The 55,593-nt window shown below is 64.1% G+C and carries 56 protein-coding genes, 1 pseudogene and 1 riboswitch (2 of these 58 only partly in view); of the genes and pseudogenes, 31 read left to right on the top strand and 26 right to left on the bottom strand.

The features are described 5' to 3' along the window. The 3 genes from LB526_RS23795 to LB526_RS23785 all read right to left on the bottom strand — a co-directional run. A protein-coding gene (locus LB526_RS23795) for an ABC transporter permease subunit (RefSeq protein ID WP_224608035.1) crosses the window boundary here: on the bottom strand, window positions 1-725 show its 5' portion. 190 nt of this gene lie to the left of the window's left edge; only the first 725 of its 915 coding nucleotides appear in the window; its start codon is at window positions 723-725; its stop codon lies beyond the left edge, outside the window. Between the two features lie 8 nt (window positions 726-733). Next, on the bottom strand, window positions 734-1,618 hold the full coding sequence (locus LB526_RS23790) for an ABC transporter permease subunit (RefSeq protein WP_224608032.1): 885 nt from the start codon (window positions 1,616-1,618) through the stop codon (window positions 734-736). A 169-nt stretch (window positions 1,619-1,787) separates the two neighbouring features. Next, window positions 1,788-3,140 carry an extracellular solute-binding protein gene (locus LB526_RS23785; RefSeq protein ID WP_224608029.1) on the bottom strand — a complete coding sequence of 451 codons (1,353 nt, stop codon included), beginning with the start codon at window positions 3,138-3,140 and terminating at the stop codon, window positions 1,788-1,790. 240 nt (window positions 3,141-3,380) lie between these two features. Here LB526_RS23785 and LB526_RS23780 point away from each other — a divergent pair, with 240 nt between their 5' ends. Continuing rightward, the gene (locus tag LB526_RS23780; protein ID WP_224608026.1) at window positions 3,381-4,421 is read left to right on the top strand and encodes an endonuclease/exonuclease/phosphatase family protein; all 1,041 of its coding nucleotides are present in this window, start codon (window positions 3,381-3,383) and stop codon (window positions 4,419-4,421) included. A 9-nt stretch (window positions 4,422-4,430) separates the two neighbouring features. Here the strand turns inward: LB526_RS23780 and tlpA are convergent, their stop codons facing one another. Continuing rightward, window positions 4,431-5,114, bottom strand: coding sequence for a thiol:disulfide interchange protein TlpA (gene tlpA, locus LB526_RS23775; RefSeq protein ID WP_224630010.1), 684 nt, complete (start codon window positions 5,112-5,114; stop codon window positions 4,431-4,433). Window positions 5,115-5,147: 33 nt separating this feature from the next. Here tlpA and argH point away from each other — a divergent pair, with 33 nt between their 5' ends. From argH to LB526_RS23745, 6 genes are all read left to right on the top strand, one after another. Beyond that, complete coding sequence (argH, locus tag LB526_RS23770; protein ID WP_224630009.1) at window positions 5,148-6,548, top strand: argininosuccinate lyase; 1,401 nt, start codon at window positions 5,148-5,150, stop codon at window positions 6,546-6,548. Between the two features lie 129 nt (window positions 6,549-6,677). Further along, entirely contained in the window at window positions 6,678-6,884 is a 207-nt protein-coding gene (locus tag LB526_RS23765) for a lipoprotein (RefSeq protein WP_095767477.1), read from the top strand. A 55-nt stretch (window positions 6,885-6,939) separates the two neighbouring features. Then, entirely contained in the window at window positions 6,940-8,208 is a 1,269-nt protein-coding gene (gene lysA, locus LB526_RS23760; protein ID WP_224630008.1) for a diaminopimelate decarboxylase, read from the top strand. Between the two features lie 29 nt (window positions 8,209-8,237). Then, window positions 8,238-9,179 (top strand): threonine/serine dehydratase, encoded by a 942-nt coding sequence (locus LB526_RS23755; RefSeq protein ID WP_224630007.1) that lies wholly within the window; start codon window positions 8,238-8,240, stop codon window positions 9,177-9,179. Between the two features lie 115 nt (window positions 9,180-9,294). After that, window positions 9,295-11,910 (top strand): TIGR02302 family protein, encoded by a 2,616-nt coding sequence (locus LB526_RS23750; protein WP_224630006.1) that lies wholly within the window; start codon window positions 9,295-9,297, stop codon window positions 11,908-11,910. Between the two features lie 71 nt (window positions 11,911-11,981). Then, a complete protein-coding gene (locus tag LB526_RS23745) occupies window positions 11,982-12,584 on the top strand; it encodes a 2-hydroxychromene-2-carboxylate isomerase (protein ID WP_224545986.1) in 603 nt (200 codons plus the stop codon). Here the strand turns inward: LB526_RS23745 and LB526_RS23740 are convergent. Then, complete coding sequence (locus LB526_RS23740; protein WP_095767564.1) at window positions 12,581-13,465, bottom strand: LysR family transcriptional regulator; 885 nt, start codon at window positions 13,463-13,465, stop codon at window positions 12,581-12,583. The genes LB526_RS23745 and LB526_RS23740 overlap by 4 nt on opposite strands. 187 nt (window positions 13,466-13,652) lie before the next feature. Here LB526_RS23740 and LB526_RS23735 point away from each other — a divergent pair, with 187 nt between their 5' ends. Beyond that, window positions 13,653-14,618 carry a DMT family transporter gene (locus tag LB526_RS23735; RefSeq protein ID WP_224545984.1) on the top strand — a complete coding sequence of 322 codons (966 nt, stop codon included), beginning with the start codon at window positions 13,653-13,655 and terminating at the stop codon, window positions 14,616-14,618. Here LB526_RS23735 and LB526_RS23730 read toward each other — a convergent pair. The 3 genes from LB526_RS23730 to LB526_RS23720 form a co-directional block, all read right to left on the bottom strand. Then, a complete protein-coding gene (locus LB526_RS23730) occupies window positions 14,601-14,972 on the bottom strand; it encodes a response regulator (protein WP_224527434.1) in 372 nt (123 codons plus the stop codon). The genes LB526_RS23735 and LB526_RS23730 overlap by 18 nt on opposite strands. 80 nt (window positions 14,973-15,052) lie before the next feature. Then, entirely contained in the window at window positions 15,053-15,595 is a 543-nt protein-coding gene (hpt, locus tag LB526_RS23725; RefSeq protein WP_224630005.1) for a hypoxanthine phosphoribosyltransferase, read from the bottom strand. Between the two features lie 178 nt (window positions 15,596-15,773). Next, a complete protein-coding gene (locus tag LB526_RS23720) occupies window positions 15,774-16,406 on the bottom strand; it encodes a hypothetical protein (RefSeq protein WP_224545982.1) in 633 nt (210 codons plus the stop codon). Window positions 16,407-16,586: 180 nt separating this feature from the next. On the opposite strand from LB526_RS23720, the gene ftsE reads away from it, so the two are divergent. The 3 genes from ftsE to LB526_RS23705 all read left to right on the top strand — a co-directional run bounded on the left by ftsE (window position 16,587) and on the right by LB526_RS23705 (window position 19,111). Then, the gene (gene ftsE, locus LB526_RS23715) at window positions 16,587-17,246 is read left to right on the top strand and encodes a cell division ATP-binding protein FtsE (RefSeq protein ID WP_027167480.1); all 660 of its coding nucleotides are present in this window, start codon (window positions 16,587-16,589) and stop codon (window positions 17,244-17,246) included. Beyond that, on the top strand, window positions 17,239-18,225 hold the full coding sequence (locus LB526_RS23710) for a cell division protein FtsX (RefSeq protein ID WP_095767469.1): 987 nt from the start codon (window positions 17,239-17,241) through the stop codon (window positions 18,223-18,225). The genes ftsE and LB526_RS23710 overlap by 8 nt, the downstream gene beginning before the upstream one ends. A 157-nt stretch (window positions 18,226-18,382) precedes the next feature. Further along, the gene (locus tag LB526_RS23705) at window positions 18,383-19,111 is read left to right on the top strand and encodes a YdcF family protein (protein WP_224545980.1); all 729 of its coding nucleotides are present in this window, start codon (window positions 18,383-18,385) and stop codon (window positions 19,109-19,111) included. On the opposite strand, the gene LB526_RS23700 is transcribed toward LB526_RS23705, so the two are convergent. Beyond that, complete coding sequence (locus tag LB526_RS23700; RefSeq protein WP_224630004.1) at window positions 19,108-19,722, bottom strand: pyridoxamine 5'-phosphate oxidase family protein; 615 nt, start codon at window positions 19,720-19,722, stop codon at window positions 19,108-19,110. The two genes, LB526_RS23705 and LB526_RS23700, sit on opposite strands and share 4 nt — an antisense overlap. Before the next feature lie 101 nt (window positions 19,723-19,823). On the opposite strand from LB526_RS23700, the gene LB526_RS23695 reads away from it, so the two are divergent. Both LB526_RS23695 and LB526_RS23690 read left to right on the top strand, forming a co-directional pair. Beyond that, on the top strand, window positions 19,824-20,726 hold the full coding sequence (locus tag LB526_RS23695; RefSeq protein WP_224545976.1) for a LysR family transcriptional regulator: 903 nt from the start codon (window positions 19,824-19,826) through the stop codon (window positions 20,724-20,726). A gap of 81 nt (window positions 20,727-20,807) precedes the next feature. Continuing rightward, window positions 20,808-21,602: a lysophospholipid acyltransferase family protein gene (locus LB526_RS23690; RefSeq protein WP_224545974.1), complete on the top strand. Its 795-nt coding sequence runs from the start codon at window positions 20,808-20,810 to the stop codon at window positions 21,600-21,602. Window positions 21,603-21,606: 4 nt separating this feature from the next. Here LB526_RS23690 and LB526_RS23685 read toward each other — a convergent pair whose 3' ends face one another. The 3 genes from LB526_RS23685 to LB526_RS23675 all read right to left on the bottom strand — a co-directional run bounded on the left by LB526_RS23685 (window position 21,607) and on the right by LB526_RS23675 (window position 23,993). Next, a complete protein-coding gene (locus tag LB526_RS23685) occupies window positions 21,607-22,227 on the bottom strand; it encodes a LysE family translocator (protein ID WP_224545972.1) in 621 nt (206 codons plus the stop codon). 84 nt (window positions 22,228-22,311) lie between these two features. Next, window positions 22,312-23,259, bottom strand: a complete 948-nt coding sequence (locus tag LB526_RS23680) for an aldo/keto reductase (RefSeq protein WP_224527410.1) — start codon at window positions 23,257-23,259, stop codon at window positions 22,312-22,314. Between the two features lie 212 nt (window positions 23,260-23,471). Continuing rightward, on the bottom strand, window positions 23,472-23,993 hold the full coding sequence (locus LB526_RS23675) for a gamma-glutamylcyclotransferase (RefSeq protein WP_224527407.1): 522 nt from the start codon (window positions 23,991-23,993) through the stop codon (window positions 23,472-23,474). A 118-nt stretch (window positions 23,994-24,111) separates the two neighbouring features. Here LB526_RS23675 and LB526_RS23670 point away from each other — a divergent pair, with 118 nt between their 5' ends. Next, window positions 24,112-25,110, top strand: coding sequence for a DUF2125 domain-containing protein (locus LB526_RS23670; RefSeq protein ID WP_224527404.1), 999 nt, complete (start codon window positions 24,112-24,114; stop codon window positions 25,108-25,110). 89 nt (window positions 25,111-25,199) lie between these two features. Then, on the top strand, window positions 25,200-26,132 hold the full coding sequence (locus tag LB526_RS23665; protein WP_224527401.1) for a sugar kinase: 933 nt from the start codon (window positions 25,200-25,202) through the stop codon (window positions 26,130-26,132). Window positions 26,133-26,470: 338 nt separating this feature from the next. On the opposite strand, the gene LB526_RS23660 is transcribed toward LB526_RS23665, so the two are convergent. Then, the gene (locus tag LB526_RS23660; protein ID WP_224527397.1) at window positions 26,471-27,406 is read right to left on the bottom strand and encodes a prephenate/arogenate dehydrogenase family protein; all 936 of its coding nucleotides are present in this window, start codon (window positions 27,404-27,406) and stop codon (window positions 26,471-26,473) included. 5 nt (window positions 27,407-27,411) lie between these two features. Next, window positions 27,412-28,515 (bottom strand): histidinol-phosphate transaminase, encoded by a 1,104-nt coding sequence (gene hisC / locus LB526_RS23655; protein ID WP_224630003.1) that lies wholly within the window; start codon window positions 28,513-28,515, stop codon window positions 27,412-27,414. Between the two features lie 146 nt (window positions 28,516-28,661). Further along, window positions 28,662-28,739: riboswitch (SAM riboswitch) on the top strand. Window positions 28,740-28,835: 96 nt separating this feature from the next. Here hisC and metX point away from each other — a divergent pair. The 4 genes from metX (at window position 28,836) to LB526_RS23635 (ending at window position 32,096) form a co-directional block, all read left to right on the top strand. After that, window positions 28,836-30,005 carry a homoserine O-acetyltransferase MetX gene (gene metX, locus LB526_RS23650; RefSeq protein WP_224527392.1) on the top strand — a complete coding sequence of 390 codons (1,170 nt, stop codon included), beginning with the start codon at window positions 28,836-28,838 and terminating at the stop codon, window positions 30,003-30,005. Window positions 30,006-30,084: 79 nt separating this feature from the next. Beyond that, window positions 30,085-30,699, top strand: coding sequence for a methionine biosynthesis protein MetW (gene metW / locus LB526_RS23645; protein WP_095767561.1), 615 nt, complete (start codon window positions 30,085-30,087; stop codon window positions 30,697-30,699). Next, entirely contained in the window at window positions 30,696-30,929 is a 234-nt protein-coding gene (locus tag LB526_RS23640; protein ID WP_224527388.1) for a hypothetical protein, read from the top strand. Before metW ends, LB526_RS23640 begins: the two co-directional genes overlap by 4 nt. Before the next feature lie 174 nt (window positions 30,930-31,103). Next, window positions 31,104-32,096: a glycosyltransferase gene (locus LB526_RS23635; protein ID WP_224527384.1), complete on the top strand. Its 993-nt coding sequence runs from the start codon at window positions 31,104-31,106 to the stop codon at window positions 32,094-32,096. Window positions 32,097-32,112: 16 nt separating this feature from the next. Here LB526_RS23635 and LB526_RS23630 read toward each other — a convergent pair. Further along, window positions 32,113-32,286, bottom strand: a pseudogene (locus LB526_RS23630) (DUF1330 domain-containing protein); the annotation flags it as partial. Window positions 32,287-32,524: 238 nt separating this feature from the next. Here LB526_RS23630 and LB526_RS23625 point away from each other — a divergent pair. Then, entirely contained in the window at window positions 32,525-33,454 is a 930-nt protein-coding gene (locus LB526_RS23625; RefSeq protein ID WP_224527381.1) for a glycosyltransferase family 2 protein, read from the top strand. A gap of 14 nt (window positions 33,455-33,468) precedes the next feature. Here the strand turns inward: LB526_RS23625 and LB526_RS23620 are convergent, their stop codons facing one another. From LB526_RS23620 to LB526_RS23610, 3 genes are all read right to left on the bottom strand, one after another. Continuing rightward, window positions 33,469-34,269, bottom strand: coding sequence for a DUF1194 domain-containing protein (locus LB526_RS23620; protein WP_224630002.1), 801 nt, complete (start codon window positions 34,267-34,269; stop codon window positions 33,469-33,471). 52 nt (window positions 34,270-34,321) lie between these two features. Then, window positions 34,322-36,151 (bottom strand): ABC transporter ATP-binding protein/permease, encoded by a 1,830-nt coding sequence (locus LB526_RS23615; protein ID WP_224630001.1) that lies wholly within the window; start codon window positions 36,149-36,151, stop codon window positions 34,322-34,324. Between the two features lie 114 nt (window positions 36,152-36,265). After that, on the bottom strand, window positions 36,266-37,042 hold the full coding sequence (locus LB526_RS23610; RefSeq protein WP_095767455.1) for a class I SAM-dependent methyltransferase: 777 nt from the start codon (window positions 37,040-37,042) through the stop codon (window positions 36,266-36,268). 134 nt (window positions 37,043-37,176) lie between these two features. Between LB526_RS23610 and gloB the strand changes: the two genes are divergently transcribed. Together gloB and LB526_RS23600 are read left to right on the top strand one after the other, a co-directional pair. Beyond that, complete coding sequence (gene gloB / locus LB526_RS23605; RefSeq protein ID WP_224609418.1) at window positions 37,177-37,944, top strand: hydroxyacylglutathione hydrolase; 768 nt, start codon at window positions 37,177-37,179, stop codon at window positions 37,942-37,944. A gap of 53 nt (window positions 37,945-37,997) precedes the next feature. Beyond that, window positions 37,998-38,444 carry a cupin domain-containing protein gene (locus LB526_RS23600; protein WP_140845872.1) on the top strand — a complete coding sequence of 149 codons (447 nt, stop codon included), beginning with the start codon at window positions 37,998-38,000 and terminating at the stop codon, window positions 38,442-38,444. Between the two features lie 74 nt (window positions 38,445-38,518). On the opposite strand, the gene LB526_RS23595 is transcribed toward LB526_RS23600, so the two are convergent. The 3 genes from LB526_RS23595 to LB526_RS23585 are packed head-to-tail and all read right to left on the bottom strand — an operon-like array spanning window position 38,519 to window position 40,898. Beyond that, entirely contained in the window at window positions 38,519-39,190 is a 672-nt protein-coding gene (locus tag LB526_RS23595) for a lysoplasmalogenase (RefSeq protein ID WP_224630000.1), read from the bottom strand. After that, entirely contained in the window at window positions 39,187-40,074 is an 888-nt protein-coding gene (locus LB526_RS23590) for a DMT family transporter (protein ID WP_224629999.1), read from the bottom strand. Before LB526_RS23590 ends, LB526_RS23595 begins: the two co-directional genes overlap by 4 nt. A gap of 32 nt (window positions 40,075-40,106) precedes the next feature. Then, complete coding sequence (locus tag LB526_RS23585) at window positions 40,107-40,898, bottom strand: DUF3108 domain-containing protein (RefSeq protein WP_224629998.1); 792 nt, start codon at window positions 40,896-40,898, stop codon at window positions 40,107-40,109. 256 nt (window positions 40,899-41,154) lie between these two features. On the opposite strand from LB526_RS23585, the gene rpmB reads away from it, so the two are divergent. The 5 genes from rpmB (at window position 41,155) to LB526_RS23560 (ending at window position 45,947) form a co-directional block, all read left to right on the top strand. Beyond that, the gene (gene rpmB / locus LB526_RS23580) at window positions 41,155-41,451 is read left to right on the top strand and encodes a 50S ribosomal protein L28 (RefSeq protein WP_095767449.1); all 297 of its coding nucleotides are present in this window, start codon (window positions 41,155-41,157) and stop codon (window positions 41,449-41,451) included. Window positions 41,452-41,565: 114 nt separating this feature from the next. Continuing rightward, entirely contained in the window at window positions 41,566-42,246 is a 681-nt protein-coding gene (locus tag LB526_RS23575) for a queuosine precursor transporter (protein WP_095767448.1), read from the top strand. Window positions 42,247-42,275: 29 nt separating this feature from the next. Then, window positions 42,276-42,950, top strand: a complete 675-nt coding sequence (locus LB526_RS23570; protein ID WP_224629997.1) for a hypothetical protein — start codon at window positions 42,276-42,278, stop codon at window positions 42,948-42,950. Window positions 42,951-43,140: 190 nt separating this feature from the next. After that, window positions 43,141-44,916 (top strand): GtrA family protein, encoded by a 1,776-nt coding sequence (locus LB526_RS23565; RefSeq protein ID WP_224629996.1) that lies wholly within the window; start codon window positions 43,141-43,143, stop codon window positions 44,914-44,916. Between the two features lie 221 nt (window positions 44,917-45,137). After that, window positions 45,138-45,947: a hypothetical protein gene (locus LB526_RS23560; protein ID WP_224629995.1), complete on the top strand. Its 810-nt coding sequence runs from the start codon at window positions 45,138-45,140 to the stop codon at window positions 45,945-45,947. A 51-nt stretch (window positions 45,948-45,998) separates the two neighbouring features. Here the strand turns inward: LB526_RS23560 and LB526_RS23555 are convergent, their stop codons facing one another. The 4 genes from LB526_RS23555 to LB526_RS23540 all read right to left on the bottom strand — a co-directional run bounded on the left by LB526_RS23555 (window position 45,999) and on the right by LB526_RS23540 (window position 50,701). Beyond that, window positions 45,999-47,015 (bottom strand): esterase-like activity of phytase family protein, encoded by a 1,017-nt coding sequence (locus LB526_RS23555; protein WP_224629994.1) that lies wholly within the window; start codon window positions 47,013-47,015, stop codon window positions 45,999-46,001. Next, window positions 47,012-48,910, bottom strand: coding sequence for a cobaltochelatase subunit CobT (gene cobT, locus LB526_RS23550; RefSeq protein ID WP_224629993.1), 1,899 nt, complete (start codon window positions 48,908-48,910; stop codon window positions 47,012-47,014). Before cobT ends, LB526_RS23555 begins: the two co-directional genes overlap by 4 nt. Before the next feature lie 55 nt (window positions 48,911-48,965). Next, a complete protein-coding gene (cobS, locus tag LB526_RS23545; RefSeq protein ID WP_095767438.1) occupies window positions 48,966-49,952 on the bottom strand; it encodes a cobaltochelatase subunit CobS in 987 nt (328 codons plus the stop codon). A 125-nt stretch (window positions 49,953-50,077) separates the two neighbouring features. Then, a complete protein-coding gene (locus tag LB526_RS23540; protein WP_095767437.1) occupies window positions 50,078-50,701 on the bottom strand; it encodes a J domain-containing protein in 624 nt (207 codons plus the stop codon). A 136-nt stretch (window positions 50,702-50,837) separates the two neighbouring features. On the opposite strand from LB526_RS23540, the gene LB526_RS23535 reads away from it, so the two are divergent. After that, window positions 50,838-51,140, top strand: coding sequence for a BolA family protein (locus LB526_RS23535; RefSeq protein ID WP_095767436.1), 303 nt, complete (start codon window positions 50,838-50,840; stop codon window positions 51,138-51,140). Window positions 51,141-51,144: 4 nt separating this feature from the next. On the opposite strand, the gene LB526_RS23530 is transcribed toward LB526_RS23535, so the two are convergent. Beyond that, complete coding sequence (locus LB526_RS23530) at window positions 51,145-51,951, bottom strand: alpha/beta hydrolase (protein WP_224629992.1); 807 nt, start codon at window positions 51,949-51,951, stop codon at window positions 51,145-51,147. A gap of 276 nt (window positions 51,952-52,227) precedes the next feature. On the opposite strand from LB526_RS23530, the gene LB526_RS23525 reads away from it, so the two are divergent. The 3 genes in view from LB526_RS23525 to LB526_RS23515 are tightly spaced (at most 28 nt apart) and all read left to right on the top strand, a layout consistent with a single transcriptional unit that may run on beyond the window. Next, window positions 52,228-54,177, top strand: a complete 1,950-nt coding sequence (locus LB526_RS23525; RefSeq protein WP_140845861.1) for a PrkA family serine protein kinase — start codon at window positions 52,228-52,230, stop codon at window positions 54,175-54,177. Between the two features lie 19 nt (window positions 54,178-54,196). Further along, window positions 54,197-55,507, top strand: a complete 1,311-nt coding sequence (locus LB526_RS23520; RefSeq protein WP_095767434.1) for a YeaH/YhbH family protein — start codon at window positions 54,197-54,199, stop codon at window positions 55,505-55,507. 28 nt (window positions 55,508-55,535) lie between these two features. Further along, a protein-coding gene (locus tag LB526_RS23515) for a SpoVR family protein (protein ID WP_095767433.1) crosses the window boundary here: on the top strand, window positions 55,536-55,593 show its 5' portion. 1,490 nt of this gene lie beyond the right edge of the window; only the first 58 of its 1,548 coding nucleotides appear in the window; it begins with the start codon at window positions 55,536-55,538; its stop codon lies beyond the right edge, outside the window.

Genomic DNA, 55,593 nt, shown 5'->3' with positions numbered 1-55,593 from the left:
AACGGCCACAGATACTGGTTCCAGGCCCACAGGAACATGATGGTGCCGAGCGCCGCCATGTTGTTGCGCGACAGCGGCAGTAGGATATCGACGAAGAAGCGCAGCGCGCCGGCGCCGTCCATGCGCGCCGCTTCGGTCAACTCGTCCGGCACGGTCAGGAAGAACTGGCGGTAGAGAAAGGTGCCGGTGGCGGTCGCGACCAGCGGCAGGATCAGGCCGCTATAGGAATTGAGCAGTCCCAGGCTGAGCGAAACCTGCACGCCCGAGACCTTTTCGATCAGCCAGGAGAGGCCGGTCAGGTTCATGATCGCCTGATAGGGCTCGAGCACGTTGGCGACCACCGCGTAGGTCGGCACGATGCGCACCTCGAGCGGCAGCATCAGCGTGATGAAGATCAGCCAGAACATCAGCATGCGGCCGGGATAACGGAAATAGACGATCGAGAAGGCGGTCAGCGCCGAGATGATGACTTTGCCGGCGGCGACGCCGAACGCCATGATGAAGGAATTGAACAGCTTCGGGCCGAGATCGGCGGTCGTCCAGGCCGTCCTGATGTTGACCCAGAAATCGCTACCCGGCAGCAGCGACATCGGCACGTCGTTGACGTCCTTCAGATTATGCGAGGCGGCGATCGCTACGATGACGAACGGCGCCACGCAGAATACGAAGCCGACGAACAGGATCAGATGCGTGAAGAAATTCAGGATCGGGGTGCGCTCGACCATGGCCCGCCTCAACGATAATGCACGCGCCGCTCGATGAAGCGGAACTGGACGATGGTGAGCGCGATGATGAGCAGCATCAGGATGATGCTCTGCGCGGCGGCGCCCGAATAATCGAGGCCTTTGAAGCCGTCGGAATAGATCTTGTAGACCATCAGATTGGTGGCGTTGGCCGGTCCGCCTGCGGTCATGATGTCGACGATGCCGAAGGAATCCTGGAAGCTCTCGGTGATGTTGATGACCAGCAGGAAGAAAATGGTCGGCGTGACCAGCGGAAACTGGATATCCCAGAAGCGCCTGATGACGCCGGAGCCGTCCATCGCCGCCGCCTCGATCAGCGAGCGCGGAATCGCCTGGAGGGCGGCGAGGAAGAAAATGAAATTATAGCCGACATATTTCCACGAGAAGGCGATGATGATCGAGGCCATGGCGTCGGCGCCGTCAAGTCCAGGGTCCCAGGAGCCGGGCCAGACTTGGTTGACCACGGCCATGAAGCCGGCTTCCGGTGCCAGGATGAAGCGAAACGCCAGCGCCAGCGCCGGTGCGGCGATGCCGTAAGGCCAGATCAGCACCACGCGGTAAAGCCATGAGCCGGCAAGCTGGCGGTCGGTCAAGGCGGCGAGCACCAGCGCGATTGTCATCGCAAGTCCCGTGCTGATCCCTGCGAAGATCATGCTGGCGGTGATCGAGTCCCAGTAGCTGGCGTTGGACAGGATCGAGCGGAAATTGTCGAGCCCGACCCAGATATTGCCGCCGCCCCAGGGCTGCTGCAGCGTCAGCGACCAGTAAACCGCCTGCCCGGCCGGCCAGTAGAAGAAGGTGAAGATCAGAATTAGCTGCGGCACCGCGAACAGGATGCCGATCGTCCATTTGCTGAAAGTGACGCGTTTTTCCATCGATCCGCCGATGTCGTTGAACCGCCAACCCGCTCGCGCGGCACAAGACTAAGGCATGTCTCCCGAAAGTGGGAACCGGTTTCGGGAGACAAAGACATGCCCAAATCAAAAATCCATATGAAATGGCCGCCCGTCGATGCTCGGCGGGCGGCCGTTCCAGTATCCGGGATCAGGGCAGGGTCTTACCCGGATAGGTCTGCTGGAAGCGCTCGAGGATCGCGTCGCCATTCTTGACCAGCGCGTCGAGACCTTCCTGCACGCTGACCTTGTTGGCGAAGATCGCCTGCATCTGCGTGCCGAACTCGGCGCGGATCTGGGTGAAGTTGCCGAGGCGGATGCCGCGGGTGATCTCGGTCGGCTCCGACGCGGTCAGGCTGGCGATCGCCACTTCGCGTCCCTTATAGGGCGCCTTGTCGTAGAAGCCGTTGGACTTCATGAAATCGAAGCCCGACTTCGTCACCGGGATATAGCCGGTGTTGGTCGACCAGAACAAAGCGGTCTTGGGGTCGTGGATGAAGTTGAGGAACGCTGCCGCGCCCTTGTATTCCGCGTCCGACTTGCCCGACAGCACCCATAGCGAAGCGCCGCCGACGAGCGAGTTCTTGCGCTCGGTGCCGGCATAGACCGGCAGCTCGGCCACGTCCCATTTCATGCCTTCCTTCTGGGTGCGGCCGACCGTGCCATGATCGCCGACCGAGGTCAGGATGAGCTGGCAGGTGCCGGTGGCGAAGGCCTGAACCATGTCTTGGCCGAGGTCCTTGGACTTGATCTTGACCAGACCGGAATCATACCACTTCTTGAGATCGGTGACGTACTGGACGAACTTGGTCTTGTTGACTTCCAGACGCGCGTCGAGACCGTCATAGCCATTGTTCTTGGTGGCGATCGGCTGGTTGTGCAGCGCCGAGAACTGCTCCATCAGTTGCCAGCTTTCATTGGCCGAGATGTTAATCGCCATCGGGCAATCATAGCCGGCGTCCTTCAGCGCCTTGAGGTCGGCGGCGACGTCTTCCCATGTCTTCGGCGCCTCGGTCTTGCCGATCTTGGCGAAGGCGTCCTTGTTCCAGTACATCAGCGCCGTCGACGAGTTGAACGGGAAGGACAGCATCTCGCCCTTCGACGTCGCGTAGTAGCGGGCGATGCCTGGGAAATAGTCGCTATAGTCGATCTTGTAGCCGTTCTCCTCCATCAGCTTGTCGGCGGGCTTGTAGGCGCCCGACAGCATCATGGTGGCAGTGCCGACGTCATAGACCTGGACGACGGTCGGCTGCTTGCCGGCGCGGAAGGCGGCGATCGTGTTCTGCAGCGTGGCGTCGTAATTGCCCTGGCTGGTGCAGACGACCTGGTAGTCCTTCTGGGAATCGTTGAAGTTCTTGCACAGCGTGTCGACGACGCGGGCGAGATCGCCCGAAAGACCGAACCAGAAATCGAATTTGACCGGCTCCGCAAATGCAGGAACCGCAAGCGCGGTGCTGAGCGCGCCGGCGGCAAGGGCGGCAAAGCCCCGCTTGAAGATCGTCATGGTTTTTCCCTCTTGAGTGGCAGTGTGACAAGGTTTTGCGCAAGTCCTTGCCCGCTCTCATAGAGAAGGTATGTGACAGTTCTGTTGTGGGCTCGAAGCCCTCGTGGACAGCCAGTCTCTCCTCCCCTGGCAGCGGTCGCGCCGGCATGAAAACGTCACATCGGCGCTTTAGAGAGCTAGGGCGCCGCCAGGCGGCGAAAAGGCCTCCGTGATTAACCGGCTAACTGGATGAGAAGAGACATGCTGGTCCCGCAGCTCACGCACGTGCCCGTCGCCGCCCGCAACGCCATGCGGGACGGACCGCGCGACAGCGCCGCCCATCTGCGCCACGCCGCCGCCGTTCCCGCCCTCGGCGAGATCGAGATCGGCGGCAAGGCGTCGCGCGAGAGCGCCGGCGAAAGCCTGACCGTCATGGCCTGGAACGTCGAGCGGCTGCGTCATGTCGATGCCATCGCTACTACGATCGCCGGCCGGGCGCCGCACGTCGTGCTGCTGTCCGAAGTCGACAAGGGCATGGCGCGCTCCGGCAACGGCCATCTTCTGAGCCGGCTTGCCGATCGTCTAGGCCATTCCTATGCCTATGGCGTCGAGTTCCTCGAACTCGGCACCGGCAATGAGGCGGAGCAAGCGGCAAATGGCGGCGCCGAGAACGTTGAGGGCTTCCATGGCAACGCCATAACCAGCGCCGTCCCGCTGCTGCGGCCTTTCCTCGTTCGGCTGGATGCGGCCGGCGCCTGGTTCTTGCCGGAGCACGGCCAGCCGCGCATCGGCGGCCGCATGGCGCTTGGCGGCCAGGTGATGGTGGGCGAGCGCCGAGTCACCGTCGTCTCGGTGCATCTCGAGAACCGTACGACGCCTGCCGGCCGTGCCGACCAGACGCGCCACCTCCTCGACGCCATCGACAGGTATGACGCCGAAGCGCCGGTCCTGATCGGCGGCGACTTCAACACGCTGACCGCCACCTATGAAGAGCGTCACGCCGATCCGGCCGCATGGCAGGCGCGCATCGATGCCGAACCGGACCGGCTGATGTGCCCCGACCGCCACGAGCCCCTCTTCGCCGTCATGGCCGGGCGTGGCTACGATTGGCGCGACGCCAACGCGTTTGACAAGCCGACGCAGCGACGCCCGGCGGGCGACGCCACGCCCACCGGCCATATCGACTGGTTCTTCACCCGCGGCCTCGCGGCACGCGCGCCGGCGACACTGCCGGCGGTGTTGCAGGACGGCAGCCCGAGCGCCGACCACGAGGCGCTGGTGGTTACGGTGCGGGTAAGATAGCGGCCACGATCAGGGCTCGAGCGCCGCTTCCACCAGCCGCTTGGCGTCGGGGCTCGACCATTCGGCCGGGCCGTTCATATGCGCGATCAGGCAGCCTTCGCCATCGATCAGCATGGTCACGGGAAGCCCGAGCGCCAGCCCGCGCGTCTTCGCCTCATTGAACAGGGCGATCGTCGGGTCCCGGTAGAAGCCGAGCGTCTCGACGCCGATTTCCTTGAGGAACTTCTTCGGCTTCGTATCGTCGCCGGTGTCGACATTGACCGCGATCACCTCGAAGTCCTTGCCGCCCTTCTCCTTCTGCAGCGCGTCGAGCGCCGGCATCTCGGCGCGGCACGGCGCGCACCATGTCGCCCACAGATTGAGCAGCACGGTCTTGCTGGCATAGTCGGCAATTGTCATTGGCTTGCCGTCGGGGCCGTTGAAGGCCAAGCTCTTCAGCGATTGCGGCGGATCGGCCGGCTGCAGGGCCGCGACCTGGCCGACGGCCTTGGCGGCAACCTGCTTGGCGCGGTCGGCCTTGGCCGCGCAGGCGGCATCGTCCTTGCCGGCGACCGCGACGGCCTTCTCGGGAGCGTTGTTGCCAGAACCGCTCTCGCTGACATATACCGCGACCGCGCCGGCCAGCACGCCCGCCACCAAAGCGGCGAGGATGAGGCGCGTGGCCGGAAAAAAGAACCTATTGCCGTCTGCCATTTTCAAAACTGCTCCGGAGCACGGGTTATAGCGATGAGCGACAAGAAGGCCAGCAACCAGATGTGGGGCGGACGTTTTGCCTCGGGTCCGGCCGCAATCATGGAAGCGATCAATGCGTCGATCGGCTTCGACCGCAAGCTCTATGCGCAGGACATAAGCGGATCGATCGCCCATAGCGAGATGTTGGCTCAAACGGGCATTATTTCGGCCGCCGATCAAGAAAAAATCGCTCACGGGCTGAACACGATCTTGAAAGAGATCGAGGCCGGCACGTTCGAATTCTCGACCAAGCTGGAAGACATCCACATGAATGTCGAGGCCCGCCTTGCCGACCTGATCGGCGCGGCGGCGGGACGCCTGCACACCGCCCGCTCGCGCAACGACCAGGTGGCGGTCGATCTCCGGCTTTGGGTCAAGCAGGAATGCCAGCGCGTCGCCCTGGCGCTGAAGGACCTGATCGCCGCGTTCCTGGAACGCGCCGAGGAACATGCGGCAACCGTCATGCCCGGCTTCACCCATATGCAGGCGGCGCAGCCGGTGACCTTCGGCCACCACTTGATGGCCTATGTCGAGATGTTCGGCCGCGACCTCTCGCGCGTCCGCGACGCCATCGAGCGCATGGATGAAAGCCCGCTGGGCGCCGCGGCCCTTGCCGGCACGAGCTTCGGCATCGACCGCCACATGACGGCGAAGGCGCTGGGTTTCCGCGAGCCGACGCGCAATTCCCTCGACAGCGTTTCGGACCGCGATTTCGCGCTCGAGTTCCTGAGCCTCGCCGCGATCTGCGCGACGCATCTCTCCAGGCTCGCCGAGGAGATCATTATCTGGTCGACGCCGCAATTCGGCTTCATCCGCCTGTCGGATTCCTTCTCCACCGGCTCCTCGATCATGCCGCAGAAGAAGAACCCGGACGCTGCCGAGCTGGTGCGCGGCAAGACCGGCCGCGTCAACGGCCATCTGGTCGGCCTGCTGACCGTGATGAAGGGCATGCCGCTGACCTATGGCAAGGACATGCAGGAAGACAAGGAAGCGGTCTTCGACGCCGCCGAGACGCTCGACCTGATGCTGGCGGCGACCGCCGGCATGGTGCGCGACATGACCGTCAACGCCGCCGCCATGAAGAAGGCCGCAGGCGCCGGCCACGCCACCGCGACCGACCTGGCCGACTGGCTGGTGCGCAATCTGGGCCTCCCCTTCCGCGAAGCCCATCATGTCACCGGCCGCGCCGTGGCGCTGGCCGAGGAGAAGAAGCTCGGGCTGGAAAAGCTCTCGCTGGACGACCTGCGCTCGATCCATTCGGGCATCACCGACGACATCTTCTCGGTGCTTGCCGTGCAGAATTCGGTGAAGAGCCGCACGAGCTTCGGCGGCACCGCGCCGTCGGAAGTGCGAAAGCAGATCCGCTACTGGAAAAAGCGGCTCGCCAAGGCTTAATGCATGTCGCCCAGAAGTGTGCAGCGGTTCTGGGACAACGACATGCACCAAAACAAATGCCGGGATGCAAAGCGCCGGAAACTCGGCTAAAAGCGGCGGCACAAGAAACAGTTTCGAACGGATGGATCGATGACCCGTAGCAGGATTTTGGTGACGCTGGCGCTGCTGGCGGCGGTTGTCACCGTCACCGCCTGCGGCAGGAAGACTGGCCTCGACACGCCCTATGAGGCGGCGGAGCAGGCGCGCAAGGATGCCGAACGCGCCAAGCAGCCGGTGCCGCCCGAGCCGGAAAAACCGGTCAAGGACAGGAAATTCATCCTCGATCCCCTGCTCTAGAGCCGGTGAGATCGACCCGGTCTCATCGAGCTTCAACTTTCCGGAACCAACACCCGTGAACCATTTCGATTACCGCGACGGCGTGCTTCATGCCGAGGACGTCGCCATTCCCGACATCGCAGCCGAGGTCGGCACGCCCTTCTATTGCTATTCGACCGCGACGCTGACCCGGCATTTGCGCGTCTTCAAGGAGGCTTTTTCCGGCCTTGACGCGCTGGTCTGCTACGCCATGAAGGCGAATTCCAACCAGGCCGTGCTGAGGACGCTGGCTAGGCAGGGCGCAGGCGCCGACGTGGTCTCCGAAGGCGAATTGCGCCGCGCTTTGGCCGCCGGCATCCCGGCCGACAAGATCCTGTTTTCCGGCGTCGGCAAGACGGCGCGCGAGATGGACTTTGCGCTTTCGGCCGGCATTCTCTGCTTCAACGTCGAATCCGAGCCTGAGCTGGAGCTTTTGTCGGCGCGCGCCGTGGCGCTCGGCAAGGTGGCGCCCGTCTCGCTGCGCATCAATCCGGATGTCGATGCGAGGACCCACAAGAAGATCTCGACCGGCAAGGCCGAGAACAAGTTCGGCATTCCCTGGCAGCGCGCGCGGCAGGTCTATGCCCGCGCGGCTGAACTGCCGGGCATCAGGGTAACCGGCATCGACACCCATATCGGCAGCCAGATCACCGAATTGCAGCCTTTCGACGATGCCTTCGCATTGCTGGTCGAGCTAGTCGGAGCGCTGCGCGCCGACGGGCATGAGATCGAGCATGTCGATCTCGGCGGCGGCCTCGGCATTCCTTACCGCGTCGACAACAGCCCGCCCCCTTTGCCCGACGCTTACGCCGAAATCGTCAGGAAGCACGTCACCAAGCTCGGCCTCAAGGTGATGTTCGAGCCCGGCCGCCTGATCGTCGGCAATGCCGGCATCCTCGTGTCTGAGGTCATCTACGTAAAGGAAGGCGACGCCAAGAACTTCCTCGTCGTTGACGCCGCCATGAACGACCTGATCCGGCCGACGCTCTATGACGCCTTCCACGACATCAGGCCGGTGGTGCAGCCGCCTGCTTCGGCACCGCGTATGAAAGTCGACGTCGTCGGGCCGGTCTGCGAGACCGGCGATTTCATCGGCCTCGACCGCGATCTTCCGAGATTGAAGTCGCGCGACCTGATCGCGGTTTCCACCGCCGGCGCCTATGGCGCGGTGCAGGCCGGCACTTATAACACCAGGCTCCTGGTGCCCGAGGTGCTGGTCGATGGCGACCGTTTTCACGTCGTGCGGCCGCGCCAGACCTATGAGAACCTGATTGGATTGGATTCGGTCCCCGACTGGCTGAAGTAACCGAGCGGCGCGCCTCAAGGAGCTGGCCCATGCTGGAAAAGAAGACGATCACGCGCGAACGCATCGGCGCCGTGGAGTCGCGCATCCGCCCCTATGTGCGTCACACGCCCGTGATGCGCGTCGACATGGCGGATTTCGACCGGCCCGCCTTTCCGGTCGACCTGAAGCTCGAATGCCTCCAGCATTCCGGCTCGTTCAAGGCGCGCGGCGCCTTCACCAACCTGCTCGAACGCCGAGTGCCCGAAGCCGGCGTGGTCGCCGCGTCCGGCGGCAATCATGGTGCCGCCGTCGCTTACGCCGCCATGAAGCTCGGGCACAAGGCGACCATCTTCGTGCCCGAGGTCAGCCCGCCGGCGAAGCTCGCGCGCATTCGCGGCTACGGCGCCGAGTTGGTCGTCGGCGGCGCGCGCTATGCCGAAGCGCTGGCCGCCAGCGAAGACTTCGCGGCCAGAACCGGCGCCCTGCAGATCCACGCCTTCAACCAGGAAGAAACGCTGCTCGGCCAGGGCACGCTCGGCCTGGAGATCGAGGCCGATCTGCCTGGGATCGACACGCTGCTGGTCGCGGTCGGCGGCGGCGGCCTTATCGGCGGCATCGCGGCCTGGTTCGCTGGCCGCATCCGCATCGTCGCCATCGAGCCCGAGGGAGCGCCGACGCTTTACCGCGCCCTGGAGGCCGGAGAGCCGGTCGATGCGCCCGCCGAGGGCATCGCCGCCGATTCGCTGGCGCCGAAGCGCGTCGGCGAAATGATGTTTCCGATCGCCGAGGCCTTCGTCGAGCGCTCGATCCTGGTCAGCGACGACGACATCGTCGCGGCGCAGAAGGCGCTGTGGGACCGCGTGCGAATCATCGCCGAGCCGGGCGGCGCCGCCGCCTTCGCCGCCATGCTTTCCGGACGCTATGTGCCCGGAGACGGCGAGCGCGTGGCCGTCCTCGTCTGCGGCTCGAACACGAATCTCGCCAATTTCTGATCATAACCCGGCCAAACCGCTTCACGTTTTTTGGAACCCGCCTCGCCTTTGCCGTGTTTGCTGGTATCCTTCTGGCGATGACGTCCGGGCTATCGTGCCCGGGCAGGAAGGGCCGATGACCGAACGACCCATTTCCAGCGGCGAACGCAGCCGGGCCAGCGATGGACGCGGCTTTGCAGGGCGCTTGGCGCTCAGCCGGTTGGCGACGCGGGCCTCGATGACCTTCGAGCGCGCCTGGCCGCTTGTGCTGCCGCTGCTGGTCGTCGCCAGCCTGTTCTTCAGCTTTTCGTGGTTCGGCCTGTTCCCGCGCCTGCCGGACGCGGTACGCATCGGCCTTCTGATACTGTTCGCGCTGGCGGCGGTCGCCGCGCTCTACCCGCTGCGCTTCTTCCGCATGCCCTCGGCCGCCGAGATCGACAGGCGCATCGAGGCGGCGAACGAATTGCTGCACAGCCCGGTGCAGGTGCAGACCGACCGGCCGAGCGGCGCCGAGAGCATCTTCTCGCAGGCGCTGTGGCGCGAGCACCAAAGGCGCATGGCCGAACGGCTTTCGAGCCTCGGCGCCGACCGGCCGCGCACCGGCGTGCCGGACTACGACCGCTGGGGCTTGCGCGCCGTGGCGGGGCTGCTGTTCGTCACGGCGCTTGCCTTCTCCTTCGGACCCTTTGGCGGCAGGGTCAGCGACGGTTTCGTCGCGCGCGCCTCGCATGATGCCGTGCCCCCGCGCATCGACGCCTGGGTGACGCCGCCTGCCTATACCGGCAAGGCGCCGGTGTTCCTGACGGCCGATGCCAACCAGGCCGTCCAGACCTTTTCCGTTCCGCAAGGCAGCGATATCTCGCTGCGCGTCACCGGCGGTTCGGGCGAGGAGACGCTGAGCTATGCCGATCAAGGCGGCAATGACCGCGCCATCGAGCCCGCCGCGCCGAAAGGTCCCGCGCCTGCCGCCGGCCAGACCGCACCGAAAGTGCGCCAGTTCTCCGGCAAGCTGAACACCAACGGCACGCTGACGCTGAAATCCGGCGAAGGCGATCTTGGCCACTGGGCCTTTGCCGTCATTCCCGACAAGCCGCCGACGATCCGCTTCATCGGCGAGCCGAAGCGCGCCGTCAACGGCGCCATCGAGCTCAATTACGAGATCGCCGACGACTATGGTGCAGCCTCCGCCAAGGCCGTTTTCGAGCTGTCGGATCCGCCTGCCGCCAACGCGCATCCGCTCTACGGCGCGCCCGACATGCCATTGACGCTGCCGCGCCGCGGCGGCAAGCCGAGCGCGGCCAAGACGACCAAGGACCTGACCGAGCATGTCTGGGCCGGTAGCAACATCAAGCTGACGCTCACTGCAACGGACGACGCCGGCCACACGGCCACCAGTGAAACCAAAACGCTTGTCATGCCGGAGCGGCCCTTCGCCAATCCGCTGGCTAGAGCGGTGATCGAACAGCGCCGGCTGGTGGCGCTCGACACCAATGCCAAGCCGCGCGTTCTCGACCTGATGGATGCGGTCACGCTGCGGCCCGAGGACACGTTCGACAACATGTCGAACTATCTCGCCATCATGAGCGCGAGGAGCCGGCTGAAGCTCTCCGAGAGCGACGATCAGTTGCGCAACGTCGTGTCCTATCTGTGGGAGATCGCGCTCGGCATCGAGGAAGGCAACCTGTCGGCCGCCGAGCGGCGGCTGCGCCAAGCGCAGCAGGCGTTGCAGGACGCCATCAAGAACGGCGCCAGCGATCAGGAGATCGAAAAGGCGATGAAGGAACTGCGCGAGGCGATGAACCAGTTCCTGCAGGAATTCGCCCAGCGAGCGCAGCAGAACCCGAATGCGCCGCAGATGCAGCAGAACGGCCGCGAGTTGCGCCAGAGCGATATCGACCGCATGATGGACCAGATCGAGAATCTGGCCAAATCGGGCGATCGCGACAAGGCCCAGCAGCTTCTCTCCGAGCTGCAGGACATGATGAACAATCTGCAGGCCGGCCGCCAGCAGCCGGGCGGCGAGCAGGACAGCGAGATGCGCCAGCAGATGGACAAGCTCGGCGACATCATGCGCCGCCAGCAGGAAATGATGAACGACACCTTCCGGCTGGACCAGATGCAGCGCGGGCAGCGTGGCGAAGGCGGCGAGCAGCAGCAGCTTGGCGAGGATGGCGAACAGGGCCAGTCCGACGACCAGCAGCAGCGGCCCGGTCCCAGCCAGGACCGCGATCCGCTGGGCCGGCCGAAAATGTCGCCGAAGGATTTGGCCGATGCGCTGAAGCAGCTGCAGGAAGGCCAGGGCCAGTTGCAGAGCGAGCTCGATCAGTTGAAGAAAGGCCTCGAAGGCATGGGCATGGAGCCCAATGAGGGCTTTGGCGAGGCCGGCAAATCGATGGGCAATGCCGAACAATCGCTCGGCCAGGGCGACGGTGACCAAGCCGTCGGCCACCAGGGCCGCGCGCTGGAAGCGCTGCGCCGCGGCGCCAAGGAAATGATGAAGCAGATGCAGGCCATGCAGGGCGATCAGGGCGGCAGCGAGCAGGGCGGCCGCCAGCAGGACGCCGACCGCGATCCGCTGGGACGACCGCGCGCCACCAACGGTCCCGATGACGGCACCTCGGTCAAGGTTCCGGACGAGATCGACGTCCAGCGCGCGCGCCAGATCCTCGACGCGATCCGCAAACGGCTCGGCAACGCGCTCAGCCCCGATATCGAGCGCAGCTATCTCGAGCGGCTGCTGGAGCTGAAATAGCCCGTCATCGGCGTTGCGAGATTGCCCTGCACATTCAGAACCGGTAGCGTCATGGCCGAGAGCATGGGGCGATGATCGATTTCTGGTTTTCCATCGGCAGCACTTACACCTACCTTTCGGTGATGCGACTGGCGAAGATCCAGGCTGAGACCGGCATCGAGTTCCGCTGGCGGCCATTCAACGTGCGCTCGATCATGATCGAGATGGACAATATCCCCTTCGCCAAGAAGCCGGTGAAGGCCGCCTATATGTGGCGCGACATAGAGCGTCGCGCGGCGATGTACAGGATGGTGCCTAAGCTGCCCGCGCCCTACCCGCTTGCCGAACTTGAGCGCGCCAATCGCGTCGCCGTCATTGCCGCGCGGGAGGGCTGGTGCGAGGCCTATGCCAGGGAGAGCTACCGACGCTGGTTCGAGATGGGTGAGCCGGCCGGCAGCGAGCCGAACATCTCGGCAAGCATCAAGAAAGCGGGGCAGAAACCGGAACCGATCCTGCGGGAGGCCGACAGCGATGCCGCCAAGGCTGATCTCGCCGCCGCGACCGAACAAGCCAAGGCGCTCGGCATTTTCGGCTCGCCGAGTTTCGTCGTCGACGGCGAGCTGTTCTGGGGCGACGATCGCCTGGATGATGCCATGCGCTGGCTCAGGCAGATTGAAAGTGGCCCGCCGGACTAAAGCCCGGCCGCCGCGCCAGCCTGCCGGGTCAGCATGAACGCCTCGCGTATGGCGTTCTCCATGCCGTCGATCGCTTCGCCGGTCGCCAGCGGATTGCGGTGCAGGACGACGTTGGAGGAATCGATGTCGCCGAAACCGTCGGCGGCCGTCAGTTCGCGGCAATCAGGCGGGATGTTGCTGCGCGAGATCGGCGCGATCGCCAGGCCGGACGTGACGGCGAGCGTCAGGCCGCCATTGGTGTCGCTGGTGTAGGCGACGCGGTAGTCGAGGCCGCGCTGCTGCAGCGACTTGATGGCGAAGTCGCGGCACCAGCCGTTGCGGCTGTAGAGCGCGATCGGCACCGGCCGTTCCTCATGCATGTGGTGCAGCGTCGACGTCACCCAGACCGTCGGGTCGTGCATCAGCACCTCGCCGCCGGAAGAGCCCTCCCATTCGAACACCACCGCGAGGTCGAGCTCGCCGGCCGCGAGCGCCCGCACCTGCGAATCCGAATGCGCGTAGCGCACTGTGACCTCGACGCGCGGATGGCGCTTGGCGAATTCGCCCAGCGCCCGCGACAGGATCGAACGTCCATACTCGGCCGGAATGCCGATGCGCACCAGCCCGCCCAGCGGCGGCGCCACCAGGGAGGCAGCGGTCTCGTCCAGCAGCGAGACGATGCGGCGCGCGTTGGCGATGAGCTCGCCGCCGCGGCGCGTCAGCGCCACGCCGCGCGAGCCGCGCTCGAACAGATTGTCGCCGACCATGTCCTCCAGCTTCTTCATCTGCATGGACACGGCCGATTGCGTGCGCCCGGCTTTCTCCGCCGCGCGGGTGAAATTGCCGGTTTCGGCCACCGCCACGAAGGTGCGCAAGAGATCGCTGTCGAGGACCGGTCGCATCGAGTCGCCATAAGCAAAGTTGATTGCTGGCATCATTCCAATTCGTTTGCCAGATGTCAAACGCCGCAGGATAGTCATGACACCCATTGGATATGCGGCCGCGAAATCGGTCGCGGACCAATCGAAGAGTCCTCACTCGTACCCGCTGCCTGAAAATGGTGGCGGGTTCTTTTTCGCTGGATAGATCATGCAGAACCGGACGGTGCTTGGCATTCTGAGCCTCTGCCTCGGCGTGCTGGTTTTTTCACTGCAGGATCCGCTGGTGAAGGCGGTTTCGGGCGGCTATCCGGTGACCGAGGTGATGGCGATCCGCGCCATCGTCGCGCTGCCGATCCTGATCGTGCTCGTTCAGGCCGATGTCGGCCTGAAGGCGGTGCTGTCGAAGCGGGCAGGCATGCTGACGCTGCGCGCCTTCATCCAGTTCTCGTCCTACACGGTCTATTATCTGGCGATCGCCGCCTTGCCGCTGGCCGATGCGGTGGCGCTCTATTTCATGGCGCCGCTTTTCATCATGGCGATGGCCGGTCCCTATCTCGGCGAGCGCGTCTCATGGAAGATGCTGTCGACGGTGCTGATCGGCCTAGTCGGCGTGATTGTGATGGTGCGTCCCGGCGCCGGCGTGTTCGACTGGGCGGCGCTGCTGTCGCTGGGCTCGGCCTTCCTCTACGGCTTCTCGCAACTGATGGCGCGCCGTATCGGCGACACCGAATCATCGACCGTAATGGCCTTCTATCAGAACGGCGCCTATCTCAGCGGCGCCATCGCCGTCGCAACCGTCTTCCACCTTGCCGGCATCACCCATGCGGCGCATCCGAGCGTCGAATTCCTGGTGCGGCCATGGGTATGGCCGACAATGCCGGACTTCCTGAAGATGGCCGCCTGCGGCCTCGTCGCGTCCGCCGGCATGATCCTGCTCTCGCAGGCCTACCGGATGGCGCCGGCCAATCGCGTCGCCACGTTCGAATATACCGGCATCCTGTGGTCGCCGCTGTGGGGTTTCCTGTTCTTCGCCGAAGTGCCGCGTGAAACCACGGTGCTGGGCGCGGCGCTGATCATCGGCGCCGGCCTGCTTGCGCTCAGCGGCGGACGTCGGCGAAGTGCGGCGCCGGCCGCCGCTGTCACGGCCGATGCGGTATCAAGCGAAGCAGCTTAATGCCTTGCCGACGCGGCCACGGATCTCGGCAAGCGTGAACGGCTTCTGCACGACGTCGAGGATGATGCCGTTGAGCTCCTCGGCGCGCTCACGCTGGTCGGCATAGCCGGTCATCAGCATGATCCGCATCGTCGGGAACTCTCTTGCAGCCGATGTCGCCATCTCGATGCCGTCCATCTCCGGCATGCGGATGTCGGACACCACCAGATCGAAACCGCCGCGCGCCTGCCGGATCATGTCCAGCCCCTGCGCGCCGTCGGTGGCGATGGTGACATTATGGCCATCGCGCTCGAGCGCGCGGGCAGCGAGGGTGCGGACGGACTCATCGTCCTCGACGATCAGAAGCTTTGCCATGCCGAGATAGATGCCGCCGAAACGTTGATGTTTTCTGAAAATTCTAACGATCGGCGGTTTTTCGGAATGGCGCCGCCTTCTCAGGCGTCGCCTTTCACCACCCCGACAAACGGCAGCTCGCGGAACGCATGGGCCACATCCATGCCGTAGCCGACGACGAAATAGTCCGGGCAGTCGAAGCCCACATAATCGGCGTTGAGCGAGGTCTGGCGGCGCATCCGCTTGTCGAGCAGCACCGCGATGGCGCAACTCTTGGCGCCGCGCGAAAGCATCAGGTCGCGGGTGTAGGAAAGCGTCTTGCCGGATTCGAGTATGTCGTCGATCAACAGCACGTCGCGGCCGGCGACTTCGTTGTCGATGTCGCGCAGCACCCTGACCTCGCCGCTGGTCGTGCCGGCGCCGTAGCTGGAGATGAAGATGAACTCGACTTCCGGCGACAGGCCGACATCATGCATGGCGCGGATGAGATCGGCGGCGAAGACGAACGAGCCCTTGAGGATCGAGATCACCAGCAGGTAGTGGTAATCGCGCCCGGCGATTTCCTTGGCGAGCTCGAGATTGCGGCGCGCGATCGCCGACGCCGAAAACAGGACCTCGATGTCCTTGCCGCGTACAACTGGCATTCTTTTGTCCTTCAAAACCACCTAGGACGCCAGGCGCTAGGTGTGTCGAGATTCAGGTCAGGCCGAGTCGAGAACGATGGCTTCCGAGAACCGGAGCGGAGCGTACTTGAAGTACGTGAGCACCGGAAGCGAAGGAAGCCGTCGTTCGCAGGCCGGCCTCACCTGACTATCGACACACCTAGCCGGCGAAGATTACGGAGACTGTCCTGACGCCGTCTTTAGGCACATCGAGGCGGCTCGAAAAGCCGAATCTTTCGCCCGGGCCCAGCGAACGGTTCGATGTCCCCAGCCTGTAGCGGATGATATTGGCGTTGTTATCGGTGACGCGAATTTCGAGCGGCGGCAGCGTTTCCGATTTCATCCCGTCATTCGCCGCCTCGCCATCCACGAACAGCACCGGCTTCAATCCCGACGCATCGATGCGCGACGTCACGCCGGAGATGGTGAGCGCGCTCGCCGGCGCGGCGGTCGTCCAAAGGGGGCTTTGCCGGACCAGCGCATGACCACCCGACACCCAGAAGGATGCGAGCGCTATGCCGGCGCCGGCTATCCAGAACAACGGATTGCCACGCGAGGATCGCGACGGCGCCGCCTCCGGTCTGCGCAGCATGCCCATGCCGCCGATCGATGGCGTCGACGGCATCTGCGGCGGCGGTGCCGATTCTGGATAAGCGGCAAAACGCGGCAGCACCACATAGTCGGCATCGACGATGTCGACCGCATCGAGCATGACGCGTCCCGGCACGGCATTTGTTGCCGTGCCGGTCATGATTTCGCCGGAAACAGGGCGCGCGGTTCTCTCGTCAGCCATTACGGCACCAGTGCAGTCTTCGTTTCTTTTGCGTAAACGCAATTGGTTAACGCTTCCCCACCGGAATGGCTTTGATGCATGCTGGACGTTGCAAATTAACCGCCGGTTAACCATGCCGGCCGATGGTCTGTTAGAGTAGATTGTGGCGCGTCGCCGCCGAGAGTTTCCAGGTCGCCGAACGTGATCCGCTTCGAAAATGTCGGCCTCCGCTATGGCATGGGTCCGGAGATCCTCCGGGACATCTCCCTGCACATTCCGGAGCGCTCCTTCCAGTTCCTGAGCGGCCCTTCGGGCGCCGGCAAGACGACCCTGCTGCGCCTTTTGTTCATGTCGCTGAAGCCGACGCGCGGCCTGATCACCATCTTCGGCAAGGACCGCTCGCGCATTTCGCGCGGCGAGCTGCCGCTGCTGCGCCGCCGCATCGGCGTGGTGTTCCAGGACTTCCGCCTGCTCGACCATATGACGACCTACGAGAATGTCGCGCTGCCCTTGCGCGTGCGCGGGCGCGAGGAAGCGAGCTACCGCACCGACGTCACCGAGCTGCTGAAATGGGTCGGGCTCGGCGACCGTATGCATGTGCTGCCGCCGGTGCTGTCGGGCGGCGAGAAGCAGCGCGCCGCGATCGCCCGGGCCTTGATCGAACAGCCGGAGATCCTGCTTGCCGACGAGCCGACCGGCAATGTCGATCCGCCGCTGGCGCGCAGGCTGCTAAGACTGTTCATCGAGCTCAACCGGCTGGGCACCGCCGTGGTGATCGCCACCCACGACCTCGGCCTGATGGAACAGGTCGATGCGCGTCGCATGATCCTGGCCGGTGGAAGGTTGGACGTTTATGACTGACCTTCCGGCCGATCACCTCCAGCACGAAACGCTCGAGAAGACGACGGTCCGGCGTGTCCAGCGCAAGACGGCGCCGATCGTGCCCGCGCAGAACATCGCTGGACGGGCGCTGGTGCTGGTCATCGCCATCATGACCTTCCTGTCCTGCCTCACCTTCGGCGCCGTGACGCTGGTGCGCGATACCGCCTCCGTTTGGGAGAACCAGATATCGCGCGAGGCGACGATCCAGATTAAGCCGGCCGACGGTCTGGACATGGAGGCGGCCCTTGCGCAGGCCTCGCAGATCGCCAGCGAGTTCCCCGGCGTGAAGGGCACCAAGATCATCGACCGCGACGCGACCGCGCGTCTTCTGGAACCGTGGCTGGGCAGCGGCCTCAACATTGACGAGCTGCCGGTGCCGCGTCTCATCATCGTCACCATCGACGAGGCCAGCCCGCCCGATTTTGCCGCCATGCGCGCCGCCATCACGCCGAAAATACCGACCGCGGCACTCGACGATCACCGCACCTGGGTCGACCGGCTGGTTGCCATGGCGCGCACGACCGTGACGATCGGCATTGCCGTTCTGGTGCTGATGCTGTCGGCAACCGTGCTGACGGTGGTGTTCGCCACACGCGGCGCCATGGCCGGCAACGGCCACATCATCGAGGTGCTGCATTTCGTCGGCGCCGAGGCGCGCTTCATCGCGCGCGAATTCCGCTGGCATTTCCTGGTCACCGGCATGAAGGGCGCGGCCGCCGGCGGCGCCCTGGCGATCGCCGTCTTCATCGTCTTTTCCTGGTGGTCGTCGCGCAACATGGCGACGCCCCAGGCCGACCAGGCAACCGCTTTGTTCGGCAATTTCGCCATCGGCTCAGCCGGCTATTTCGGCGTCGGTCTGATGGTGCTGGTGATCGGCGCGCTGACCGCGGCCACCTCGCATGCGACCGTCGTCGCCTATCTCAGCGACATCGACGTTCGCCAGCCGGATGCGGGCTGACCCATGAGATCAATCCGGAAACCGGCGCAAAGCGCTATAAACAACCAAAACAATGATCACACGCGGGATACCTGCCGTAACGCAATGTGCGCCGTCTCACCTATCAACGGCCGCATTTCGGAGTTAACCATTAGAGGCTTTCAGGATTAACCTGGGGATGATGGAAGCGCGGGATTCGATCGAGACAGCTGGACGAATGCCGGCGATGCGTGTGCGCAGCGCTGCCTTCGCCGGGTTCGGTCGTTTGAGGCTCGCGCTGCGCGTCTGCGGTTTCGTGGCTCTCGCCGCGCTGGTGCTTTTTGCCGGCGGCTTCGGCTGGTTTGCCGACAAGGTTAGCCATATGACGACTCCGGCCAATCCGGCCAGGGCCGACGCCATCATCGTGCTCACCGGCGGGCAGTCGCGGCTCGACGCGGCGATGGACCTGTTGGCCTCCGGCAAGGGCGAACGGCTGCTGATCAGCGGCGTCCATCCGTCGGCAACCAAACGCCAGCTGCAGGCGGCGATGGGCGGCGACAAGCAGCTCTTTTCCTGCTGCGTCGATATCGACCGCGCCGCGCTCGACACCATCGGCAATGCCGAGGAAAGCGCCAAATGGGTGGAAAACCACGCCTATGGCAGCATCATCATCGTGACCAACAACTACCACATGCCGCGCAGCCTGCTCGAGATGGGCCGGCTGCTGCATGGCGCACGCCTGGAGCCCTATCCGGTGGTCAACACCAATCTCGGCAATGGCGGCTGGCTGACCAAGCCGGAAGCGCTGCGCGTGCTGCTGACCGAATACAGCAAATATGTGCTGTCGCTGGCGCGCGGCTTCCTGCCGCTTCGCACGACGCCCGAGGGCGTCGCGCTCGCCGAAGCCTCGACGGTGGTGAAGAATTAGACTTCGCCTGGCGTGCGCAGGCGCGCAATCTCCTGCTCCAGGCCGGCGATGCGCCGGTCGCGCTCGGCAAGTGCGGCCGCGACATCCGCCGCCTCGAAGCGCTGCGGGATGTGCTGCGGGCAATTGGCATCCCAGGCTGATACCGTGAACAGGATCGCCTGCTCCGGCCGTGCTTTGTAGTCCGCGGGCATCAGCTTCGCCGTCAGCTCCGGGTCATTCTCGACGACGCGCGCCCGGCCCCAGATCTTGATGCGCTGCCGGAGCATATAGTCGATCAGGAACAGGAAGGCCTGGTCATTGTCCTCGAGATTGCCCTGGGTGATGAACTGCCGATTGCCGGAAAAGTCCGCAAAGCCGATCATGTGCTCGTCCAGCACCTTGAGGAAACCGGCCGGCCCGCCGCGATGCTGGATGTAGGGCTGGCCTTCGGCGTTGGCCGTCGCCAGGAACACGCTGGTCTGTGCTTCGATGAAGGCAGCAAGATCCGGAGCGATCGTTGCCCGCCAGCCGCCGTGCTGCTCGACGCGCGCATAGGAATTGCGCGACCCCTTGCGGGACTGGATGGCCTTGACGGTATGCGTGAAGGCGACGTCGCTGGTGAATTCATTCATGCTGGCGCTCCGCGGACAGGATCGCACATCAATTAGGCTCTTCCGAAAACCGGATGTAGAGAGCATGTTTGCAATCTATCTTTCCATATTTCGGAAGAATAATGGACCGCCTCGACGCTATGTCCCTGTTCGTTGCCACGGTGGAGGCCGGCAGCCTTTCCGCTGCAGCCAAGCGCGCCGGCGTGCCGCTGCCGACGGTGAGCCGCAAGCTTTCCGAACTGGAGAAGCATTTGGGGACGCGTCTGCTCAACCGCTCGACGCGGCGCCTGACGCTGACCGATGCCGGCCAGTCCTATCTTGCCGCCTGCCGTCGCATCCTCGACGAGGTGGGCGAGGCCGAGCGCGATGCTGCCGGCGAATATTCGAGCCCGACCGGCGAGCTGGTCATCACGGCGCCGGTCGTGTTCGGCCGCCTGCATGTGCTGCCGGTGATCGCCGACTTTCTCGCCGTCTACCCGCGAGTGGATGTCCGCTTGACCCTGTCGGACCGGATCACCCAACTGGTCGAGGAGCATATCGATCTCGCCCTGCGCATCGGCGAGCTGCCGGATTCGGCGATGGTTGCGATCCGCGTCGGCTCGATCCGCCGTGTCGTCTGCGCAAGCCCCGCCTATCTCGCCTTGCATGGCACGCCGACGACCCCGCAAGACCTTGCCGGCCACGACTGTGTCACCTTCGAAGGTCTCGCCGCTCCCGCGGCATGGAGCTTCGGAACCGGCAAGACGGAAACGACAATCCCTGTTCGCTCGCGCCTGCAAGTCAACACCGCCGAAGCGGCCATCGATGCCGCGATTACCGGGCTCGGCCTGACGAAAGTGCTCTCCTATCAGACCGATGCCGCCGTGCGCGCCGGCGCGCTGCGGCTGGTGCTGCAGGCCTTCGAACCGCCGCCCTGGCCGGTGAGCCTCGTCCATGCCGGCCAGGGCCGGCTACCGGTAAAGCTGCGCGCCTTCCTCGATTTCGCCGCGCCGCGTCTCAAGGAACGGCTGGCTCGGTCACTCTAGCGGCACCATTCGACAATGGCGGCGTTTCCTTTTTGCCGCCGCTTGGTGTAACCAACGCACACTTCCTCACGGGCCCCTTGCATGCTCATCATCCGCTCGCTGGCGTTCAACTTCGTCTTCTATCTCAGCCTGATCGTCCAGATGATTTTCTGGACGCCTTTCTATTTCCTGTCGCCGCGCCACCGCGCCTGGTTCGTGCCGAAATTCTGGTCGCGCACCTCGATGTGGCTCTATGACAAGATCGCCGCGACGAAGAGCGAGATCACGGGTGTCGAGAACCTGCCCGAAGGCTCCTTCATCCTGGCGCCGAAGCATCAGTCCTTCTGGGACGCGATCGCCTTCTTCCCCTATCTCGACGACGCGCTCTACATCCTGAAGCGCGAGCTGACCTGGATCCCCTTTTTCGGCTGGTACATCTTGAAGATGCGCATGATCCCGGTCGACCGCGGCAACCGTTCGAAAGCGCTGAAGGCGGTCGTCGTCGCGACCAGGCAGGAGATGAACCGCAATCCGCGCCAGCTCATCATCTATCCCGAAGGCACCCGTCGCCCGCCGGGCGCCGAGCCGTCCTACAAATACGGCATTGTCGAGCTGTACACGCAGCTCGGCGTTCCTGTGGTCCCGGTGGCTCATGTTGCCGGTCTCTACTGGCCGCGCCGCAAGTTCCTGCGCTATCCGGGCACCATCAAGGCCCGCTTCCTGCCGCCGATCCCGCCAGGGCTCGGCAAGGAGGAATTCATGCAGCGGCTGATCGGCGAGACCGAAGCCGCCTGCGACCAGATGCTCGTCGAGGCCGCGCAGGCGCCGAACCCGCCGCCCATGCCGCCGACGGCGGTGAAGCGGCTGGCGGAACTCGGCGTAACCGCGAAGAGCTGATCGGCTACCGCAGCACCGCAAGCAGGGTCGTCAGCACCAGCGTGGCGGCAAACACCAGGTTGATGATCCGCGAGGCCAGCGGATGGCGCAGGACGCGCGCGAACGCCGTTCCGGCAAGCAGCCACACGACGTGGATGGCGACGATCATCGCGGCAAGCACCAGCAACCTGGTGGAGACGCCGAGCGCATCGGCCTGCGCCGCGGCGCCGACGAAAACCGCTGCAATCGCCACATAGGCTTTCGGGTTGGCGACGGCGAGCATGAAACCGCCAAGGAAATCAGGCTTCGTCGCCGTGCTTCCGCGCCCGGCCAATGGCGGCGCTGTCGCTATTTTGAAGGCGAGATAAAGGATGTAGCCTGCCGAGGCGACCGCCAGCACCGGCGCCACTCCCGGCACCGAGGTCAGCATGCCGAAAATCCCGCCCGCCACCGCCAGAAGCACGGCTATCGTGCCGAGCACCACGCCAGACGTGTAACCCAGGGAAGGACGCAGACCGAAAGCCGCGCCGACGGCGGTCACGCTGATCGTCGCAGGTCCCGGACTGCCCATGACGACCGTCGCCGCCACGATAAGCGCCAGCACCTGCTGCCAGGTCTGCGCCTCGTTCAAGATGCCATCGGCCATGCCGAACGCTCCTGCCGCCGCGATGCGACAGGATTTAGGAGGGATCGTCATGGCCGTCTTGGACGTTCGTGCGCAGCGCCCGTCTCAGGCGCTGGCCCGGTCCAATGCCGCGATATCGTCGGCCGAAAGCTTGAGCGACGCGGCGCGGATTAGGCTATCCATCTGGGCCAGGGTCGTGGCGCTGGCGATCGGCGCGGTGACGCCAGGCCGCGCGATGATCCAGGCCAGCGCCACCTCCGCCTGCTTGGCCGAATGGCGCTCGGCCACGGCATCGAGCGCGGAAAGGATGCGCATGCCGCGCTCGTTGAGATATTCGGCGACGTCTTCGCCGCGCGCGCTCTGGCCGAGATCGGCCTTGCTGCGGTATTTGCCGCTCAGGAATCCCTTTGCGAGGCTGAAATAGGTGATGACGCCGATATCCTCGGCTTTGCAGAGGTCGAGCAGCGGTCCGTCGAGCGACGAGCGGTCGTACAAATTGTATTCGGGTTCCAGCACCTCGTAACGTGGCAGGCTGCGCAAGCTGGCGACGTCGAGCGCGGCGCGCAGCTGCCCGGCATCGAGATTGGAGCAGCCGGGATAGCGGATCTTGCCCTTTTCGAGCAGCCGCTGATAGGCACCGAGCGTTTCCTCGTAAGGCGTGGCCGGATCCGGCCAGTGCGACAGATAGAGGTCGATGACATCGGTTTGCAGCCGCTTCAGTGAAGCGTCGACCGCCTTTTCGATATAGGCAGCGGAGAGGTCGCGCTTGCCCTGGCCCATGTCCGAACCGACCTTGGTGATGACGATGACCTGATCGCGGTTGCCGCGGCTCTTCATCCAGTTGCCGATGATCGTTTCCGATTCGCCGCCCTTGTTGCCGGGAACCCAGCGCGAATAGGCATCGGCCGTATCGACGGCGTTGAAGCCGGCAGCGACGAACCGGTCGAGCAGGTCGAAGGAGGTCTTCTCGTCGGCGGTCCAGCCGAAGACGTTGCCGCCCAGGACCAGCGGCGCGATGGAAAGGTCGGTGCGACCGAGACGACGTTTCTGCAAGACTGATCTCCGTGATGCTGGAACGGGCCTGACGCCCAAGGAATGGGATGCCGCTAAGCTAGGTCGCGGCCGGGCGAGGTCAAAGGCATGGTTTTGTTTTTTGATCGGACCAGAGCAATTCCAGCAAAACTGCGTCGCGGTTTTGCGTCTGGAATTGCGTAAAAACAAAAAGATAGAGCTTGGAGGCGAAATTATTTCGCCGAAAATGCGCTTCACGAAGACGCGACCCGACGGCCCACCTCCTCCAGCCAGTGATCGCGGATGCCGAGCGCCTCGAGATGCTCAAGTGTGCTCAAGAGATAGTCCTCGTTTCGCCCGGATTGGCCGACCGCGCCGCGAACGATCCTGGCCGCGTGATCGGCGTCGAGCGCGCCGGCATACTGCTCATGCCGGCGGTCGACGGTGTAGGCGACCGCCTCGACCGCGCCTCCACCATCCAGCCGGACATCGAGAATGCGTTCGAGATAGATGCTGGTGACCAGCTCGCGCTCGCGCAGATAGGAAAGCACCTCGTCGCGCAAATTGCCGGGAACACGGTAGGCGAGGCCGACGCAGGAGCCGCCCCGGTCGAGGCCGAGCACCAGGCCTGGCCGCGCGCGCGTGCCGCGATGCACGAAGGAATAGACGCAAAGCGAGCGGCGATAGCCGTAAAGCCGGGCGCGGCGCGTCTCGACATGGGCAAATCCGGGCCGCCAAATCAGCGACCCATAGCCAAAAACCCAAAAATCGCCCATATCGCCAAGCCTGATCGCATTCGAGTGAACGACACCGCACCGCCGAGGTGCTTCTTCTGGCCCCCGCTTGTTTGCGTATTGGTAAATGCCCGCTCGCCGGGTTAACGAGAGCCGCAGCATGACGTCAAGTGACGAGCGATCGCCCAAACTTCGCCGCCGGCTGTTCTGGCTTGCCGCGCTCCTTGTCGTGCTGTTCGCCGCCTATAGCGGCGGCTGGTTCTATCTCGCCGACAGGCTCAAGACCGAGGCAGATCAGGCGGTGGCGAGACTGGGCAGCAAAGGGATCGCCGCCGGCTGCGCCAACCTCGCCGTCAGCGGCTACCCGATGAGCTTCACGGTCTCCTGCGACAACATCGCCTATGAAGACGACACCAGGAAGGTCGCCGCCTCCACCGGCAGCTTCAACGCCGTCGCCGGGATCGCCGGACCCTTGTCGCCGGTCGCCGACCTGCGCGGGCCGTTGAGAACGATGGCGCCCGGAATGCCGCCGCTCTGGATCGACTGGGACCGGTTGCAGGCCAATGTCAAAGTGTGGTGGCCGTTGCCAAGGAGCGTTTCCGTGCAGGCTGAAGGCCTGAACGGTCAGACCGACCCGCAGGACGACACGGATCCGATCCAATTGTTCAGCGCCGGCAAGGCGGCCGGCCAATTGCAGCCGGCCGGCCAGGACATCAATTATGTCGGCAGCTTCGGCGACCTGGAGATCAACGCGGATGCCATCGACGGACGCGTGCTGCCGGCGCTGGACGGCAGCGGCGACGTGACGCTGAAGAACGGCGTGGCGCTGATCGCAGCGCCGCCGAAGAGCCTGCGCGGCCAGTCGATCGAGATCGCCAAGCTCGACCTGTCGTCCGGCACGGCGCGCATCATCGTGTCCGGACCGGTCTCCGTCGACGCGGAAGGGCTGGTCAACGGGGACCTGACGATCAAGCTCAAGGACCCGAAAGCGGTGGCATCTATCCTTGCCGGCGCGATTCCCGAGCATAAAAGCGGAATCGAGCAGGGCTTTGCCGCCCTGTCGATGCTTGGAAAAGAACCCTCGATGCCGCTCAAGATCGTCAAGGGCAAGGCCTCGCTGGGCTTCATCCCGCTCGGCAAGATCAAGCCGCTTGAATAGAGCGTGGTCCCGAACCGAAGGTCAGCATAGCAAAAGGTGGGGACCGGTTTTCGGGTGAGATCATGCCGACTGAGAAGAGTAAAGCAACGATGCCGAAGCCGGTCAGACTGCTCAGCGTCGGCGCCTTCACCCTCGATACGATCCTTCGCGTCGAAACGCTGCCCGCGCATCAGGGCAAGTTCATCGCCAGCGACGGCGTCCAGATCGCTTCCGGCATGGCGACGAGCGCCGCATGCGCCGCTCGGCGTCTCGGCGCCGAGGTCTCGCTTTGGGCAAGCACGGGCGACGATCCGGTCGGCAATCAGCTGATCGCCGACATTCAGGCCGAAGGCGTCGACTGCAGCCTTATCCGCCGTGTTCCCGGCGCGCGATCGGCGCTGGCCGCGATCCTGGTGGATGCGCATGGCGAGCGCGTCATCGTCCCCTTCTATGACAAAAAGGCGCAAGCCGATCCCGAGGCGCTGCCGCTCGCCGACCTCTCCGCCTTCGACGCCGTGCTGGTGGATGTCCGCTGGCCGGGCGCCGCGGCGCTGGCTCTGGGCGCGGCCAGATCGACCGGCCGTCCGGCGATCCTGGACGCCGACACCGCGCCGATCGAGGTGCTGGAGCGGCTGTTGCCCTTGGCCTCGCACATCGTCGCTTCCGAACCGGCGGCGCGCATCGTCTGCGGCCACGCGCTCGACCCAGAAAGCGCCTGCGCCGACCTCGCTTCGCGCACCGATGCCTTTGTCGCGGTGACCGGCGGCGCGGCCGGCACCTGGTGGCACGACCGCGCGACTCGGCGCGTGCGCCATGTCGAGGCGCCGAAGGTCAAGGCGATCGACACGCTCGCCGCCGGCGATGTCTTCCACGGCGCCTTCGCCGTCGGCCTCGCCGAGGCCCTGCCCATGGAGGAAGCCCTGCGCTTTGCCAGCGCCGCCGCGGCGCTCAAATGCCTGCGCTTCGGCGGCCGCCTCGGCGCGCCGGATCGGGCCGAAACGCTGGCGATGATGGCGGCGCACTGGCCGCCAGCCCAGGGCTAGAACGCAAAAGTATCTCGGCTATTTCCGCGAAATCGGCACAAATGCTGGGGTTGGCGTAAGCCGCTCAACCTCGTCATTCCAGGGCGGAGCAGTCGCGAGGCGGCGTCGCGGAGACCCTGGAATCCATTCCGTGACCTGAGCCATGGAACGCGGCGGAGCAGAATTCTGCACCGCGACAGCGCTCGGAAGTCACGGAATGGATCCTCGGGTCTGCGCGGGTCGCTTCGCTCCTTGCTCCGCCCGTGGATGACGATCGCGATGGGCGTTTCGGCCAATCTCCAGCGCATGCGCCTGCCCAGGCTGACAGGTCAATCCACGCCAGAGAACGAGGGAAAAGCCTAAGGCTTGGCCGGGTGCTCGACCGCCTGGCGGCCAAAATCCGGCACATCGATATCCTGGCCGGCCTCGATGATCGAACGGCGGATTGCGCGGGTGCGGGTGAAGAGGTCGAACAGCTTCTCGCCGTCGCCCCAGCGGATCGCCCGCTGCAGTGAGGCCAGATCCTCCGAGAAACGCGCCAGCATCTCCAGGATCGCGTCCTTGTTGTGCAGGCACACGTCCCGCCACATGGTCGGGTCGGAGGCGGCAAGACGGGTGAAGTCGCGGAAGCCGGAAGCGGAATATTTGATGACTTCGCTCTTGGTCACCGCTTCCAGATCGTCCGCCGTGCCGACGATGTTGTAGGCGATGATATGCGGCAGATGCGAAACGATCGCGAGCGTCATGTCGTGGTGCTGCGGGTCCATCGTGTCGATGTTGGAGCCGCAGCGCTGCCAGAATTCCGAAAGCGTCTCGAGCGCGGCGGAATCGGTTCCCGGCAGCGGCGTGAAGATGCACCAGCGGTTCTCGAAGAGATCGGCAAAGCCGGCATCGGGTCCGGACTTTTCCGTGCCGGCCAACGGATGTCCGGGGATGAAGTGCACGCCTTCGGGCACATGCGGCTGCATTTGCGCGATGACGGAGGCTTTGGTCGAGCCGACATCGGTGAGGATGGCGCCCTTCTTCAGCGCAGGCGCGATCTCGGCCGCAACCTCGCCGGACGAGCCGACCGGAACCGAGACGATGACGAGATCGGCGTCACGCACCGCTTGGCTGGCGTCGGTGCTGTAAGAATCGCCAAGGCCAAGCTCCTCGGCGCGCTCGAGCGTCGAAGCGCTACGCGTCGCTATGGCGATATGGCGCGCCAGGCCCTCGCGGCGGATGACGCGGGCGAGCGACGAGCCGATAAGGCCGATGCCGACCAGCGCTATTTTCTCGAACATCGGTGATGCCATGGTGTCTAGCTTTTCAGGAAGGTCTTCAGCGCATCGATGACGCCGCGATTGGCTTCCTCGGTGCCGACGCTCATGCGCAGCGCATTGGGGAAGCCGTAGCCGGTGACGCGGCGCAGGATGTAGCCGCGCGCGCTCAGATAATCGTCCGCCGCCGCCGCCGAATGTTTCTTGCCGTCGGGAAAATGGATCAGCACGAAATTGCCGACGCTGGGCGTGACGCGCAGGCCGAGCCCGGTCAGCTCGGCGCTGAGCCAAGCCAGCCATTTCTCGTTATGCGCCACGCTGCGCTCGATATGGGCGCGGTCGCGGATCGCGGCGATGCCGGCCTCGATCGCTGTGGCGTTGACGTTGAAGGGGCCGCGAACGCGGTTGATCGCATCGACGATATGCGCCGGCCCGTACATCCAGCCGATACGCGCGCCGCCGAGGCCGAGCTTGGAGAAGGTGCGGGTCATCACCACGTTCTCGGAGCTGCCCGCCAGCTCGATGCCGGCCTCGTAGTCGTTGCGCCGCACATATTCAGCATAGGCCGCGTCGAGCACCAGGAGCACGTTCTTCGGCAATGCAGCGTGCAGCCGGCGCACTTCCTGGAACGGCACATAGGTGCCGGTCGGATTGTTAGGATTGGCGAGGAACACGATCCGCGTCGCCGGCGTCACCGCGGCCAAAATCGCGTCGACATCGGCGCGCTCGTCGGTCTCCTTCACCGCCACCGGCTTGGCGCCCGCCGCCTGGATATAGATCTTGTAGACCATGAAGGCGTGCTCGGTGAACACGGCCTCGTCGCCCGGCGCGAGATAGGTCTGCGCCAGCAGTCCCAGGATCTCGTCCGAGCCGTTGGAGCAGATGATGTTGGCCGGATTCAGCCCATGCACCTCGGCGATCGCCTCGCGCAGCCGCCGCGCCGTGCCGTCCGGATAGACATCGAGCTTCGCCGCCACCTCGCGCGCAGCCTCGATCGCCTTAGGCGAGGGCCCGAGCGGATTTTCGTTCGCCGACAGCTTGTAGACTTTCGTCACGCCGGCCGGCGCGTTGCTTTTTCCCGGCACATAGGCCTCGATGTCCATGATGCCCGCGCGGGGCGTCGGACGGGGCTGATCCTGCTTCATGTCACAAATCCGTCGAGAAGGCCTTCAAGGCCGCAGCGGAAATACAGGCCACGGGCTGGAATGTCGAGGGCCGGCGCCTGGCACCCGTATCCGGTCGCGAGGAGGCCACCCGTTGACGAAGCGCGGCGCTGGTCCTAGAAGGATTGCCAGACTCCCGTGGTGATTTGGCCGGTCGGCTTGCAGCCACGTTAAACAACTCGCTAAAGGGCCGTTTGCAACCTGTAACCGGCTTTGCGACGGCAATGCCGGTTTTTTATTGTCCGCTGCCGGCCGGACACCGCGTCGGGACGAGTCCGATGCGGGACAGGATGAGGACGGACATGGCCGCTCAGCGTGCTGCAAGAACCAACGACGAGGCCGACCATCCGTCGAGCCCGGTGCTGCGGTTCGGCCCGGACAAGCCGCTGAAGCTCGACGCCGGAACGCTGCTCTCGCCCTTCCAGATTGCCTACCAGACCTATGGCACGCTCAACGACGCGCGCTCCAACGCCATCCTCGTCTGCCACGCGCTGACCGGCGACCAGCACGTCGCCAACACCAATCCGGTGACCGGCAAGCCGGGCTGGTGGGAGGTTCTGATCGGCCCCGGCAGGATCATCGACACCAACCGTTTCTTCGTCATCTGCTCCAACGTCGTCGGCGGCTGCCTCGGCTCGACCGGCCCGGCCTCGACCAACCCGGCGACCGGCAAGCCCTACGGGCTCGACCTGCCGATCATCACCATACGCGACATGGTGCGCGCGCAGACGATGCTGGTCGATCATTTCGGCATCGAGAAGCTGTTTTGCGTGCTTGGCGGCTCGATGGGCGGCATGCAGGTTCTGGAATGGGCGGCGAGCCATTCGGAGCGCGTGTTCTGCGTCCTGCCCATCGCCACCGGCGCCCGCCATTCCTCGCAGAACATCGCCTTCCATGAAGTCGGCCGACAGGCCGTCATGGCCGATCCCGACTGGCATGGCGGCAAATATCTCGATTTCGGCAAGCGGCCGGAAAAAGGGCTCGCCGTCGCGCGCATGGCCGCTCACATCACCTACCTTTCGGAAGCCGCGCTCCACCGCAAGTTCGGCCGCAATTTGCAGGACCGCGAGGCGCTGACCTTCGGCTTCGACGCCGATTTCCAGATCGAGAGCTATCTGCGCCATCAGGGCATGACTTTCGTCGACCGCTTCGACGCCAATTCCTACCTCTATCTGACCCGCGCGATGGACTATTTCGACCTTGCCGCCGATCACGGCGGGCGCCTCGCCGACGCCTTCGCCGGCACCAAGACGCGTTTTTGCCTGGTTTCCTTCACCAGCGACTGGCTGTTCCCGACCGAGGAGAGCCGATCGATCGTGCATGCCTTGAACGCGGCGGGCGCTTCCGTCTCCTTCGTCGAGATCGAAACCGATCGCGGCCACGACGCCTTCCTGCTCGACGAGCCGGAACTGTTCGCGGCCATCAACGGCTTCATCGCCTCCGCCGCCCGCGCCAGGGGGCTAAGTCTATGACCCCGAACCGAAGGTCAGCGAACGCAAAAAGTCGCCGACTTTTCGGACCGGCATCATGCGCTATGCAGGAGGCGAAGCCATGAGCGTCAATCGCGCCCAGCGTGTCGACCTCGAGGTCGTCACCGATCTCATCCCGGCCAATTCGCGCGTCCTCGATGTCGGCTCGGGCGACGGACTGCTTCTGGAACTCCTGCAGGAGACCAAGCAGGTCGACGGCCGCGGGCTGGAACTGTCGCAGCGCGGCGTCAACGAATGCGTGGCGCGCGGCCTTTCCGTCGTCCAGGGCGATGCCGACAAGGACCTCGAATTCTATCCCGACAAGGGCTTCGACTTCGTCGTGCTCTCACAGACCCTGCAGGCGACCCGGAACCCGAAGCTGGTGCTCGACGAGCTGCTTCGTATCGGCAACCGCGCCATCGTCTCCTTCCCCAATTTCGGCCACTGGCGCGTGCGCTTCTCGCTGTTGGTCAAGGGCAGGATGCCGGTCACCAAGGACCTGCCCTACTCCTGGTACGACACGCCCAACATCCATTTCTGCACCATCCGCGACTTCGTCAACCTCTGCGAGGAACTCGGCGCGACCGTCGAGAAGGCAACCGCGCTCGACGCCAACGGCCAGAAGATCGGCCTGTCGATGCCCTGGTGGTTCTGGAATTTTTTTGGTCAGCAGGCGGTGTTTTTGCTGAGGCGATGACGGAAATTCGTTTCTTTCGTCGATCGCCGGCAGTGGTGGAAATCCCCCCGAATATTCTTTCCGAAATACGGGCGGGAATTCTCGTCTGCACATCGCCGCGCAGCGGTCATCTTGCAGGTTTGATGGTTTCCGCCGGGCTGGGCCATCCGCTGGAATGGTTCGGCGGCGACGTCTGCTGGAGCTGCCGGATTATCCGCGAGATCCCCGCGCCCAGCTACTGCGTGCGCTGACAGGGGCGGTCCTCTACCGGCGTCTATGCAATCAAGCTCTTTGCGAGTCAGTTCGCACAACTTGCCGATAAGATAACTCATCTGACAAATTCGCAGCGCATAATTGCATCCCGATAGTTTGACAGCATGCTGTTAGGACTATAGCCACTGGGTTGATCAACCGGTTGTGCCGCGATGGCTGAACATCCCACCTATTCTATCGTCTTGGAGATGGAAAATGCCAAATCCATCGACTGGGACGAGATTGGCCTTGGGCTGAAGGCCTTGGCGCGCGAGATCGCCCAGGCTTCCGCTACCGGATTTCCGAAGCCGAAGGTCATAATCTCGCACGGCGGCCTCGAAACTGACGCAGTCTCACTGCGAAGCAGTATCGGAGCTGAAGCGCCACAACTGGAGCAGGTTGCCGATCTGGCCTTCGCGGCGTTCCCTGGCGGCAGATATTACGACCTCAAGAACAACGGCATTCCCTCGTGCGAAGGGAGCGTCCTTGTTTTTCTCGATTCCGATACAGTTCCGGAACGGAACTGGCTCTCAACTCTGCTGAAACCCTTCGTCGACCAGCCTGAAACCATCTGTGTGAATGGACACACCTATCTTTCATACGATGACTTCTTCTCGCGAACCTTCGCGTTGATCTGGTTTTTCCCGATGGCTGAGGGAGACGAGAGATTCGCCTCGAAGCGTGCTCTCAACGCCAACAACATCGCCTTTCGGCATGACTGGATATCCAGTCACCCATTTCCAGTTCACAACGGCTTCAAGGTCTCGTGCACGTTGCTGATGCACCAGCTTTGGAGCGAAGGCCACAAGATAGTCAACGTGGACGCACGCGTTCACCACTACTCGCCGCGGGGCTGGGGGTTCTTCTTTTGGCGCGCGCTGGTAACCGGCAGGGACGCCGATCGAAAATTCGTCGAGCTTCATGCACCTGGCAGGGCTCGGCGTATCGTCAAATCCTTCACGCGCTGGGGGACTATGTCTTGGCGCACGATCCGGCGAGTGACAGGCCATGCGCGGCAGACCGGCATGCCGTTCTGGCAAATCCCGTTTGCTGTCATTGTCGGACTGGCGTTCTATACACTGGCGTTTTTCGGCCATTTCAGCCTGGCGGCCGGCCTTGTCCGCGACGAGGTCGAAATGGTGCCGGACTATATCGGGCACAGCTAGCGTCAATCTTTTCCCGCTAGCGAAGCACATCCCTAGCCTTGTGCGGATGCTCGACGCCGTCGACGAAGATCACGTCGGACTGCGAGCTCTGGGTGCGCAGCGAAAGGATCGCCTGATAGGCCGGTGAATTGTACCGGTCCCGCATATGCTGCCTGCCGGGGAATTCGATGACGATCAGGTGCCCGGGCCAAGGGCAAAACCGTCCGTTGGTTCCTGTTGGCGGGCCGCCTAATCAACAGGAAGGCCAGTTGTGTTGCCATCAGACCGCAATGTTGCGGAAAAACCGCTAATTTTGGCATTTCTCGGCCGGCCTGGCGTGACACAAAGGGGGGTTTTTTGTAGCGTCGGCCGCAAATCAGAGGTGGGACACGAAGATAGCCATCGGACCCATCCGACAAACGCTAGATCCGACCGGTGGTGGCAGCCCGATGTCGAGCCAGGACGTTCCGCTGATCTCAGTGATCACGCCAACCCATAACCGTCGCAGCCAGGTCGTGCGCGCGGTGGAAAGCGTTCTGGCGCAGACACTTACCCGCTTCGAGCACATTGTGGTCGACGACGGTTCGACCGACGGGACGGCCGCTGCGCTCGCCGAAATCCGCGACCCGAGGCTGATTTATGTCGGCGCCAAATGGCGCGGCGCCAATGCCGCGCGCAATGCGGGTATCGAACGCGCACGGGCGCCGGTCGTGACGTTTCTCGATTCGGACGACGTCTATCTGCCGGACCGGCTGGAACGGACGCTGGCGCGCTTCGACCAGAACCCCTCGCTCGAAGTCCTCATCAGCTCGTTCGTATCGCTGAAGGGCGGCCGCAGCACCAAATGCATCAATCGCGACGCCTTCCTCGACAAGAGCACGCTGCAGCGCGCCCTGGTCTCGCAGACCATCTTCATTGCCGGCTCGGCGATCACCGCAAGACGCGAGTCGCTGCTCGCGATCGGCGGCTATGACAGCGACATCACGCGCATGCAGGATCGCGAATTGCTGCTGCGCTTTGCCCAACGCGGCGGCGCCTTGCTGTCCGAGGATATCGACTGGAAGAAGTACAATTCGGAGAATTCGATCTCCGGCCGCCGCGATGGCTATGTCGAGGCCTATGCCAGTCTGATCGACAAGCATCCTTATATCGCCGACCGCTATCCCGACGTTCCGCCTTACATGATTGCGCGTCAGATCATCGCCGATATCCTCAAGGGCAGGTTGCCGCAGGCGTTTTCGGGCTATCATGCCAACCGGTCGTCCAAGTCGCTCGGCTACTCGCCCGCCGAACTCTTGCGCGGCTATGTCGTCGGCCGCCGCTGGCGGCGCGATTGCTACGACGAGTTCCGCGCCAAATACGGCGCCCGGGCGGTCTGAGAACCGCACGACGGCTATCTGTCGAGTTCCGGGAAATAAGGATCGGAAAACCGCTGCCGCAGGCGCTCGCCCAGCAGGCAATCGACCGGCATCGCATCTTCGACGTGGAAGGATCTGGCGCCTGTCAGGCCGCTGACTTCCTGGACCAGCTTGCGGCGGACGGCGGTCGAGAATTCGGACGCCGCGTAGATCGGCAGCACGAACGAACCGGCTCCTCCGGTCACGCAGTCGGCGTAGTAGCGGTCGAGACGGCCGACACTCGGCGACGGACCGATCAGTATAGGCAGGCCGTTGATGACGACACCGCTGGCAACGGCGGCATCGCGGACTGCCGTGACGGGCAGCCCGGTATTGTTGGGCCCGTCTCCCGATATGTCGATGACGCGGCGCGGCGCCGAAAAGCCGGTTCTCTCCAGGAGCCCGGCGCCGAAGCCGAGGGCACCTGAGATCGAGGTGCCGCGGAAGCTGCGGAACGGCCGCGCGGCGATCTTGTCGGCGAAGGCGTTGGCGCTGTCCTCGCCGTCGATGATCTGCCAGGCAATGGCCCCGTCCTCGCGCACGACGCCCGCCCATTCGAAATAGGCGAGCGCAATGCGGCCATTTGGACCCGAGCGTACGGCGTTGATGAAGTCGGGGTGGCGCAGCGCTTCGACATAGCCGGCGCGCTGCAGGGCGAGTTCACGCTGGTCCATCGACTGCGAGATGTCGACGGCAAGCACAAGTTCCACGTCCACCGGCGCGCCTTTGCCCGGCATGGGCAATGGCGCCGCCTCGGCGCAGGCAAGGCACACAAGCAGGCCGAGCATCGCAAGCATGGCACCCTCGAACGACCCGGCGGATTTTCCCGGCGATCACGGCGAAAATAAGCTATTTCTTCCCCTGGCGGGCAGCGATGGGTGGTGGCTCGATCGCGCCGGCGCGGACACGGGCCGGCTTCAAAGCCGGTGCGCCGGTATCCTTCACGATATTCAGCGCGCGCGGGAAGAACTGGGTGTTGTGCTGGCCCCGCCCGATATTGATGATTGCGGTTTCGGGCAGGCGCTTCTGCAGCATGGCTAGCACCCGCCGCAACGCCGGCCCGTCGAACGCATCCAGGGCTTCGTCGATGATCACCCATTTCGGCTTGCGCAAGGCGAGCCTGGCGAAAGCCAGCGCCCGTTGTTCGTCATCGCCGAGCTCGCGTTCCCATCGCCTGGGACGATCAAGGGTGGTTGCCAGTGGATCGAGGCCGACCTCGCCAAGCACCGCCGCGATCTCGGCATCGCTGGCCGGGGCCTCGCCGTTCGAATGATCGAGCACCTCGCGCAGCGTGCCGGCCGGGAAATAGGGCACGCGCGGCACGAAGATGGGGGTCTCGCCAGCCGGCAGGCCGATCCGGCCGCTTCCCCACGGCCACAGGCCGGCAAGGGCGCGGAAGAACAATGTCTTGCCGGCGCCCGGCTCGCCGGTGATCATGACGCGCTCGCCGGCGTGGATTTCGACATCCGTCTGGGCAAGCTTGGTGCAGCCTTCCGGCGAAGCCACCTGAAGCGTGTCGAAGGTCAGGCTGCCATTGGCGTTTTCGCCGAACTGGATGTGTTTTTCCGTATCATGCAGCGCGTCGGTTTCGGTGAGCGCGATGCGGAAATCGGCCACGCGCATCAGCGTCGCGCGCCAGTCGGCTATGCTGCCGATGTTGTTGATGAACCAGCGCAGGGAAGAATGAACCTGGTTGAAGGCGCCGACCGCCATCATCAACCCGCCGAATGAGATGTCGCCCGAGAAATAGACCGGCGAAGCCACCAGGATAGGCGCCACCACCGTTATCCAGCCATAGGTGTCGGTCACCCAGGCCAGGTTGATCTGGGCGGCGAAGATGCGCCGCATGGCGTCCAGCACCGTGCCGAGATCGAGCTCGAGCCGGCGCCTGGCGTCTGGTTCGCCATGATAGAGCGCGATCGCATCGACATTCTCGTTGACCCGCACCATGGAGGAGCGCAGCTCCGCCTCGCGGGTGTAGCGCTCGCTGTTGAGGCCGATTAGCGGACGCCCGACCAGCCAGCTCAGCCACGAGGCGATGCCGGCATAGAGGAACGCGGCCCAGACCATGTAGCCCGGTATCTCCAGCGAATGGCCGCCGACATGGAACACGAAGCCGGAAGACAGCTCCCACAGCACGCCGATAAAGGAGACAAGCAGAATGAACGACTGCAGCAGGCCGACGCCCAGATCCGTCGACAGATCCGACAAATGAGCGGCATCTTGCTGCATGCGCTGGTCGGGATTGACGCCGATGGCGCCGGCATTGGCAAGCCGGAAGGCCCGCGCCGGGCGCATCCATTGATCGATCAGGTCGAGCGTCAGCGCCTCGCGCAGCCTCAGACGGATCATCTGGTTGAGCCAGGTCTGGCCGATATTGAGAACCAGCAGCCCGCCGGCGATCATCGCAAAGACCAGAAGCTGGTGCAGGAAGGCTGTCATGTCGCGTCGGGCCAGCGCATCGTAGAAAGGCTGGTTCCAGCGATTGAGCAGGACCTGTCCGACCGAGGTTGCGACGATGACCGCGACGATACCGATGGAGACCCAGGCAAGTTGCCTGCGCACCGGCGAGGATTTCAGCCCCAGCTTGATCGTCGCCACCTGGTCGGCGAGGCTGCTCGCCTCCACCGAGACAACGGGTTTCTGCGGCCCCGGCTTTTTATTGGTCTGGTCGTCCATGAAGAATATTCCTGGTTTCCGCTGCGGTCATGAACGCTGCGCCGAGCGAGCATGCCTTAGCTCGGGCATGCCTCAGATAGGGTGACGATTGCCGCGCGATGCAAGGCGCGGCGATCACGAACGCGTCACTTGGCCAGGCGCGGCATCAGCCGCACGCCGGCCAAGCCGCGTTGCCCCCTGCGGCGAGAAGACCGGCACGAAGACGCGGCGAGAGGCACGCTGCGCGACCGGCACGCCCTGGTAGAGCCGCTTCTGCGCCTCGACGACGATGACGCCGGAAAAGATCGGCCAGAACCGCCGGCCGGCCTTCTCCAGCACATTGTGGAAGCGCATCATGAAACGCCGCGGCGACGGCGGGAAGAACAGCGCATCGCTCCACGTCGCCGGGGTGAAATTCGCCTCGCGCAGCAGCTCGGTCAACTGGCCGCGCGAGAACGGTCGGCCATTACCGAAGGGCGTGTGCTCGAACCGCGCCCAGACGCCGCGCCGGTTGGGCACAACAATAACCACACGCCCGGCCGGCGACAGCACGCGCCAGATCTCGTTCAGCGTCTCGCGCGGGTTTTCGGCATGTTCGAGCGAATGCACCAAAAGCACGCGGTCGATGCAGGAATCGACCAGCGGCAGTTCCTCGTCGAAGACCAGCGCCGTCGCCGTCGGCCCCGACACCGGCCACACCACCGCGCCTTGCGTTGCCGGCATGAAGGCGAAGACGCGCTCGGCATCGGTGCCGAAGCGTTCCAGCCATGGCAGCGCATAGCCGAGGCCGACCAGCCGCTCATTGGGAACGGTCGCCCATACGGACGACAGCGCCATGGTGATCGAATGCTCGGCCAGGCGCCCGAGCGTGGTCGAATAGAAGGAACGCAGGTCGACGATATCCGAATGCATGCGCGCGACGGTAGCTGCGAAGGGGCCCAAGTTCAACAAAGGCGGAAAGTTCAACAAAGGTGCCGAGTTCAACAAACCCGGATGACATCGGCGGCCGGCCGCCCTATGTCTGCGACGACAAAGGGAGACATGCGATGCCGGTCGAAATCGAGCAGTTCATGTGCCGCACCGACAATTTCGGCGTGCTGGTCCACGATCCGAAAAGCGGACAGACGGCGATCATCGACGCGCCGCAAGAAGCGCCGATCCTGGCGGCGGTCAAGCGCACCGGCTGGACGCCGACATTGATCCTCACCACGCACCATCATGCTGACCATGTCGAAGCCAATCTGGCGCTGAAGGAACGCTTCAAATTGCGCATCGTCGGCCCGGAAGCCGAGAAGGCGAAGATCCCCGGCATCGACGAGACGGTCAGCCAAGGCTCGGTCGTGCTCCTTGGCGAGGAACGAATCGAGGTCATCGAGACGCCCGGCCATACCGCCGGCCACGTCTCCTACTATCTGCCGGCCTCGAAAGTGGCCTTCACCGCCGATACGCTGTTTGCGCTGGGTTGCGGCCGCCTGTTCGAATGCAAGCCGCCGGTCATGTATGACTCTTTGAAGAAGCTGGCGGCGCTGCCGGCGCAAACCGCCATCTATTGCGGCCACGAATACACCTTGGCCAATGCCCGTTTCGCGGTGACGGTCGACCCGACCAACTCGGCGCTGAAGCAGCGCGCGGCGAGGATCGAAGCGCTGCGCGCCGACGACAAGCCGACATTGCCGACGACCATCGGCGAGGAGTTGTCGACCAACCCGTTCCTGCGCTGGCACGACCCGGCGATCCGTAAGCATCTCGGCATGGAGAAAGCCTCGGACGCCGAGGTGTTTGCCGAGATCCGCAAGCGCAAAGACAATTTTTAGTTCCACCGCATGTCGACCAAAAGGCTCGACGTTCGTCGCAGCAAAGGCCGCCAATGACCAGCGCCGCCGAGATCATCGCAACGCTAGGCCTCAAGCCGCATCCCGAGGGCGGCTGGTACGCCGAGACCTTTCGCGACGCCGCGGGCGGCCCGCGCGGTCATTCGACCGCGATCTATTTCCTGCTCGAGCACGGCCAGCTTTCGGCCTGGCACCGGGTGAAGGACGCGGCCGAGGTCTGGCATTTTTATGCCGGAGCGCCGCTGGCGCTGTCGATGCATGAGGAAGGCGCAGGCGCCGTCATCGAGCAGGTGCTTGGCACGGCCCTTACCGCCGGCGAGCGGCCGCAGATCGTCGTGCCGGCCGGCTGGTGGCAGTCGGCGCGCAGCTTGGGCGAGTGGACGCTGGTCGGCTGCACCGTGGCGCCGGGCTTCGATTTCGCCGCTTTCGAACTGGCCGAGCCGGGCTGGCAGCCGGCTAGAGCAATTCCAGGAAAAGTGTGAGCGGTTTTCCGTCCGGAATTGTGTAAAACAAAGAGATAGGGCGTTTCGTCGTTTCCGTGAAACGGTGAAACGCACTAGGCGAGTAGAAGTCCCAGCGTGATCGCCAACTGGGCGGCATAGTAAAGCACCCAGACCGCATAGCGCATCCAGACGCGATGCGGCGAGATCGCCGCGAGCAGGAAGCGCTCGGCCGCCAGCAGCCCGTCCGAGGCGATGAACAGCACCGCGCCGGCGATTACCCAGGGAGCATTGGTCGTGAGCGCCGAAATGCCCATGGCGAGGATCGCCGCGACATAGACGGCGACCGGCGCGCGCAGTTGCGGGCCGACGCGGCGCCAGAGCGCGGCAAGCATGACGATGCTGAATGCGGCCATGGCCAGGGCGATCGCGCCGCGCCAGGGTTCGGCGCTCAACAGGCCGAGCCCGCCGCCTGCCTGCGAAAACAGCGCGACATAGGCGATATGACCGGCGAGAAAGCTCGCCAACCCGCCGAGAAAGGCCTTTTCGCCGTCGCGTGACAGAAAGGCGTCGCCGACGGCGCTGAGTGCCAGCGCCGCGACGAGCAGCAGCGGACCGCCCTGCATGGCGGCAAGCACGGCCAGCAAAGCCACGGCAAGCGTCTTTGCCGCCGTGCGCGTCCACTTCGGCGGCATGTCGAGCGCAAAGGCGTAGATAACGGCCGCGACGAACGAGAACAAAAGCGTCGCGTTGGCGTTGGCCTCGATGCCGCCGGAAAACGGCATCATGCGTTGACCTCCTTGGCCGCCGGCTTGCGCATCAGCAGCGACTTCGCCCCGAGCGCGGCGCCTCCGGTGATGAGCACGCAGGCCGCGAGGATGCGCAGCGACGGCTCGGCGACGCCGGCGGCGATCAGCACCAGCGTCGACAGAAGCGGCGCGGCGTAGCTCGCGGCGCCCAGCACCTGGATGTTGCCACGCTTGACGCCGATGTCCCAGGCATAGAAGGCCGCGCCCACCGGCATCAGGCCGAGCCCGATGACGGCCAGCCATTGTCCGAGGCTGTCCGGCAGTACCGTCTTCTCAAGCAGCAGATGGCAGGCAAGCGACAGCGCCGACGTCGCCGCGCAGAACCAGGTGACGATCGAGGTCGGCACCGACGGAAAGCGCCGCGACAAGAGCGAATAGGACGACCACAACAGCGCGCAGACGGCCGCCATCGCATAGCCGAAGGCGTAGCGCGCGTCGAAGGCCAGCCCGCCGCCCTTGGTGACGATCAGGAAGGTGCCGGCAAGGCCGAGCAGCGCGCCGACGACATGGTTCCAGGCCAGCCGCTCGCCCGGCATCAGCGCCGAGCCGAGCACGATCAGCAGCGGCCACAGATAGGCGATCAGGCTCGCCTCGACCGCCGGCGCATTGCGCAGCGCCGTGAAGTAGAAGAAATGATAACCGAACAGCCCGGCAATGCCGATCACCCAGACTTGGCGAGGGATCTTCCGGCCCCGGTCGGAAGCCGGCATCACCAGCCGCGCCACGAGCCCGACGCAGGTGCCGATGGCGAAGGTGATGGCCGACAACAGGAAGGGTGGCACCTGTCCGGAAGCGTTGGTGAGTAGCGCCAGCAGCGCCCACATGGCGACCGCGGAAAACCCGATCAGTGTTGCGCGCCCCATATTTCCCCCGCCGGCGCGCGATGGCGCCTGTCCTAATTTACCGCTTCGAACCGTCTCGCGCTGATGGTCAGCGGACCAATCTGGGTCCCGACCGTGGCGCGGATCGGCGCATATATGCCGGATTGGCCGAGCGGTGCAAACGTCACCAGCATGCGGCTCTTGTTCTTCAGGAAATTCAATGCCTTGCGGCCCTTGCGATAGCCCGCCACCGGCTCGAAGCCCATTTTGCAGGTCACCGTGTCGCCCTTGTAACCCGGCACCGAGATCGAACCCTTGGAGGCATAGGTCAAGGTCAGGTCGGCGCGCATCTCGCCATCGTAGAACTTGACCGTGCGTCCGCAGACCTTGTCCAGGCTGTCGGCATGGATGACGGTCGCGGCCATCGGATCGAGCACCGATTTCAGGTCGCTATCGCCCAGCGGCACCCAGCTCTTCGGATCGCGCTTCTTTGGCGCGGGAACGACTTGCGTGGAGGTGACGGCGCCGTTGTTGAAGCGGATATCGACCATCGAGGCCTTCTTGCCCGACGTGTAGTCGGCCCGGAATGCATGCGGCTGCATCTGCTTGCCGGAAATCGTGCCTTTCGAGGAAATCGTGCCCTTGGTGTCGTCGAACAACTTGCCGAGGCCGGCGGCCGAGACGGTGCCGTCAATGGCATAGGTGTCGCCTTGGTAGCGGCTGGAGAAAGTCGCCCTGGCGATCGAAAGGCCGAGAAACGACACCGTATACTCGCCCTTGAACGACTGCGGCGGCGCGGCGGCGAAGCTCGTTGCCGGCACGGCAACGGCAAGCAGGGCGGCGAATGCATGAGAAGGACGGAGCATGGCGGCTGGCTGATCCCTGGCGGTTCGGCCGGAACGCAGCGGCTCCAGCCTGGCAGATCCCTTCGCGATCGGCTTATACTGTGAAATCCGGCCTTTATATGGAGCGTGCCTGACAGCGGGGCGCGTGCCGGAGCTTGACGCAGTGGTGAAATGCCACTATGGAACGCCAACTTTTCCAAAGGCCGCCTGACCGAGACCGCGCGCCGCCCGGCGCGGGCAGAATGGTTTGGCAGGCTTAGAACTGAGGTTAGACAAGATGTCCCGCACCTGCGAACTCACTGCCAAGGCAGTTCAGACCGGCAACAATGTGAGCCACGCCAACAACAAGACCAAGCGTCGCTTCCTGCCGAACCTGGTCAATGTGACGCTGATTTCCGAAGCGCTGAACCAGAATGTTCGCCTGCGCATTTCGGCCAACGCGCTGCGTTCGGTCGAGCACCGCGGCGGCCTCGACGCTTTCCTGGCCAAGGCCGACGTCAAGGAATTGTCGCAGCGCGCCCGTCTGCTCAAGAAGCAGATCGCCAAGAAGCTGGCCGAGCAGTCGGCCGCTTAAAGCAGCAGCTTTTAGGCGGGGGACGACCGCCTCGAGCCCCGGCCAGACCGGTGCTCGAAACAGGAGCGAGCGTCGGCATGACGCTCGGCTGGTTCCATTACCCAGGATAAAAAAATGTATTTCCTGACGCGATATTTGCCCTTCGTGGCCGCCATGGCGCTTGTCGTCGTGGCGTCGAACATCCTCGTGCAGTTCCCGATGCAGGGCCAAGTCGGTGGCCTGTCGTTGGCGGACCTGCTGACCTGGGGCGCCTTCACCTATCCTTTCTCCTTCCTGGTCACCGACCTCGCCAACCGCCGCTATGGCCCGGCCGTGGCGCGCAAGGTGGTGTTCGTCGGCTTCATGACCGCAGTGACCTGTTCGATCCTGATTCCGCCCTTCCTGTTCCGTCATGGACTGATCGAGTTCGAGACCGCCGCCGACCGGCTGGTGCGCATCGCCGGCGCTTCCGGCGCTGCCTTCCTCGCCGCGCAATTGCTGGACGTTACCGTCTTCAACCGGCTGCGCCGGCAGAGCTGGTGGCGCGCGCCGATCATCGGCACGCTGGTCGGCTCCATCTTCGATACCGTCGTCTTCTTCGGCGTCGCCTTCTCCGCCGCCTTCGCCTTTGCCGGTCCCAACGACAGCTTCGCGCTGGAGACCGCGCCGCTGATGGGCGTGCTGCCGGTCGAGACGATGCGCTGGGTCTCCTGGGCGCTCGGCGACCTTTCGGTCAAGCTGATCATCGCCGTGGTGGCGCTGATCCCCTACCGGCTGCTCGCCGCGCGCTGGAGCCAGCCGGCGGTCGCGTTCTAGGCCATGAACCCAGCAAGTGGAATCAGGCCGTGATCCCCTGGGTTCAGCTTGACTCCGCCCGCACGCCCGATGGCGGCCAGGAGCTGCGCCTGAAGCGGCGCGGCGCTGAATTCTCGATCATGCTCGGCACCAACGAGTTGATGAACAGCCGCCTCAGCGGTTCCGAGGAAGCGCTGGCCAGGCTTTCCTGTCAGCGTATCGCCGGACGCGAGCGGCCAAGCATCCTTATCGGCGGGCTCGGCATGGGCTTCACCTTGCGCGCCGCCCTCGCCGCGCTCAATGGCGATGCTGCCGTCACCGTGGCCGAGCTCGTCCCCGCGGTCGTCGACTGGGCACGCGGCCCCATGTCGGGGATCTTCGGCGGCTGCCTCGACGATCCCCGCGTCACCATTCGCGAGGCCGATGTCGGCCAGTTGATAGGGGCGGAGAAAGCCGCCTGGGACGCGATCCTGCTCGATGTCGACAATGGTCCCGAAGGCATCGTCCACGAGGGCAATGACACGCTCTATGGCGCCGCCGGCCTTGCGGCCGCCCGCACCGCGTTGAGGCCCGGTGGCGTGCTGGCGGTCTGGTCGCAGGGGCCGGACAGCGGCTTCACCCGGCGGCTGAAACAGGCCGGCTTCGTGGTCGAGGAGATCAACACGCGGGCCAACGGCAAGCGCGGCGCCCGCCACGTCATCTGGATCGCAACCAATCAGGGCTGACGCTTTCAGCCACAGCCGCGGCGGCTTTACGCTTTGTTACGCCCGATCGTGCAGGATCGCGAAAATTCTCCAGAGTGGTCCGTCGTTTCACGGAAACGGCGGACCACTCTATCTCTTTGTTTTGACGCAATTCCTGACGGAAAACCGTGGCACACTTTTCTTGGAATTGCTCTAGGGCATTGCGACCAGCATGACCGTGCAAGGCACCGGTTGGAAAAACGACCTTCTGCTTGCGCTGTGCGCCACGCTGGTGGTGCTGACGATCAACGCCGTTTCCGGTTTTCCGACCCTTGGCGACTACGGCGCCGACAATGACAGCATGCTGCGGCTGGTCGAGGTTCGCGACCTGCTCGGCGGGCAAAGCTGGTTCGATCTCCATCAATACAGAATGGGAACCTCGGGCGGCTTCGTCATGCACTGGTCGCGCTTGGTGGACATGCCGCTCGCGCTGATCATCATGGCCTTCGATGCGCTGGGCGCCAGCACGGCCACGGCCGAGCGCGCCGCGCAGATCATCTGGCCGACCCTCCTCTACGGACTGACCATATTCGTGCTCATGCGCGCCTCGCAGCGCTTCGCCGCTGCGAATGTCGCGATGCCGGCAGTCATTCTGTCGACGGCGGCGCTTTTCTACCTGGTGATCTACAGCCCGGGCGTGATCGATCACCACAATGTCCAGCTGCTTCTGACGGCGGCCGGCCTCTGGCTTCTGATGGAAGCGCCCTCTTGGCGGCCCGCGGCCCTTCTGTCGGGCATTTGCGCCGGCCTGACGCTCGCGGTCGGCATGGAGACGGCTCCCTATGTGGCGGTGCTCGGCATCTGCGCCGCTGTCCTGTTCATCCTCGACGACAAGGAGCGCGGCACGGCACGAGGCTTTGGCATCGGATTTGCCGGCATCGCCTCCCTGGTCTTCGTGGCGACCATCCGGCCGGCCGACTGGGGCGTGGCCCAATGCGACGCCTTCTCCTCTTTCCAGTTCGCCGTTGCCGCATTGTCCGGCTTCGGCCTCGTGATCGCCAGTACCTTTGCCGCATCGAGCCGCCGGGCGCGGCTGGTTTCGGTGCTGGCGCTGATGGCGGCGGTCGCGGTCGTTGTGATCGTGTTCTTCCCGCAATGCCTGGCATCGCCCTATGCGGGCATGGACGAACGTATCCGCACCTATTGGCTGGCCGACGTGGTCGAAGCGCAGCCCTTCTGGAGCGTCGCCATCCACCAGCCGAAGCTGATGGCTGCGCGCTATGTGACGCCCTTCATCGCGATCCTGCTGGTCGGCTTTCAGCTGCGAACCCGTCGCCTGCGCCGCGAGGAAACGCTCGCCGCCATCCTGCTCGTCGTCGCCTTCGGCGTCAGCCTATGGCAGGTGCGCGGCTCGACTTTCTCCGTCGCCTTCGCCGTGCTGCCGCTCTCGGCCTGGATCGCGAGAATCCGCCTACGGGCGGACGCCGCGCCCTCATGGCGCCTTTCCACCGGCATTGTCATGGCGTGGCTGGTCTCGCTCAACGCGACCTGGGCCGGGGTCGCGGTAGCGGCGCAGTCCGTGGTTCGGCAGGCGCCACAGCGGGTTAATTCCGACCCCGACCATGCCGTGACCTGCGGCAAGCCGGGCGACTTCCACGATCTTGCTGCGATGCCCGCGACGACGGTGCTTGCCTCGTCCAATCTCGGCTCGGGAATATTGACCTTCACCGGCCATCGGGCGCTGGCCGGCCCTTACCACCGCAATGTCGGCGGCAATCTCGCCATGCTCGACGCTTTCATGGGGACGCCGGAGGCCGCCCGCGCCGTCATCGAACGCGAGCATGTCGGGCTGGTCGCGATCTGCCGCGGCAACACGGAAGAGATATCGCTGGCTCTGGACGCGCCGAAGGGCCTTGTCGCGGCGTTGCTGCGGGGCGACCTGCCTGAGTGGCTCGAACTGGACCAGTCTACCGCGGGAAAGCCGATCGAGATCTACAAGGTTCGTTGAATATCGGCCCGCAGCAATATCAGCATCGTCGACAGCGCCCTTCGCAATACGCCTGCTCTGCGCTGATGCAATTTCACTGCGTGATTTAGAAAACCGCTATCGAAATCAGTTCCGTGGATCGTTGCAATCCAGCCTGTGCTTTGGTTAGCATTTCGTTTTGGCGGCGATATATGTATTCAAGAAATTTGGATTCGGGGTTTTAGCTTGGGGAGAAGACATCCATGTCGGCCATAGAGGGCGCGGCGGCGCCAGCATCAGCCACACAAACGCTGCAGCATGTTGTCTCCCACATGGTGGACGCCGTGAACCGCGCCGCGTTTGTGGAAAAGCCTTTCTGGCATCTGGAAATGACCGATGTTTTCCCGGCGGACCTTTATCGGCGCATGCGCGCCGCCATGCCGGAGGCGCGCGAATATCGTGCGCTCAAGGGGCGCAACAATGTGAATATCAAGGCCGACGGCACCGCAACGCGGATCAAGATCGACCTCTACCCCGAATACATCCGCCATCTGCCGGAAGAGAAACGGGCGGTCTGGTCCCTGGTTGGCAAGGCATTGCACGCGCCGCAGCTTAAGGACGCATTCATGCGCCGCCTTGCCCCGGGCTTGGAGCGCCGGTTCGGCTCGGACTTCATGAAGGTCGGCATGTATCCGGTGCCGATGCTGACGCGCGACGTGGCGGGCTACAAGATCGGCTTCCATACCGACACGAAATGGAAGGGCATCACGGTCCAGTTCTACCTGCCGGAGGACGACTCGATCAACCATATCGGCACCCGCTTCGCCGAGCGCATGCCGGACGGGCGTTTCGAGAATTCGCACCGGATGTCGTTTTCGCCGAACACCGGCTACGCCTTTGCGGTCGGCACCGACACCTGGCACGCGGTCGACACCGTCGGACCGGAAGTCCGTACCCGCGACAGCATCCTTCATACCTATTTCGTGGACAACACCGCGACGCTCAAGATCCGCAACCGGAGCAAGCGCGCGGCAAATTTCGTGATGAACGAAGTCCGTCACGTCGGCCGGTAATCTCTCGGCGCGCCCCGTCGGCACGGCTGAATCCATGCCGGCCAGCCGTCGTCAATCCTGGTGCAGGATGAATTCCAGGTAGAGGTTGCGCTGCAGCATCGAATGGTTGTCGTCGGATATCAGCGACACCATCAGCGCGCCATCCTCGCGGGTCCAGACGTCCAGCCCTTCCATATTGTCGATCTGGTAGCCCATATCGGCTTCCATCAGCACCGGCCCGTCGGCGACCGCGCCCTTCTCGACGCTTTCGCCATAGATGCGCCGCAGCCGCATTTTCACCCCGCGCGCGATCGAAAAACTGCGCTCCAGCAGCAACAGGTCGCCATCCGGCAGGAAGGCGCCGTCGGTTATGTCGAAATCGCCGTCGCGCCTGACGGTGAAGATGCCCTTATGCGGTCCCTCGATGATGGCGGCATAGACGTTGCCGACGTCATCGAGGCTCCTCTCCGAGACCACGACCAGGCCGCCCGCGTGCTGCCCATAAGGATTGGCATGGGTGACGGTCTCGAAGCCGCGGTTCTGGCGCAGCTCCCGGGCGGGGATCTGGTAATCGAGCTGCCGGATCGGCGCTTTCATATCATCGGGATCGATTTTGAACTGGGCGACGCGCTGGTCGCGCTCAAAGCCGACGGTGGCGATACCGTCCCTGACCGCGAGCCCCTCGGCGTCGGCCTTCCATTTCCGGTCGATCGGCCGGCCCGAAGCGTCGACCATCTGCTGCATGCGGAAGTTCGAAACGCCCGACGGACGTCGGTCGGCGTCATGCGTGATCGTGCCGAAGAACCAGAAGCCGGTGTCGGCGATGCCGATGAAGTCGCTGCCCGGCTTCAGATAGCGAAAAGCCGACAGCGCGCCGAAATCGCGCGCCGGCGAGGTCATCTCCAGCCCGCCGACGAATTCAAGCGGCCCGAACCGCGTCTCGTCGCGGCCGATATGGAACTGGCTGATCGGCCGCGCCGAAATCTCGACTGTTTCGACGGGAGTTCCCGGAGCGGCAATTGCCGGCGATGCACAGGCCAGCACGCAGGCGAAAAGCGTCCGCCGCGCACGCCGCCCCGAAAGGATCATCCGGCGCGTCGCAATCCGCCGCGCCGCGTGTCGCGTGCGCTTTCCTCGCCGAACAGCGAGGCGAGCTGCTCGGTCATGGCGCCGGCGAGTTCCTCGGCATCGACGATGGTGACGGCGCGGCGATAATAGCGCGTGACGTCGTGGCCGATGCCGATCGCCAGAAGCTCGACCGGCGAGCGCGTTTCGATCAGCTCGATGACCGCCCGCAGATGGCGTTCCAGGTAATTGCCCGGATTGACCGACAGCGTGGAATCGTCGACCGGCGCGCCATCCGAGATCATCATCAGGATCTTGCGCTGCTCGGGCCGGCCGATCAGCCGGTTATGCGCCCATAGCAGCGCCTCGCCGTCGATGTTTTCCTTGAGCAGGCCCTCGCGCATCATCAGCCCGAGATTGCGCCGCGCGCGCCGCCACGGATGATCGGCGGACTTGTAGATGATGTGGCGCAGGTCGTTGAGTCGGCCGGGATTAGGCGGCTTGCCGTCCTTCAGCCATTTCTCGCGCGCCTGCCCGCCTTTCCACGCCCGCGTGGTGAAGCCGAGGATTTCGACCGAAACGCCGCAACGCTCCAGCGTGCGCGCCAGGATGTCGGCGCAGGTCGCGGCGACGGTGATCGGCCGGCCGCGCATGGAGCCCGAATTGTCGAGCACCAGCGACACCACCGTGTCGCGGAACTTGGTGTCGCGCTCCTGCTTGAAGGACAGCGGCTGCATCGGGTCGATGACCACGCGCACCAGGCGGGCCGGATCGAGATAGCCTTCCTCCAGGTCGAAATCCCAGGAGCGGTTCTGCTGCGCCATCAGCCGGCGCTGCAGCCGGTTGGCGAGCCGCCCGACAACGCCGGAAAGGTTGGCAAGCTGCTTGTCGAGGAAGGCGCGCAGCCGGTCGAGCTCCTCTTCCTCGCACAGCTCCTCGGCGCCTACCGTCTCGTCGAAGGCGGTGGTGAATACCTTGTAGTCGATCTCTTTCGGCAGGTTCAGGAACGGATTGTCGTTTCGCTTGGCCTCGCCCGGCGTCTCGGCGTCGGCGTCGTCCTCATCGGACAGGTCGTCGGAGGTGGCGTCGGTCGCTTCGGTCTCGGCCGACTCTTCGTCGTCGGCGGAGGCTTCGGCATCTTCCGACTGCGACTGCTCGGAGCCTGAATCCTCCTCGCCGCCTTCCTCGCTCTGTTCCTCGCCCTGCTGCTCGTTCTCTTCGTTTTCCTCCGAGTCGTCGGTTTCCTGGTCGTCGCCGAGTTGCTCGGCCATTTCCATGGAAACCAGCATGTCGCGCACGACGCGGGCAAAGGCCTGCTGGTCCTCGAGCTTGGCCGACAGGCCGTCCAGCTCGCCGCTCGCCTTTTCCTCAATCCAGGGACGCCAGAGATCGACCAGCCGCTCGCCGCTCTTCGGCACGGAACGTCCGGTGAGCTTCTCGCGCACCATCAGCGCAATCGCTTCCTCGAGCGGCGCGTCCGCCTTGTCCCTGACGTCGACGAGGTTCGCCTTGGCGTATTTGTCCTCGAGCATCGAGCCGATATTGTCGGCCACGCCCTGCATGGCGCGGCTGCCGATCGCCTCGACGCGCGCCTGCTCGACGGCGTCGAAGATGGAACGCGCCAGCTTGCCTTCCGGCGCCAGCCTGTTGTGGATGCGCTGATCGTGACAGGCGCGCTTCAGCGCCATGGAATCGCCCAGGCCGCGCGTGATCGCAATGTCGTTGCGGGACGCTTTTTTCGGCAGTTCGGGCAGGCGCGCGCGGTTGCCGGCCAAAGCCGGCCGGTCCTTGGCAAAACCGACCTCGAGGTCCTTGTCGCCGGCGACGGCGCGCATGCACACGGTCACCGCGCGCTTGAAGCTGTCGGCTTCAGACCCGTTCTTCGGCTTGTTGCGCGTGTTGTCGCCTGGACCCGCCATGATCATTCCCTGCGCGATTCATGCTGAAAGGCTAGAGGCCTTTTCAGCCGCGCGCCTACCCCAGCACCACGTTCGCGGCGCTCTCCGGCAGATCCTCACCGAAGGCGCGCTGGTAGAACTCGGCCACCACCGAACGCTCCAGCTCGTCGCACTTGTTGAGGAAGGTCAGCCGGAACGCCATGCCGATGTCGCCGAATATCTCGGCGTTCTCGGCCCAGGTGATGACGGTGCGCGGGCTCATCACGGTCGACAGGTCGCCGTTGATGAAGGCCGAACGCGTCATGTCGGCGACGCGCACCATCTTGTTGACGATGTCCTTGCCCTTGCTGTCGCGATAGTGCTTGGCCTTGGCCAGCACGATGTTCACTTCATTGTCGTGCGGCAGGTAATTGAGCGTGGTGACGATCGACCAGCGGTCCATCTGCGCCTGGTTGATCTGCTGCGTACCGTGATAGAGGCCCGTGGTGTCGCCGAGACCGACCGTGTTGGCGGTGGCGAACAGCCGGAATGCAGGGTGCGGGCGGATGACCCGGCTCTGGTCGAGCAGGGTCAGGCGACCCGACGATTCCAGCACGCGCTGGATGACGAACATCACGTCCGGACGGCCGGCATCATATTCGTCGAAGCAGAGCGCCACATTGTGCTGATAGGCCCAGGGCAGGATGCCGTCGCGGAATTCGGTGACCTGCAGCCCTTCCTTGACGACGATGGCGTCCTTGCCGACGAGGTCGATGCGGCTGACATGGCTGTCGAGGTTGACGCGCACGCAGGGCCAGTTGAGCCGCGCCGCGACCTGCTCGATATGCGTCGACTTGCCGGTGCCGTGATAGCCCGACACCATGACGCGGCGGTTGTAGGCAAAGCCGGCGAGGATCGCCAGTGTCGTCGCCTTGTCGAACAGATAGTCCGGGTCGATGTCCGGCACATGCTCCGTCGCCGCCGAATAGGCGGGAACGATCATCTTGGAATCGAAGCCGAATTTCTCCTTCACCGGCACGGTCGTGTCGGGCAGGTTGGCGATGTCGCGATCGACCTTGTTCATCACTATCAACGTCTCCACGGGCGAAACGCCGCGTTTCGCCGGCAATCGATTTTGTCCGGGGGCGGTCTTAGAGCCTTTTCCAACCATATGAAAGTTGGAAAAACGACTTGGTACCGTGGGGCCGCTCAGCACAATCCTGCTTGCTTGAGCACGCGATAGGCCTGCAGCACATCGCGGAACCGGTCTTCCGAACCTCTGTCGCCGCCATTCGCATCCGGATGGTGGCGCTTAACGAGTTCCTTATAGCGCGCCTTGATGTCCTGACCAGTCGCCTTTGTGTCAAGGCCAAGCGTTTCCAGCGCCTTGGCCTCAAGTGGCTTTGCCTTGCGCTCGCGCGGCTCGCGTGCTCCGCCGCTGAACAGGTTGAAGGGATCGCGCATGCGGTTGTAGTAGCCGGCCCGCCCCGAACGCTGCTGCGCGAAATCCGGCGCCGAGCGCGTCCCGCCGCCATTGGCGCCCATGCGCCATGTCGGCCTGTGGCCGGTCAGCGCCTCCTTCTGGAAGCGGGCGATCTCAGTGTCCGACACGCCGGAGAAGTAGTTGAAGCCCTTGTTGTATTCGCGCACATGGTCGAAGCAGAAGCGAAAATACTCGCCCTCCTTGAGGCGCCCGACCGGCGCGCGATGCGTGCCGGCTTCGTTGCAGCCGTCCCACTGGCAGATCGGGGCGCGCGACTTCAGCTCCGCGTCCTTCTCCGGCCGAATTCGAATTTTCTCGAAATATTTGGGGTACGCTTTCATCTCACCCATTTATGGGCTGTTCGCATGTGCGAAACAAGAATTGACATTTCGCCGATGATCGCCCTAACCGCTGAATCGCGGCTTAAAAGCGGTCGAAATTCAAGATTTTGCGGCAATGCCGCAGATGTGGGGAAGGGAAACCCGGATGTCCATACAGTCGACAATCGAAAACAAGCTGAAAGCGGCATTTTCGCCCGAACGGCTAGCGGTCATCAATGAGAGCCACCTTCACGCCGGTCATCATCACGTCGAGTCCGGCCACCACGCGACGTTCGACGGCGCCGGCGAGACGCATTTTCGCGTTCGCATCGTTTCGCCGAGCTTTGCCGGCATGGCTCGCATCGAGCGCCACCGTGCCGTCAACGAATTGCTCGCGGACGAACTGAAAGCCGGCGTGCATGCGCTGGCGATCGAGCCGGCGGCACCCGGCGAGAAGACGCGCTGGTAAGCTCTCAGCCGACGCTCGCCTTGAGGAAGGCCAACACAGCCGCGGTCAAGGCGTCGCCGTCCTGGCCGAAATCGCGATTGATCGACATGTGCGTATAGGCGCTGCCGTCGAACAACGTGACCTTGGCGCCGGTGGCGCGCAGGCGTTCCGCGAAAGCCTTCGACGCTTCGGCTCGCCCGGGCGCGCGCGAATAGGCGATGAAGGTCGGCGGATGTTTCCTGCCGTCGACATGGGTCGACGGCGATAGCGCCGCCCATTGTGTCGGGTCGGGAAAGGCGCGCGCATAGGCGCCCATCATGCCGCCATTCCTGGAAAGCGCCGCAAGATCATAGGCCCTGGTATCGTCCAGGATCAGCGCGGCGACGCCGGGCAACCCGCCGCGCATGCCGGTCAGCGCGATGAGATGGCACCCGGCCGAATGGCCCATGCCGACGATGCGACTGGGATCGCCGCCGTATCGGGCAATGTTGGCGCGCACATAGCCGTAGGCCTTTTCGACGTCGCCGGCCTGGGTGGCGACATCGGCTTCCGGCAGCATGCGGTAATCGATCGAGACGAACACGAAGCCATTGGCGAGCAGGAAGTCCGGCTTTGAGCCGACCTGGCCGCGTTTGCCGAACCGCCAGGCGCCGCCATGGACAAAGAAAACCACCGGCAGGTTGTTTACGCCGTCCGGCGCGTAGACATCGAGCTTGGCCGGACCGTAATCGAGGGTTTGCGGTGCCTGCCGGCCCGGACGCCTGGCGGCTGACGCACCTGCCGGCAGCAGCGCCCCCAGGGATGCCGCGATGAAGCCGCGTCGATCGATCATCGTCATCTCCGGCCAGGTTGCGGCGCAAGCGCGCCGCGCACCTCGATTGGATCAATAATGACAACTTGTGGGCAGCAAACCAAATCAGGACCTTGAAGCTCCGCCGGCAATCACCACGTATTTCTCGGGCGAGCATTTTCGGCCGCGTCGGGTATCCCCCGGGTCAATGCCAGATTGCATGCGCTATCCTTCGTGTGAAGGGAACAAACAGTGCTTTCCGGCAGTTGATGCAGCGATGAGCCGATTGGCAGCCCACCGGCTCCGAGGCAAAGCACCATGCGCGAGAACCAATCAGACGTCTTCGATCTGTTTTCGGAGATTTATTCCAACGCGGCTCAGGAAGAGATCAGCCTGCAGCAATATCTCCTGGCCTGCCGCGAAGACAAATCCATGTATGCGTCGGCGCCCGAACGCATGGTCGAGGCGATCGGTGAGCCGAACCTGGTCGACACCAGCAAGGACGAGCGGCTCGGCCGCATTTTCTCCAACCGCACCATCAAGATCTATCCCTCCTTCTCCGATTTCTACGGAATGGAGGATACGATCGAGCGCATCGCCGGATATTTCCGCTATGCCTCGCAGGGCCTCGAGGAGCGCAAGCAGATCCTCTATCTCCTTGGCCCGGTCGGCGGCGGCAAATCCTCACTGGCCGAACGGCTGAAGAAGCTGATGGAGGAGCGCCCGATCTACACGCTCAAGGTCGGCAACAAGATCAGCCCGGTCTTCGAATCGCCGCTCGGCCTTTTCCATCCCGATCGCATGGGCGATCTGCTGGAGGATAAATACGGCATCGCCCGCCGCCGCCTGAACGGATTGATTTCGCCCTGGGCGGCCAAGCGCCTCGACGAACTGTCGGGCGACATCTCCAAATTCAGCGTGGTCAAGCTGATGCCGTCGCGGCTGCGCCAGATCGCCATCGCCAAGACCGAGCCCGGCGACGAGAACAACCAGGATGTCTCGGCCCTGGTCGGCAAGGTCGACATCAGGCAGTTGGAGCACTTCAGCCAGTCCGACCCGGACGCCTACTCCTACAGCGGCGGCCTCAACCGGACCACGCAAGGGCTGCTCGAATTCGTCGAGATGTTCAAGGCGCCCATCAAGGTCCTGCACCCATTGCTGACGGCAACCCAGGAAGGCAGCTACAACGGCACCGAGAATTTCGGTGCCTTCCCCTATCAGGGCATCGTCGTGGCCCATTCCAACGAATCGGAATGGCAGCAGTTCAAGAACAACAAGAACAACGAAGCCTTCCTCGACCGCATCCTCGTGGTCAAGGTTCCCTATTGCCTTCGTGTTACCGAGGAGAGGCACATTTACGAGAAGCTGCTGCGCGAGAGCGAGCTGGCAAACAGCCCCTGCGCGCCCGAAGTGCTGGACATCCTCAGCCGCTTCACCGTCTCGACCCGCCTTGCCGAGCACGAGAACTCGCCGCTCTACACCAAGATGCGCGCCTATGACGGCGAGAACCTCAAGGAGATCGACCCCAAGGCCAAGTCGGTCCAGGAATATCGCGACGCCGCCGGCGTCGACGAGGGCATGACCGGGGTCAGCACGCGCTTTGCCTTCAAGATCCTGTCGCAGACGTTCAACTACGACACCAAGGAGGTGGCGGCCGATCCCGTGCACCTGATGTACATCCTCGAGGAGGCCATCAAGCGCGAGCAATTCCCGAAGGAAACGGAGGCCGCCTTCCTGGAATTCATCAAGTCGGAACTCGCGACGCGCTATGCCGAGTTCATCGGCCATGAGATCCAGAAGGCCTATCTGGAATCCTACAGCGAGTACGGTCAGAACCTCTTCGACCGCTACATCGCCTATGCCGACGCCTGGATCGAGGATCAGGACTACAAGGACCCCGACACCGGCCAGATCCTCAACCGCGAGGTGCTGGACAAGGAATTGTCGCAGGTCGAAAAACCGGCCGGCATCGCCAACCCCAAGGACTTCCGCAACGAAGTGGTCAAATTCACCTTGCGTGCCCGGGCGCGCAACCATGGCCGCAATCCCTCCTGGACGAGCTATGAAAAGCTTCGCGAGGTCATCGAGAAGCGCATGTTCGGCCAGGTCGAGGACCTGCTGCCGGTGATCAGCTTCGGCTCCAAGCAGGACAGCGTCACGGAGAAGCGGCACAACGAATTCGTGCAGCGTATGGTGGAACGCGGCTACACCCAGCGGCAGGTTCGCCGGCTGGTCGACTGGTATATGCGCGTGAACAAGGCGGGTTGAGCAAAGCCGGGACGGTTCCATGCCGATCTTCATCGACCGCCGCCTGAACCCGAAGGACAAGAGCCTGGGCAATCGCCAGCGCTTCCTCCGGCGCGCCCGTGATGAGCTCAAGCGCAGCATCCGCGACCACGTCCGGACAGGTCGTATCGCCGACATTGACCGCGAGCATGCCGTGCCGATGCCTCGCAAGGGCACCAGCGAACCGACCTTCGGCGACGACAAGGAAAGCGGCAGGCGCCAGCACATCCTGCCCGGCAACAGGACATTCAGCCCTGGCGATCTTATCTCCAAACCGGGCGGCGGCGGAGGCTACGGATCGGCTCCAGGGACCACGGAATCCGAAGACGACTTCCGCTTTGTGCTGTCACGCGAGGAAGTGCTCGACCTTTTCTTCGAGGACCTCGAACTGCCGGATCTGGTCAAGCTCAATCTCAAGCAGATACTGAGCTTCAAGCCGAGACGGGCAGGCTTCACGGCAAGCGGAGCGCCGACCAACATCAATGTCGGGCGCACGATGCGCAACAGCCATGGGCGCCGCATCGCGCTCAGACGCCCCAAGCAGGCGGAGTTGGACGCAATCGCCCTGCAGATTGCCGAGCTTGAAGCGAAGCCGGCAAGCACGGCTATGAGCGAACGCATCGCTGCCCTGCGCGAGGAGTTCGACCGGATCGAGCGCAGGCGCAGGCGAATTGCCTATGTCGATCCGGTCGATATCCGGTTCAATCGCTTCGATCCCCAGCCGGTTCCGAACGCCAGCGCGGTGATGTTCTGTTTGATGGACGTCTCCGGCTCGATGGGAGAGCGCGAGAAGGATCTGGCCAAACGCTTCTTCGTGCTGCTGCATCTGTTTCTGACACGGCGCTACGAACGCACCGAGGTCGTCTTCATCCGCCACACCCACGAAGCCAAGGAGGTGGACGAGCATACGTTCTTCTACCACACCGAAAGCGGCGGCACGGTCGTCTCCACCGCGCTCGAGGAAATGCACCGCATCATCGAGGAACGCTACCCGGTCGCCGAATGGAACATCTACGCCGCCCAGGCCTCCGACGGCGACAATTTCGCCACCGATTCCGAGCGCTGCATAGAACTGCTCGACCGCAAGCTGATGCGGCTTTGCCAGTATTTCGCCTATGTGGAGATCATCGACGAGCGGGAAAGCCACATTTTCGGCTCGACCGAGAACGGCACATCGCTCTGGCGCGCCTACAACGCCGTCGACGGAAAATGGCCGAATTTCCAGATGAGGCGCATCGCCGCGCCGGCCGACATATACCCGGTCTTCCGCGAGCTCTTCGCCAGGCAACCTGATCTGCGCAAGAGCGCTTGAGGACTGAGGCTCGAAGGGACATAGGCCGATGGTCAGCCAGGCGCGCAAATCCGAATTGCTGTTTTCCGGGTCGGACTGGGATTTCA

The sequence above is a fragment of the Mesorhizobium sp. CA6 genome (assembly GCF_020165035.1).
Classification (GTDB): Bacteria; Pseudomonadota; Alphaproteobacteria; order Rhizobiales; family Rhizobiaceae; genus Mesorhizobium.
Note: the sequence above shows the minus strand (reverse complement) of the source record. Positions and strands in the feature narration are given on the sequence as shown.

Coding starts and splice junctions, on each gene's coding strand:
- LB526_RS23610 (WP_095767455.1), bottom strand. CDS start 37,042: ATGCATTCGGATATCGTCGACCTGCGTTCCTTCTATTCGACCACGCTC.
- LB526_RS23640 (WP_224527388.1), top strand. CDS start 30,696: ATGACGGAAATTCGTTTCTTTCGTCGATCGCCGGCAGTGGTGGAAATC.
- LB526_RS23520 (WP_095767434.1), top strand. CDS start 54,197: ATGCCGATCTTCATCGACCGCCGCCTGAACCCGAAGGACAAGAGCCTG.
- cobT (WP_224629993.1), bottom strand. CDS start 48,910: ATGGCGGGTCCAGGCGACAACACGCGCAACAAGCCGAAGAACGGGTCT.
- LB526_RS23710 (WP_095767469.1), top strand. CDS start 17,239: ATGACTGACCTTCCGGCCGATCACCTCCAGCACGAAACGCTCGAGAAG.
- LB526_RS23620 (WP_224630002.1), bottom strand. CDS start 34,269: ATGCTTGCGATGCTCGGCCTGCTTGTGTGCCTTGCCTGCGCCGAGGCG.
- LB526_RS23565 (WP_224629996.1), top strand. CDS start 43,141: ATGACCGTGCAAGGCACCGGTTGGAAAAACGACCTTCTGCTTGCGCTG.
- LB526_RS23525 (WP_140845861.1), top strand. CDS start 52,228: ATGCGCGAGAACCAATCAGACGTCTTCGATCTGTTTTCGGAGATTTAT.
- LB526_RS23575 (WP_095767448.1), top strand. CDS start 41,566: ATGTATTTCCTGACGCGATATTTGCCCTTCGTGGCCGCCATGGCGCTT.
- LB526_RS23730 (WP_224527434.1), bottom strand. CDS start 14,972: ATGGCAAAGCTTCTGATCGTCGAGGACGATGAGTCCGTCCGCACCCTC.
- LB526_RS23695 (WP_224545976.1), top strand. CDS start 19,824: ATGGACCGCCTCGACGCTATGTCCCTGTTCGTTGCCACGGTGGAGGCC.
- LB526_RS23700 (WP_224630004.1), bottom strand. CDS start 19,722: ATGAATGAATTCACCAGCGACGTCGCCTTCACGCATACCGTCAAGGCC.
- LB526_RS23560 (WP_224629995.1), top strand. CDS start 45,138: ATGTCGGCCATAGAGGGCGCGGCGGCGCCAGCATCAGCCACACAAACG.
- gloB (WP_224609418.1), top strand. CDS start 37,177: ATGCCGGTCGAAATCGAGCAGTTCATGTGCCGCACCGACAATTTCGGC.
- LB526_RS23665 (WP_224527401.1), top strand. CDS start 25,200: ATGCCGAAGCCGGTCAGACTGCTCAGCGTCGGCGCCTTCACCCTCGAT.
- LB526_RS23705 (WP_224545980.1), top strand. CDS start 18,383: ATGATGGAAGCGCGGGATTCGATCGAGACAGCTGGACGAATGCCGGCG.
- LB526_RS23540 (WP_095767437.1), bottom strand. CDS start 50,701: ATGGGTGAGATGAAAGCGTACCCCAAATATTTCGAGAAAATTCGAATT.
- LB526_RS23750 (WP_224630006.1), top strand. CDS start 9,295: ATGACCGAACGACCCATTTCCAGCGGCGAACGCAGCCGGGCCAGCGAT.
- LB526_RS23780 (WP_224608026.1), top strand. CDS start 3,381: ATGCTGGTCCCGCAGCTCACGCACGTGCCCGTCGCCGCCCGCAACGCC.
- LB526_RS23740 (WP_095767564.1), bottom strand. CDS start 13,465: ATGCGACCGGTCCTCGACAGCGATCTCTTGCGCACCTTCGTGGCGGTG.
- LB526_RS23660 (WP_224527397.1), bottom strand. CDS start 27,406: ATGGCATCACCGATGTTCGAGAAAATAGCGCTGGTCGGCATCGGCCTT.
- LB526_RS23555 (WP_224629994.1), bottom strand. CDS start 47,015: ATGATCCTTTCGGGGCGGCGTGCGCGGCGGACGCTTTTCGCCTGCGTG.
- LB526_RS23635 (WP_224527384.1), top strand. CDS start 31,104: ATGGCTGAACATCCCACCTATTCTATCGTCTTGGAGATGGAAAATGCC.
- LB526_RS23670 (WP_224527404.1), top strand. CDS start 24,112: ATGACGTCAAGTGACGAGCGATCGCCCAAACTTCGCCGCCGGCTGTTC.
- LB526_RS23785 (WP_224608029.1), bottom strand. CDS start 3,140: ATGACGATCTTCAAGCGGGGCTTTGCCGCCCTTGCCGCCGGCGCGCTC.
- LB526_RS23585 (WP_224629998.1), bottom strand. CDS start 40,898: ATGCTCCGTCCTTCTCATGCATTCGCCGCCCTGCTTGCCGTTGCCGTG.
- hisC (WP_224630003.1), bottom strand. CDS start 28,515: ATGAAGCAGGATCAGCCCCGTCCGACGCCCCGCGCGGGCATCATGGAC.
- LB526_RS23690 (WP_224545974.1), top strand. CDS start 20,808: ATGCTCATCATCCGCTCGCTGGCGTTCAACTTCGTCTTCTATCTCAGC.
- metX (WP_224527392.1), top strand. CDS start 28,836: ATGGCCGCTCAGCGTGCTGCAAGAACCAACGACGAGGCCGACCATCCG.
- LB526_RS23595 (WP_224630000.1), bottom strand. CDS start 39,190: ATGATGCCGTTTTCCGGCGGCATCGAGGCCAACGCCAACGCGACGCTT.
- LB526_RS23590 (WP_224629999.1), bottom strand. CDS start 40,074: ATGGGGCGCGCAACACTGATCGGGTTTTCCGCGGTCGCCATGTGGGCG.
- metW (WP_095767561.1), top strand. CDS start 30,085: ATGAGCGTCAATCGCGCCCAGCGTGTCGACCTCGAGGTCGTCACCGAT.
- LB526_RS23600 (WP_140845872.1), top strand. CDS start 37,998: ATGACCAGCGCCGCCGAGATCATCGCAACGCTAGGCCTCAAGCCGCAT.
- LB526_RS23685 (WP_224545972.1), bottom strand. CDS start 22,227: ATGGCCGATGGCATCTTGAACGAGGCGCAGACCTGGCAGCAGGTGCTG.
- LB526_RS23735 (WP_224545984.1), top strand. CDS start 13,653: ATGCAGAACCGGACGGTGCTTGGCATTCTGAGCCTCTGCCTCGGCGTG.
- cobS (WP_095767438.1), bottom strand. CDS start 49,952: ATGAACAAGGTCGATCGCGACATCGCCAACCTGCCCGACACGACCGTG.
- tlpA (WP_224630010.1), bottom strand. CDS start 5,114: ATGGCAGACGGCAATAGGTTCTTTTTTCCGGCCACGCGCCTCATCCTC.
- LB526_RS23530 (WP_224629992.1), bottom strand. CDS start 51,951: ATGATCGATCGACGCGGCTTCATCGCGGCATCCCTGGGGGCGCTGCTG.
- LB526_RS23755 (WP_224630007.1), top strand. CDS start 8,238: ATGCTGGAAAAGAAGACGATCACGCGCGAACGCATCGGCGCCGTGGAG.
- LB526_RS23745 (WP_224545986.1), top strand. CDS start 11,982: ATGATCGATTTCTGGTTTTCCATCGGCAGCACTTACACCTACCTTTCG.
- LB526_RS23675 (WP_224527407.1), bottom strand. CDS start 23,993: ATGGGCGATTTTTGGGTTTTTGGCTATGGGTCGCTGATTTGGCGGCCC.
- LB526_RS23720 (WP_224545982.1), bottom strand. CDS start 16,406: ATGGCTGACGAGAGAACCGCGCGCCCTGTTTCCGGCGAAATCATGACC.
- rpmB (WP_095767449.1), top strand. CDS start 41,155: ATGTCCCGCACCTGCGAACTCACTGCCAAGGCAGTTCAGACCGGCAAC.
- LB526_RS23625 (WP_224527381.1), top strand. CDS start 32,525: ATGTCGAGCCAGGACGTTCCGCTGATCTCAGTGATCACGCCAACCCAT.
- hpt (WP_224630005.1), bottom strand. CDS start 15,595: ATGCCAGTTGTACGCGGCAAGGACATCGAGGTCCTGTTTTCGGCGTCG.
- LB526_RS23790 (WP_224608032.1), bottom strand. CDS start 1,618: ATGGAAAAACGCGTCACTTTCAGCAAATGGACGATCGGCATCCTGTTC.
- LB526_RS23615 (WP_224630001.1), bottom strand. CDS start 36,151: ATGGACGACCAGACCAATAAAAAGCCGGGGCCGCAGAAACCCGTTGTC.
- argH (WP_224630009.1), top strand. CDS start 5,148: ATGAGCGACAAGAAGGCCAGCAACCAGATGTGGGGCGGACGTTTTGCC.
- LB526_RS23535 (WP_095767436.1), top strand. CDS start 50,838: ATGTCCATACAGTCGACAATCGAAAACAAGCTGAAAGCGGCATTTTCG.
- LB526_RS23765 (WP_095767477.1), top strand. CDS start 6,678: ATGACCCGTAGCAGGATTTTGGTGACGCTGGCGCTGCTGGCGGCGGTT.